Consider the following 43,615-nt stretch of genomic DNA (forward strand, 5'->3'; position numbering starts at 1 on the left):
GAGCATTGGAACCACCTGATCCCATCCCGAACTCAGCAGTGAAACGATGCATCGCCGATGGTAGTGTGGGGTTTCCCCATGTGAGAGTAGGTCATCGTCAAGATTAAATTCCGAAACCCCTATCTGCGCATGCAGGTAGGGGTTTTGTTTTTGTCCGCAGGAAAATCCGACCCCCAGGGTTTCTATGCAACGGCTCGGTGCATGGCTATCATGCGGGCCTCATTGTGAGGCGAGACTTGCATGCTGACGTTGTTAGAGCTTCTTAAAGATGGTCGGTTTCATTCCGGCCAGGCCCTGGGCATTGCCTTGGGTATCAGTCGTAGCGCGGTATGGAAGCAGCTTCAGCATTTGGAGGCTGAACTTGGCTTGTCCATTCACAAAGTGCGCGGGCGCGGGTATCAGCTGGCTGCACCCTTGACGCTGCTTGATCCTCTCGGCATCAGAGAGCAGGCCCCTACCTGTGACTGGCCCGTTCTGGTCTTCGACTCAATCGACTCCACCAACGCCGAAGCCTTGCGCGCCATAGAGCGCGGTCAGGCTGCGCCATTCCTGGTGCTTGCCGAGCGGCAGACTGCCGGGCGAGGGCGGCGCGGGCGAAAATGGGCCAGCCCTTTTGCGGAAAACATCTATTACAGCCTGGTGTTACGTATTGAGGGTGGAATGCGGCAGCTGGAGGGCTTGAGCCTGGTCGTCGGGCTTGCGGTAATGCAGGCCTTGCGAGAGCTCGGTATTTCGACAGCAGGGCTGAAGTGGCCCAATGATGTTCTGGTAGGGCAAAAAAAAATCGCAGGGATATTGCTCGAGTTGGTGGGGGATCCTGCTGATGTGTGTCACGTGGTCTTGGGTGTCGGGATTAATGTGAACATGCAGATGACCGATGAGGTTGATCAGCAGTGGACGTCCATGCGGCTTGAGTCGGGCAAGGTATTTGATCGCAATCAGCTCGTTGCGGCCTTGGGGGAGAGGCTTCAGGCCTATTTGAGTCGTCATCAGGTCGGCGGATTTTCAGCTATCCAGGCGGAGTGGGAGCAAAATCATCTGTGGCAGGGGCGCGCTGTGTCGCTGATTGCTGGCGTTAATCAAATAGATGGCGAAGTGCTGGGTATTGATAGCCAGGGTGCCTTGCGCTTGAAGGTGGATGGTGTGGAAAAAGTCTTTAGTGGCGGTGAGCTCAGTCTGAGGTTGCGTGATGATTCTTGAGCTCGACTGTGGAAACAGTTTCATCAAGTGGCGGGTGCTCGAAGCGGATGTGCGCCGGGTGGTGGGTGAAGGCGTCGTTGATTCGGACCTCGCTTTGCTGGAGAGCTTGAAGGCGCTCCAGGGGCTCGCTCTCAAGTTTTGCCGGTTGGTCAGTGTCAGGACCCCTGAAGAAACCCATGCGTTGATTGCTCTGCTGACGCAAGCTTTCGGTGTGTCGGTGGTCTGTGCGGCACCGGCTCGCGAAATGTCCGGTGTTCGTAACGGGTATGAGGAATTCGAGCGGCTGGGGCTCGATCGTTGGCTGGCGATGCTCGGCGGGTTTCACCTGGCGTCGGGTGCCTGCCTGGTGCTCGATTTCGGTACCGCGGTCACTGCCGACTTCATTGCCAGCGACGGGGAGCATCTCGGTGGATTCATCTGCCCGGGAATGCCGCTGATGCGCAATCAGCTGCGGACCCATACGCGTAGAATCCGTTATGGGGATCTCGCCGCTGAGCGCGCCCTGGAAAGCCTCGTGCCGGGTCGCACCACCGTCGAGGCGGTGGAGCGAGGATGCTCGCTGATGCTCAGGGGCTTTGTCCTGACCCAGCTGGAGATGGCGCGCAGCTACTGGGGGGATGATTTTGCTGTGTTCCTCACTGGGGGGGATGCAGACCTGGTTTCCGGGATCGTGCCTGAGGCCAGGGTGGTTCCAGACCTGGTGTTCGTAGGCTTGGCTATGGCATGTCCCTTGTCCTGAGGTTTTTATGCGTTGGTTGTTCCTGTTGCTGCTCGTTCTCAATGTGTTTTATTACATCTGGCATCAACAAGAGGCGCCTCTGCGTGCGAAAGATGTAACGCCGTTGAGCTTGTATCGAGGTTCGCAGCAGGATATCCGCCTGTTGAGTGAGGCGACTGACACGGCGCGAGATAAAGAAAAATCGCCCCGGGCGGATGATGGTTGCCTTTATCTGGGCGGTTTTGCGCGTCAGGAAGCCGCTCAGGCGGTCGAGCGGCGATTGAGTGGCATGGAAATCAAATTCCAGTCATTGCCGAAGGATTACGCCGAATCTGCTGGTTACTGGGTGCGTGTGGCGCCCGAAAGCCGGGGTTGGCTGGATGATTCGCAGCTGAAAAACCTTTCCAGAGAATTCAATGAGTTAAAACATAAAATAATGCCCTGCGAGGGGGTTGCACCTGCTCAATAGTTTGCATAGAATGGCGCCCGCTCCACAGTGAAGACCTTTAGCGGTTAACGGTGTGAAGCGAGGTCAACGCAGCTAACCTCAGGTTTTTAATGAGAAAATGCTTGACAGAAGGCCGGCGTAGTATAGAATGCCGGCTCGCTTAGGAGGGGTTCCCGAGCGGCCAAAGGGATCAGACTGTAAATCTGACGTCTACGACTTCGAAGGTTCGAATCCTTCCCCCTCCACCATTTTTAGCGAGAGCTGCAAGCCTCGCGGGTATAGTTTAGTGGTAGAACCTCAGCCTTCCAAGCTGATGATGCGGGTTCGATTCCCGCTACCCGCTCCAAGTTTGCAGGTTTTGCAAAGTGTTACGCTCTTGTAGCTCAGTTGGTAGAGCACACCCTTGGTAAGGGTGAGGTCAGCGGTTCAAATCCGCTCAAGAGCTCCATATAACAAGGCAGATATGAAAATATCTGCCTTTGTTTTAATGGCCTGGTTGTGTTTCGTTGTGCTTGAGGGTGATTTGAGCCCCGGTGCTGGTGGAGTGCAAAGGTCATTGAGTAAATTGTTGTAAAGTCTTTTTCGGGCCGGCATAATGGTCGGCCTGATTTTGTTTTAGGTCAGTAGCTCAATTGGCAGAGCGACGGTCTCCAAAACCGTAGGTTGGGGGTTCGATTCCCTCCTGACCTGCCAGATTCACCTGGTGTGTCTGGCTTTCTTTTCACAGGATCTTCATAGATGACTCCTAAAGCTGAAGCTCAAGGCTCTCGCTTCGATCTGCTCAAGTGGCTTGCAGTAGCTGCTTTGGTGGTTGTTGGCGTTGTTGGCAATCAGTATTACTCTGCTTCGCCGATCCTGTACCGTGTGCTTGCTTTGCTTGTCATTGCTGCTGTAGCTGCCTTTGTAGGCCTGCAGACAGCCAAGGGCAAGTCTTTCTTTGTACTGGTAAAGGAAGCTCGCACCGAGATTCGTAAAGTCGTATGGCCAACTCGCCAAGAAACCACACAGACCACGTTGATTGTCGTGGCTGTTGTCCTGGTTATGGCGTTGCTGTTGTGGGGGCTTGATTCCCTGCTCGGCTGGCTTGTTTCCTTGATTGTCGGCTAAGGGTGTCCCGTGGCTAAGCGTTGGTACGTTGTGCATGCTTACTCCGGTTACGAGAAGCATGTCATGCGCTCGTTGGTAGAGCGCGTAAAGCTGGCTGGCATGGAAGATGGCTTCGGCGAAATTCTGGTTCCCACTGAAGAAGTGGTTGAAATGCGTAATGGCCAGAAACGCAAAAGCGAGCGCAAATTCTTCCCAGGTTACGTGCTGGTCCAGATGGACATGAACGAGGGTACTTGGCACTTGGTCAAGGATACGCCTCGGGTGATGGGTTTCATCGGCGGTACTGCTGATAAGCCTGCGCCAATCACAGATAAAGAGGCAGAAGCGATTCTGCGTCGTGTTGCTGATGGTAGCGACAAGCCGAAGCCGAAGACGTTGTTCGAGCCGGGTGAGTCGGTGCGTGTCAACGACGGACCGTTTGCCGATTTTACCGGCACGGTTGAAGAAGTTAACTACGAAAAGAGCCGGATCCAAGTGGCAGTGCTTATTTTCGGACGCTCTACTCCGGTAGAGCTGGAATTCAGCCAGGTCGAAAAGGTCTAGCTGAGCAAGCATCCCAACCCCGCAGCCTCAGGCTGTGGGGTTTTGTCGTCACTGGGATAAACGCGCAAGTAACCGGGGAGCCTTTCGAGGCGTTTGAACCCGTAATTGGAGTGCCTCATGGCCAAGAAGATTACCGCTTACATCAAGCTGCAAGTGAAGGCCGCTCAGGCTAACCCAAGCCCACCTGTTGGTCCTGCTCTGGGTCAGCACGGCGTGAACATCATGGAATTCTGCAAGGCTTTCAACGCCCGTACTCAGGGTATTGAGCCAGGCCTGCCGACTCCAGTGATCATCACTGTCTACAGCGACCGTAGCTTCACGTTCGAAACCAAATCCACCCCTGCTTCGGTTCTGCTGAAGAAGGCGGCTGGTCTGACTAGCGGTTCCGCTCGTCCGAACACCGTTAAGGTTGGCACCGTGACCCGTGCTCAGCTGGAAGAAATCGCGAAAACCAAAAACGCGGATCTGACTGCAGCTGATATGGATGCAGCCGTGCGTACTATCGCCGGTTCTGCTCGTAGCATGGGCCTTAACGTGGAGGGTGTGTAATGGCTAAGCTGACCAAGCGTCAAAAGGCTATCGCCGGCAAAATCGAAGCAGGCAAGTCCTACAACTTTGTAGACGCTGCCGCCCTGCTGGCTGAGCTGTCGACTGTCAAGTTCAGCGAGTCGTTCGACGTTGCTGTAAACCTGGGTGTTGACCCGCGTAAATCCGACCAGGTCGTTCGTAGCGCTACTGTGCTGCCACACGGCACTGGCAAGACCGTTCGCGTTGCCGTGTTCACCCAGGGTCCAGCTGCCGAGGCCGCTCTGGCTGCCGGCGCTGACCGTGTAGGCATGGACGACCTGGCTGCCGAAATGAAAGGCGGCGACCTGAACTATGACGTAGTGATCGCATCCCCGGATGCCATGCGCGTTGTAGGCCAGTTGGGTCAAATCCTCGGTCCACGCGGCCTGATGCCTAACCCTAAAGTCGGCACCGTAACCCCAGACGTAGCTACCGCGGTTAAAAACGCCAAGGCTGGTCAGGTTCGTTATCGCACCGACAAAAACGGCATCATCCACACCTCCGTTGGCAAAGTCGGCTTCGATGCCGTCAAGCTGAAGGAAAACGTTGAAGCCCTGATCGCTGATCTGAAGCGTATCAAGCCGGCTTCCTCGAAAGGTATTTACGTCAAGCGCGTTACCCTGAGCACCACCATGGGTCCAGGCCTGGTCATCGACCAAGGCTCGCTCGACGCGTAAGACACAGATTGGCGCAAGCGATTGCGCCAATTGAAAGATTGGGGTCCCTGCCTGGCGGGGGCTATCCAAGACCGTAGGCGACGCAAGTCTTAAACCTCAAGCCTACGCAGATGGTGCTCCCGGTTCCTTACCGAATCAGACACCAAAACGACATCCGGCTTCGGTTGGATGAAACGGTAACAAGCAGGAGTTTTTCCCGTGGCAATTAAACTTGAAGACAAGAAGGCCATCGTCGCTGAAGTCAACAAGGCTGCCCAAGTTGCTCTGTCCGCTGTCGTGGCTGATGCCCGTGGCGTAACAGTAGGCGCTATGACCGGACTCCGTAAAGAGGCTCGTGAAGCTGGCGTTTACGTACGTGTTGTACGTAACACCCTGCTCAAGCGCGCCGTTGCTGGCACTCAATATGACGTGCTCAACGACGTGTTCACCGGCCCGACCTTGATTGCATTCTCCAAAGATCATCCGGGCGCTGCTGCCCGTATTTTCAAAGAGTTCGCAAAAGGTCAGGACAAGTTCGAGATCAAGGCAGCTGCGTTCGAGGGCAAGTTCCTCGCAGCTAACCAGATCGACGTACTGGCAAGCCTGCCGACCCGTGACGAAGCAATTTCTCAGCTGATGAGCGTGATTCAAGGCGCAACCAGCAAATTGGCTCGTACTCTGGCGGCTCTTCGCGACCAGAAAGAGGCCGTTGCAGCCTAAGGCTGAGCGACTCCTTTCAGCGTTTTTTGTTTATTTCGATGGCCGCGTAGGCTGTCACCCCAATACAGGAATTTATAGTCATGTCTCTGACTAACGACCAAATCATCGAAGCAATCGGCGAAAAATCCGTTCTGGAAATCGTTGAGCTGATCAAGGCCATGGAAGAGAAGTTCGGCGTTTCCGCTGCCGCTGCTTCCGCCGGTCCAGCCGCTGTTGCTGCCGTTGTTGAAGAACAAACTGAATTCAACGTCATGCTGCTGGAAGCTGGCGAGAAGAAAGTTAACGTGATCAAGGCTGTACGTGAGCTGACCGGTCTGGGCCTGAAAGAAGCCAAGGCAGTAGTTGACGGCGCTCCTGGCATGGTTCTGGAAGCTGTTTCGAAAGACGCAGCTGACAAAGCCAAAGCCACTCTGGAAGAAGCAGGCGCTAAAGTCGAGCTGAAGTAAGCATCGACTTTGCGTCTCCAGCCCGAGCGTTAAGCGAAAGGCTGATGGCTGGTGGCTCTTGCCACCGGCCTTTTTCCGTTATTGGCAGCCGACTGGGTCGGGGCTGATAACGAGCTGTAACCACCCGATGCGGTGGCGCAAACCATGGGGTTTGCACGATTTTCTGGCTGCTCCCGTCGGGAGGGGCCAAACAAGCAGGTGACCAAGCTGGGGAACGCTGATGGCTTACTCATATACTGAGAAAAAACGTATCCGCAAGGACTTTAGCAAGTTGCCGGACGTCATGGATGTGCCGTATCTTCTGGCAATCCAGCTGGATTCGTATCGTGAATTCTTGCAGGCGGGAGCGACCAAAGATAAGTTCCGCGACGTGGGCCTGCATGCGGCCTTCAAATCCGTTTTCCCGATCATCAGCTACTCCGGCAATGCTGCGCTGGAGTACGTCGGTTATCGCCTGGGCGAACCGGCATTTGATGTCAAAGAATGCGTATTGCGCGGTGTAACTTACGCCGTACCTTTGCGGGTAAAAGTGCGCCTGATCATTTTCGACAAAGAATCGTCGAACAAAGCGATCAAGGACATCAAAGAGCAAGAAGTCTACATGGGTGAAATCCCCCTGATGACCGAGAACGGTACCTTCGTAATCAACGGTACCGAGCGAGTAATCGTTTCCCAGCTGCACCGTTCTCCAGGCGTGTTCTTCGACCACGACCGTGGCAAGACGCACAGCTCCGGCAAACTGCTGTACTCGGCGCGCATCATTCCTTACCGCGGCTCGTGGCTGGACTTCGAGTTCGACCCGAAAGACTGCGTATTCGTGCGTATCGACCGTCGTCGCAAGCTGCCTGCATCGGTACTGCTGCGAGCGCTCGGCTATACCACTGAAGAAGTGCTCGACGCGTTCTACACCACCAACGTCTTCCACGTGCAGGGTGAAAACCTCAGCCTGGAACTGGTGCCTCAGCGCCTGCGTGGTGAAATTGCCGTCCTGGATATCCTGGATGACAAAGGCAAGGTTATTGTCGAGCAGGGTCGTCGTATCACCGCTCGCCACATCAACCAGCTGGAAAAAGCCGGGATCAAAGAGCTGCAAGTGCCTCTGGACTACGTCCTGGGTCGCACTACCGCCAAGGTCATCGTGCATCCGGCAACCGGCGAAATCCTGGCAGAGTGCAACACCGAGCTGAACACCGAAATCCTGGCTAAAATCGCCAAGTCTCAGATTGTTCGCATCGAAACTCTGTACACCAACGATATCGACTGCGGTCCGTTCGTCTCCGACACGCTGAAGATCGACTCCACCAGCAACCAATTGGAAGCGCTGGTCGAGATCTATCGCATGATGCGTCCAGGCGAGCCGCCAACCAAGGACGCTGCCGAGACCCTGTTCAACAACCTGTTCTTCAGCCCTGAGCGCTATGACCTGTCTGCGGTCGGCCGGATGAAGTTCAACCGTCGTATCGGTCGTACCGAGATCGAAGGTTCGGGCGTGTTGTGCAAGGAAGACATCGTCGCGGTACTGAAGACTCTGGTCGACATCCGTAACGGTAAAGGCATCGTCGATGACATCGACCACCTGGGTAACCGTCGTGTTCGCTGCGTAGGCGAAATGGCTGAGAACCAGTTCCGCGTTGGCCTGGTACGTGTTGAGCGTGCGGTCAAAGAGCGTCTGTCGATGGCTGAAAGCGAAGGCCTGATGCCGCAAGACCTGATCAACGCCAAGCCAGTGGCTGCGGCGGTGAAAGAGTTCTTCGGTTCCAGCCAGCTGTCCCAGTTCATGGACCAGAACAACCCGCTGTCCGAGATCACCCACAAGCGTCGTGTGTCTGCACTCGGCCCTGGCGGTTTGACTCGCGAGCGTGCTGGCTTTGAAGTGCGTGACGTTCACCCGACGCACTACGGTCGTGTTTGCCCGATCGAAACGCCGGAAGGTCCGAACATCGGTCTGATCAACTCCCTGGCTGCCTATGCGCGCACCAACCAGTACGGCTTCCTAGAGAGCCCGTATCGTGTGGTGAAAGACGCTCTGGTCACCGACGAGATCGTGTTCCTGTCCGCCATCGAAGAAGCTGATCACGTGATCGCTCAGGCTTCGGCCACGATGAACGACAAGAAAGTCCTGATCGACGAGCTGGTAGCTGTTCGTCACTTGAACGAATTCACCGTCAAGGCGCCGGAAGACGTCACCTTGATGGACGTATCGCCGAAACAGGTAGTTTCGGTTGCGGCGTCGCTGATCCCGTTCCTCGAGCACGACGACGCCAACCGTGCGTTGATGGGTTCGAACATGCAGCGTCAAGCTGTACCCACCCTGCGCGCTGACAAGCCGCTGGTCGGTACCGGCATGGAGCGTAACGTAGCCCGTGACTCCGGCGTTTGCGTCGTGGCTCGTCGTGGCGGCGTGATCGATTCCGTCGACGCCAGCCGTATCGTGGTGCGTGTTGCCGATGACGAAGTTGAAACCGGTGAAGCCGGTGTCGACATCTACAACCTGACCAAGTACACCCGCTCCAACCAGAACACCTGCATCAACCAGCGTCCGCTGGTGCGTAAAGGTGATCGGGTTCAGCGCAGCGACATCATGGCCGACGGCCCGTCCACCGACATGGGTGAACTGGCGCTGGGTCAGAACATGCGCATCGCGTTCATGGCATGGAACGGCTTCAACTTCGAAGACTCCATCTGCCTGTCCGAGCGTGTGGTTCAGGAAGACCGCTTCACCACGATCCACATTCAGGAACTGACCTGTGTGGCACGTGACACCAAGCTTGGGCCAGAGGAAATCACTGCAGACATCCCGAACGTGGGTGAAGCTGCACTGAACAAGCTGGACGAAGCCGGTATCGTTTACGTAGGTGCTGAAGTAGGCGCAGGCGACATCCTGGTCGGCAAGGTCACTCCGAAAGGCGAGACCCAGCTGACTCCGGAAGAAAAGCTGCTGCGTGCCATCTTCGGTGAAAAAGCCAGCGACGTTAAAGACACCTCCCTGCGCGTGCCTACCGGCACCAAGGGCACCGTCATCGACGTACAGGTCTTCACCCGCGACGGCGTCGAGCGTGATGCTCGTGCACTGTCGATCGAGAAGACTCAACTCGACGAGATCCGCAAGGACCTGAACGAAGAGTTCCGTATCGTTGAAGGCGCCACTTTCGAACGTCTGCGTTCCGCACTGGTCGGCCATAAAGCCGAAGGCGGCGCCGGTCTGAAGAAAGGTCAGGACATCACCGACGAAGTGCTCGACGGTCTTGAGCATGGTCAGTGGTTCAAACTGCGCATGGCTGAAGATGCTCTGAACGAGCAGCTCGAGAAGGCTCAGGCCTACATCGTTGATCGCCGCCGTCTGCTGGACGACAAGTTCGAAGACAAGAAGCGCAAACTGCAGCAGGGCGATGACCTGGCTCCAGGCGTGCTGAAAATCGTCAAGGTTTACCTGGCAATCCGTCGCCGCATCCAGCCGGGCGACAAGATGGCCGGTCGTCACGGTAACAAGGGTGTGGTCTCCGTGATCATGCCGGTTGAAGACATGCCGCACGATGCCAATGGCACCCCGGTCGACGTCGTTCTCAACCCATTGGGCGTACCTTCGCGTATGAACGTTGGTCAGATCCTTGAAACCCACCTGGGCCTCGCGGCCAAAGGCCTGGGCGAGAAGATCAACCGCATGATCGAAGAGCAACGTAAAGTTGCCGATCTGCGCAAGTTCCTGCACGAGATCTACAACGAGATCGGCGGTCGCAACGAAGATCTGGACAGCTTCTCCGACCAGGAAATCCTGGATCTGGCGAAGAACCTGCGTGGCGGCGTTCCAATGGCCACTCCAGTGTTCGACGGTGCCAAGGAAAGCGAAATCAAGGCCATGCTGAAACTGGCTGACCTGCCAGAAAGCGGCCAGATGCAGCTGACCGATGGCCGTACCGGCAACAAGTTCGAGCGCCCGGTTACTGTTGGCTACATGTACATGCTGAAGCTGAACCACTTGGTAGACGACAAGATGCACGCTCGTTCTACCGGTTCGTACAGCCTGGTTACCCAGCAGCCGCTGGGTGGTAAGGCGCAGTTCGGTGGTCAGCGTTTCGGGGAGATGGAGGTCTGGGCACTGGAAGCATACGGTGCTGCTTACACTCTGCAAGAAATGCTCACAGTGAAGTCGGACGATGTGAACGGCCGGACCAAGATGTACAAAAACATCGTGGACGGCGATCACCGTATGGAGCCGGGCATGCCCGAGTCCTTCAACGTGTTGATCAAGGAAATTCGTTCCCTCGGCATCGATATCGATCTGGAAACCGAATAACACGTGACGCGAATCGAGAGCGGGGCAGGATTGCTCGCTCTCTGCTCCGCCAGGAGGAAAGGCCTTGAAAGACCTACTGAATTTGCTGAAAAACCAGGGTCAAGTCGAAGAGTTCGACGCCATCCGTATTGGATTGGCATCGCCTGAGATGATCCGTTCGTGGTCGTTCGGTGAAGTTAAAAAGCCGGAAACCATCAACTACCGTACGTTCAAACCTGAACGTGACGGCCTGTTCTGCGCCAAGATCTTTGGCCCGGTAAAGGATTACGAGTGCCTGTGCGGTAAGTACAAGCGCTTGAAGCACCGTGGTGTGATCTGCGAGAAGTGCGGCGTTGAAGTCGCGCTGGCCAAGGTTCGTCGTGAGCGCATGGCGCACATCGAACTGGCTTCGCCAGTTGCCCACATCTGGTTCCTGAAATCGCTGCCGTCGCGTATCGGCTTGCTGATGGACATGACCCTGCGTGATATCGAACGCGTTCTCTACTTCGAGAGCTATGTCGTTATCGATCCAGGCATGACCACCCTTGAAAAAGGTCAGCTGCTCAACGATGAGCAGTACTTCGAAGCGCTGGAAGAGTTCGGCGACGATTTCGATGCCCGCATGGGTGCCGAAGCTGTCCGTGAACTGCTGCACGCTATCGACCTGGAGCACGAGATTGGCCGTCTGCGTGAAGAAATTCCGCAAACCAACTCCGAAACCAAGATCAAGAAGCTGTCCAAGCGTCTGAAGTTGATGGAAGCCTTCCAGGGTTCCGGCAACCTTCCAGAATGGATGGTGCTGACCGTTCTGCCGGTTCTGCCGCCAGATCTGCGTCCACTGGTCCCGCTGGATGGCGGTCGCTTCGCGACTTCCGACCTCAACGATCTGTATCGTCGAGTGATCAACCGTAACAACCGCTTGAAGCGCCTGCTGGATCTGTCCGCTCCGGACATCATCGTGCGCAACGAAAAGCGTATGTTGCAGGAAGCCGTCGACGCACTGCTCGACAACGGTCGTCGTGGCCGCGCTATCACCGGTTCGAACAAGCGTCCTCTGAAATCCCTGGCTGACATGATCAAGGGTAAGCAGGGTCGTTTCCGTCAGAACTTGCTCGGTAAGCGTGTTGACTACTCCGGTCGTTCGGTAATTACCGTAGGTCCGACCCTGCGTCTGCACCAGTGCGGTCTGCCGAAGAAGATGGCACTCGAGCTGTTCAAGCCATTCATTTTCGGCAAGCTGGAAATGCGTGGCCTCGCGACCACCATCAAAGCGGCCAAGAAAATGGTCGAGCGCGAACTGCCAGAGGTTTGGGACGTTCTCGCTGAAGTGATCCGTGAACACCCGGTTCTCCTCAACCGTGCACCGACCCTTCACCGTCTGGGTATCCAGGCGTTTGAACCGGTTCTGATCGAAGGTAAGGCTATCCAGCTGCACCCTCTGGTCTGCGCCGCGTACAACGCCGACTTCGACGGCGACCAAATGGCCGTGCACGTACCGCTGACGCTGGAAGCCCAGCTCGAAGCGCGTGCGTTGATGATGTCGACCAACAACATTCTGTCGCCAGCCAACGGTGAGCCAATCATCGTTCCGTCGCAGGACGTTGTATTGGGTCTGTACTACATGACGCGTGAAGCGATCAACGCCAAGGGCGAAGGTCGTGTGTTCGCGGATCTGCAGGAAGTTGACCGTGTGTTCCGTGCCGGCGAAGCCGCACTGCACGCCAAGGTCAAAGTGCGGATCAACGAAACCGTCAACGATCGTGATGGCGGCAGCGTCAAGAACACCCGTATCGTCGACACCACTGTCGGCCGTGCGCTGTTGTTCCAGGTTGTTCCACCTGGTCTGTCGTACGACGTCGTCAACCAGCCGATGAAGAAAAAGGCGATCTCCAAGCTGATCAACCAATGCTACCGCGTGGTTGGTTTGAAAGAGACCGTGATCTTCGCTGACCAGTTGATGTACACCGGTTTTGCCTATTCGACCATTTCCGGCGTTTCCATCGGTGTTAACGACTTCGTTATCCCGGATGAAAAAGCCCGCATCATCGGTGCTGCCACCGACGAAGTGAAAGAGATCGAAAGTCAGTACGCCTCCGGCCTGGTAACCCAGGGCGAGAAGTACAACAAAGTGATCGACCTTTGGTCCAAGGCGAACGACGAAGTGTCCAAGGCGATGATGGCCAACCTCTCGAAAGAGAAAGTCATCGACCGTCATGGCGTCGAAGTCGAACAGGAATCCTTCAACTCGATGTACATGATGGCCGACTCGGGCGCACGGGGTTCTGCTGCGCAGATCCGTCAGCTCGCCGGTATGCGTGGCCTGATGGCCAAGCCGGACGGTTCCATCATCGAAACGCCGATTACTGCGAACTTCCGTGAAGGTTTGAGCGTACTTCAGTACTTCATCTCCACTCACGGTGCTCGTAAAGGTTTGGCGGATACCGCGTTGAAAACGGCGAACTCCGGTTACCTGACTCGTCGTCTGGTAGACGTGGCGCAGGATCTGGTGGTGACCGAGATCGATTGCGGCACCGAACATGGCCTGGTAATGACTCCGCACATTGAAGGCGGTGACGTTGTCGAGCCGTTGGGTGAGCGCGTATTGGGTCGTGTCATTGCCCGTGACGTATTCAAGCCGGGCACCGAGGAAGTTATCGTTCCTGGTGGCACTCTGGTAGACGAGAAGTGGGTCGAGTTCATCGAGCTGAACAGCATCGACGAAGTGATCGTGCGTTCGCCGATCAGCTGCGAAACCCGCTTCGGCATTTGCGCCAAGTGCTACGGTCGTGACTTGGCTCGTGGTCACCAGGTGAACATCGGTGAAGCGGTCGGCGTTATCGCTGCCCAGTCCATCGGTGAGCCGGGTACCCAGCTGACCATGCGTACGTTCCACATCGGTGGTGCGGCAAGCCGGACCTCCGCGGCCGACAGCGTTCAGGTGAAGAATGGCGGTACCGTCCGTCTGCATAACCTGAAGCACGTTGAGCGGGTGGATGGTTGCCTGGTAGCCGTGTCCCGTTCCGGTGAGCTGGCCATCGCAGATGACTTCGGTCGTGAGCGCGAGCGTTACAAGCTGCCGTACGGTGCTGTGATTTCGGTTAAAGAAGGTGACAAGGTCGACGCTGGCGCAATCGTGGCCAAGTGGGATCCGCACACTCACCCGATCGTTACCGAAATGAAAGGTACCGTGACCTACGTGGGCATGGAAGAAGGCATCACGATCAAGCGTCAGACTGACGAATTGACCGGTATGACCAACATTGAAGTACTCGACGCCAAAGACCGTCCAGCTGCCGGTAAAGATATCCGTCCTGCTGTGAAGATGGTCGATGACAACGGCAAGGATCTGTTGCTGCCAGGCACTGACGTTATCGCTCAGTACTTCCTGCCAGCCAACGCCCTGGTCGGTGTAGCGGACGGTGCGAAGATCGCGATCGGTGATGTTATCGCTCGTATCCCGCAAGAAACTTCGAAAACTCGCGACATCACCGGTGGTCTGCCGCGTGTTGCCGACTTGTTCGAAGCCCGTCGTCCGAAAGAAGCGTCGATTCTGGCTGAAGTCAGCGGCACCATCGCGTTCGGTAAAGAGACCAAAGGCAAGCGCCGTCTGGTCATTACCCCGAACGACGGTAGCGATCCGTACGAAGAGCTGATTCCGAAGTGGCGTCACCTGAACGTCTTCGAAGGCGAACAGGTAAACCGCGGCGAAGTTATCTCCGACGGCCCGAGCGATCCACACGACATCCTGCGTCTGCTGGGTGTAAGTGCGCTGGCCAAGTACATCGTGAACGAGATCCAGGACGTTTACCGTCTGCAAGGCGTGAAGATCAACGACAAGCACATCGAGACCATCCTGCGTCAGATGTTGCGTAAAGTTGAAATCGCTGAATCCGGCGATTCCAGTTTCATCAAGGGCGACCAGATGGAATTGACTCACGTTCTGGTAGAGAACGAGCGTCTGGCTGGCGACGAGAAATTCGTCTCCAAGTTCACTCGCGTGTTGCTGGGTATCACCAAGGCGTCGTTGTCCACCGAATCGTTCATCTCGGCGGCTTCCTTCCAGGAAACCACCCGCGTACTGACCGAAGCGGCGGTAACCGGCAAGCGCGATTACCTGCGCGGCCTGAAAGAAAACGTGGTCGTGGGTCGTCTGATCCCGGCCGGTACCGGTCTGGCTTACCACAGCGAGCGCAAGCGCCGCCGTGATGCTGACAAACCGTTGCGCGTAAGCGCCAGTGAAGTGGAAGCTGCACTGACCGAAGCGCTGAACTCGAGCGGTAACTGAGTTCTGCGATAAATGAGCATGGGCCCTGGCCGTTCCGTTCGTCGAATCGAGACAAATTGTCGAGGTTGGATGAGCGGGGAGGTCGGGGCCTTGCCTTGACTGGGGGCAAGATCCTCTTTAGACTCTTGTACCCCTAAATTTGGCGGGAATTCGTTCCTGCCATTTTGCTTTTCTTGCAAGACAATAGCGTCGCAAGACAACAGTGGAGCTAGTAGATGGCAACTATCAACCAGCTGGTACGTCAGCCGCGTAAGCGTATCGTCGAGAAATCCGACGTGCCTGCGCTGCAGAACTGCCCGCAACGTCGTGGCGTATGCACCCGTGTGTATACCACCACGCCGAAAAAACCTAACTCGGCACTGCGTAAAGTATGCCGTGTGCGTCTGACCAACGGTTTCGAGGTTTCCTCGTACATCGGCGGTGAAGGCCACAACCTGCAAGAGCACAGCGTGGTACTGATCCGCGGCGGTCGTGTAAAAGACTTGCCAGGTGTTCGTTACCACACCGTACGCGGTTCTTTGGATACTTCCGGCGTTAAAGGTCGTAACCAGGGTCGTTCGAAGTACGGTACCAAGAAGCCTAAGTAGTAGCGGCTTTTTGTAAAACTGATTTTCCATTTTTCTGAGTCGATAAGAGTAAGGTCGGAGGCGTCCCGAAAGGGCACCGATTCCGAGCGAACCTGAAGACCGTTTGAGGGCTTATCCATGCCAAGAAGACGCGTAGCAGCCAAGCGCGAAGTGCTTGACGATCCAAAATACGGCAGCCAGATCCTGGCCAAGTTCATGAACCACGTGATGGAAAGCGGCAAGAAAGCCGTTGCCGAGCGTATCGTTTATGGCGCGCTGGAAAAGGTTAAAGAACGCAAGAACAGCGACCCCCTGGAAATCTTCGAGAAAGCTCTCGACGCCATCGCTCCGCTGGTCGAAGTGAAGTCGCGCCGTGTAGGCGGTGCTACTTACCAGGTTCCGGTTGAAGTTCGTCCGTCCCGTCGTAACGCCCTGGCAATGCGCTGGTTGGTAGACTTCGCCCGTAAGCGCGGCGAGAAGTCTATGGCTCTGCGTTTGGCTGGCGAACTGTTGGACGCTGCCGAAGGTAAAGGTGCTGCAGTTAAGAAGCGTGAAGACGTGCACCGTATGGCTGAAGCCAACAAGGCTTTCTCGCACTACCGCTTCTAATTTTAGCGTCACTAATTTTGCGAGGGCTTTATGGCTCGTACAACACCGATTAACCGCTACCGTAACATTGGTATCGTTGCTCACGTGGATGCTGGTAAAACCACCACCACCGAGCGCGTCCTTTTTTACACTGGCAAAAGTCACAAAATGGGCGAGGTGCATGACGGCGCCGCGACCACAGACTGGATGGTGCAGGAGCAGGAGCGTGGTATTACCATTACTTCTGCTGCCATTACCGCCTTCTGGCAGGGTTCCGAGAAGCAGCACAAGGACCAATACCGCTTCAACGTCATCGACACCCCGGGCCACGTTGACTTCACTATTGAAGTTGAACGTTCCCTGCGTGTTCTCGACGGCGCGGTCGTTGTGTTCTGCGGCACCTCGGGTGTTGAGCCTCAGTCGGAAACCGTATGGCGTCAAGCCAACAAGTACGGCGTTCCACGTCTTGTTTACGTAAACAAGATGGACCGTGCTGGTGCCAACTTCCTGCGCGTGATCGGTCAGATCAAGCAGCGTCTGGGTCACACCCCGGTGCCAATCCAGTTGGCAATCGGTTCCGAAGACAACTTCCAGGGTCAGATCGATCTGCTGTCCATGGAAGCTGTGTACTGGAACGACGCTGACAAAGGCATGACTCCACGTCGCGAGCCTATCCCTGCTGAGCTGCAGGAACTGGCTGACGAGTGGCGCGGCAACATGGTTGAGGCTGCGGCCGAAGCCAGCGAAGAGCTGATGAACAAGTACCTCGAAGGTGAAGAACTCACCAACGTGGAAATCAAGGCCGCTCTGCGTCAGCGTACTATCGCTGGTGAGATCGTCCTGGCTGTTTGCGGTTCTTCCTTCAAGAACAAGGGTGTTCCCCTGGTTCTCGATGCCGTGATCGACTACTTGCCTGCTCCTACCGACATTCCTGCCATCAAGGGTACTGACCCGGATGACGAGACCAAGGAAATGGAGCGTCACGCAGACGACAGCGAGCCGTTCTCGGCGCTGGCGTTCAAGATCGCTACCGACCCATTCGTGGGTACCTTGACCTTCGTCCGCGTTTACTCGGGCGTGTTGGCCTCCGGCGACGGCGTGATCAACTCGGTTAAAGGCAAGAAAGAGCGCGTGGGTCGTATGGTGCAAATGCACGCAAACGCCCGTGAAGAAATCAAGGAAGTACGCGCTGGCGACATCGCGGCCTTGATCGGCATGAAGGACGTCACCACCGGTGAGACTTTGTGCAACGCTGACAAGCCAATCATCCTGGTTCGCATGGACTTCCCGGAGCCGGTTATTTCGGTTGCCGTAGAGCCTAAGACCAAGGACGACCAGGAAAAAATGGGTATCGCTCTGGGCAAGCTTGCTCAGGAAGATCCATCTTTCCGCGTCAAAACCGACGAAGAGACTGGTCAAACGATCATCTCCGGCATGGGCGAGTTGCACCTGGACATCCTGGTTGACCGGATGCGCCGTGAGTTCAACGTCGAAGCCAACATCGGTAAGCCTCAAGTTTCGTACCGTGAGCGCATCACGAAGAATTGCGAAATTGAAGGCAAGTTCGTTCGCCAGTCCGGCGGTCGTGGCCAGTTCGGTCACTGCTGGATCCGCTTTGCTCCTGCTGACGAAGGTCAGGAAGGTCTGCAATTCGTGAACGAAGTAGTGGGTGGTGTGGTTCCTAAGGAATACATCCCGGCTATCCAGAAGGGTATCGAAGAGCAGATGAAGAACGGCGTTGTCGCCGGCTATCCGCTGATCGGCCTGAAGGCTACCGTGTTCGATGGTTCCTACCACGACGTCGACTCCAACGAGATGGCGTTCAAGGTGGCTGCTTCCATGGCAACCAAGCAGCTGGCCCAGAAGGGCGGTGGTGAGTTGCTTGAGCCGATCATGGCGGTAGAGGTTGTTACACCTGAAGACTATATGGGTGACGTGATGGGCGACCTTAACCGTCGTCGCGGCATGATCCTGGGTATGGAAGACACGGTCTCCGGCAAAGTAATTCGTGCCGAAGTTCCGTTGGGTGAGATGTTCGGTTATGCGACCGACGTCCGTTCCATGTCCCAAGGTCGCGCAAGCTACTCTATGGAATTCAAAAAATACAATACAGCTCCGTCGCACATCGTCGAAACTGTTACCAAAAAACAAGGCTGATTCAGCCCCCTTTAGGCTAGGAGTTAATTGTCGTGGCTAAAGAAAAATTTGACCGTACCCTCCCGCACGTCAACGTTGGCACCATCGGTCACGTCGACCACGGTAAAACCACGCTGACCGCTGCCCTGACTCGCGTCTGCTCCGAAGTTTTCGGTTCGGCCGTTGTTGCTTTCGACAAGATCGACAGCGCTCCGGAAGAAAAGGCTCGTGGTATCACCATCAACACCGCGCACGTTGAATACAACTCGCTGATCCGTCACTACGCTCACGTTGACTGCCCAGGTCACGCTGACTATGTGAAGAACATGATCACCGGTGCTGCTCAGATGGACGGCGCTATCCTGGTTTGCTCGGCCGCTGATGGTCCGATGCCACAAACCCGTGAGCACATCCTGCTGTCCCGTCAGGTTGGCGTTCCGTACATCGTTGTCTTCCTGAACAAGGCTGACATGGTTGACGACGCTGAGCTGCTGGAGCTGGTTGAGATGGAAGTGCGCGATCTGCTGAGCACTTACGACTTCCCGGGTGACGACACTCCGATCATCATCGGTTCGGCTCTGATGGCTCTGAACGGCCAAGACGACAACGAAATGGGCACCACTGCCGTTCGTAAACTGGTTGAGACTCTGGACAGCTACATTCCAGATCCAGTCCGTGTTATCGACAAGCCGTTCCTGATGCCAATCGAAGACGTATTCTCGATCTCCGGTCGCGGTACTGTTGTAACTGGCCGTATCGAGCGCGGTATCGTCAAGGTTCAGGATCCACTGGAAATCGTTGGTCTGCGTGACACTACCGTCACCACCTGCACCGGTGTTGAAATGTTCCGTAAGCTGCTCGACGAAGGTCGTGCTGGCGAGAACTGCGGCGTTCTGCTGCGTGGTACCAAGCGTGACGACGTTGAGCGTGGCCAGGTTCTGGTCAAGCCAGGTTCGGTCAAGCCGCACACCAAGTTCGAAGCTGAAGTCTACGTACTGAGCAAAGAAGAAGGCGGTCGTCACACTCCGTTCTTCAAAGGCTACCGTCCACAGTTCTACTTCCGTACTACTGACGTGACTGGTAACTGCGAACTGCCGGAAGGCGTTGAAATGGTAATGCCAGGCGACAACATCAAAATGGTTGTCACCCTGATCAAGACCATCGCAATGGAAGACGGTCTGCGTTTCGCTATCCGTGAAGGCGGTCGTACCGTCGGCGCTGGCGTCGTAGCCAAAATCATCGAGTAAGCTCTTTTTTGAGTAAGCTTCGATGAGTTGAAAAAGCCCTCCGCTCAGCGGGGGGCTTTTTTATTGGGTTGACACCCATATGGGGCGTCTATAGAATTGCGCCTCCTTTTAACGGGCGTATTGCGCTCGGTGGGAATAGCAGCCGGAGTCTGAAATCCAATGCAAAATCAGCAAATCCGTATCAGGTTGAAGGCTTTTGACCATCGCCTGATCGACCAATCCACCCAGGAAATCGTGGAAACCGCGAAACGTACTGGTGCTCAAGTGCGTGGTCCAATTCCACTGCCTACCCGTAAAGAGCGGTTCACCGTTCTGGTCTCCCCGCACGTCAACAAAGACGCGCGTGACCAGTACGAGATCCGTACTCATAAGCGCGTTCTGGACATTGTCCAGCCAACGGATAAAACCGTTGATGCACTTATGAAGCTTGATCTTGCGGCCGGTGTGGAAGTGCAGATCAGCCTCGGCTAAGACTCGGTCTTAGTCGTGTAACGCTCTGAAATGGGCGGCCATAGCGGGTGAAAGCCCCGTACACTCATGAGGTTTACAACATGACTATTGGTGTAGTCGGTCGTAAATGCGGTATGACCCGTATTTTCACCGAAGAAGGTGTCTCCATTCCGGTCACGGTCATTGAGATCGAGCCGAATCGCGTCACCCAGTTCAAAACTGAAGAGACCGATGGCTATCGTGCAGTGCAAGTCACTGTAGGCGAGCGTCGTGCTTCGCGTGTTACAGCTGCTCAGGCTGGCCACTTCGCTAAAGCGAACGTTGCCGCTGGTCGTACCGTAATGGAATTCCGTCTTGAAGAAGGCGAGTACCAGGCCGGCGATCTGATCAACGCTGAAATCTTCGCCGCTGGTCAACTGGTTGATGTAACCGGTCAGTCCAAGGGTAAAGGCTTCCAGGGTACGATCAAGCGTTGGAATTTCCGCGGGCAAGATAATACCCACGGTAACTCCGTGTCCCACCGCGTTCCAGGCTCTATCGGCCAGTGCCAGACTCCTGGTCGTGTATTCAAGGGCAAAAAAATGTCCGGTCATATGGGCGCTGAGCGCGTGACCGTGCAGTCCCTCGAAGTAGTGCGCGTGGACGCTGAACGCAATCTGTTGTTGGTCAAGGGCGCTGTTCCTGGCGCTACTGGCGGCAACTTGGTTGTACGTCCAGCAGCCAAGGCTCGCGGTTAAGGGGAAGCTGACATGCAATTAAATGTAAATGACGCTCAAGCGATCGAAGTTTCCGAACTGACATTTGGCGGCGAATTCAACGAGACGCTGGTTCACCAGGCAGTCGTGGCCTACATGGCCGGCGGCCGTCAGGGTAGCAAGCAGCAAAAGACCCGTTCCGACGTTCGTGGTGGCGGTAAGCGCCCATGGCGTCAGAAAGGTACTGGCCGTGCTCGTGCCGGTACTATCCGTAGCCCAATCTGGCGCGGCGGCGGTACCACTTTCGCAGCTCGTCCTCAGGATCACTCCCAGAAGCTGAACAAGAAGATGTATCGCGCAGCAATGCGTTCCATCCTTGCTGAGCTGGTGCGTACTGATCGTCTGGTCGTGGTTCAGGATTTCGCCGTTGAAACGCCGAAAACCAAAGACCTGCTGGGCAAGCTGAACAACATGAGCCTGACCGACGTTCTGATCGTGTCGGACGCTGTTGATCAGAACCTGTACCTGGCTGCTCGCAACCTGCCGCACGTAGATGTACGTGATGTGCAAGGTTCCGATCCAGTTAGTCTGATCGCATACGACAAGGTGTTGATCACCGTGTCGGCCGTGAAGAAATTCGAGGAGCTGCTGGGATGAACCAGGAACGCGTATTTAAAGTTCTGCTTGGCCCGCACGTTTCCGAGAAGGCTACGGTTCTGGCAGACAAGAAAGGCCAGTTCGTTTTCAAGGTTGCAACTGACGCAACCAAGCTGGAAATCAAGAAGGCCGTCGAAAGCCTGTTCAGCGTGAAAGTAGAGCGTGTTACTACCCTGAATGTTCTGGGTAAGAGCAAGCGCACTGCTCGCGGTCTGGGCAAGCGTAATGACTGGAAGAAGGCAGTTATCTCCCTTCAGCCAGGCCAAGATCTCGATTTCAGCAGCAGTGCTGAGTAAGGAAGGGGTGCATCATGGCAATCGTTAAATGCAAACCGACTTCCCCTGGCCGCCGTTTTGTGGTCAAGGTGGTCAACCAGGAGCTGCATAAAGGCGCTCCTCACGCACCGCTGCTCGAGAAGAAATCGAAGACTGGTGGTCGTAACAACAATGGTCGCATTACCACTCGTCACATCGGTGGTGGCCATAAGCAGCATTATCGTCTGGTCGATTTCCGTCGCAACGACAAAGATGGCATCTCTGCCACTGTCGAGCGTATCGAATACGATCCAAACCGTACTGCTCACATCGCTCTGCTGCTGTACGCAGATGGCGAGCGTCGCTACATCATCGCCCCTAAAGGCGTGAGTGCTGGTGACCAGCTGATCGCAGGTGCCCTGGCACCGATCAAGCCGGGCAACGCTCTGCAACTGCGTAACATTCCAGTTGGTAGCACCGTACACGGCATCGAATTGAAGCCAGGTAAAGGCGCACAGATCGCTCGTTCCGCTGGTGCTTCGGCTCAGCTGATCGCTCGTGAAGGTGTCTACGTGACCCTGCGTCTGCGTTCTGGTGAGATGCGTAAAGTGCTGGCTGAATGCCGCGCGACCCTGGGTGAAGTCTCGAACTCCGAGCACAGCCTGCGTTCGCTGGGTAAAGCTGGTGCCAAACGCTGGCGTGGCGTTCGCCCAACCGTTCGTGGTGTTGCCATGAACCCGGTTGACCACCCACATGGTGGTGGTGAAGGTCGTACCTCTGGTGGTCGTCATCCGGTATCGCCATGGGGCTTCCCGACTAAGGGCGCGAAGACTCGTGGTAATAAGCGTACCGACAAAATGATCGTCCGTCGTCGCAAGTAAATAGAGGGATACGACAGTGCCACGTTCTCTGAAAAAAGGTCCTTTTATCGATCTTCACCTACTGAAGAAGATCGAAGTGGCGGCGGAAAAGAACGATCGCAAACCAGTGAAAACCTGGTCGCGCCGTTCGATGATCCTGCCACAAATGGTCGGTTTGACCATCGCAGTACACAACGGTCGTCAACACGTCCCAGTTCTCGTGAACGAAGACATGGTCGGCCACAAACTGGGCGAGTTTGCCGGTACCCGCACTTATCGTGGGCACGTGGCAGACAAGAAAGCCAAGCGTTAAGGGGTTAGGAAATGGAAGTAGCCGCTAAGTTGTCGGGCGCTCGAATCTCCGCCCAGAAAGCCCGCTTGGTCGCCGACCAGATCCGCGGGAAGAAGGTGGGCGAAGCGCTCAACCTGTTGGCTTTCAGCAGTAAGAAAGCCGCCGAGATCATGAAGAAAGTGCTGGAGTCGGCCGTAGCCAACGCCGAGCATAACGAAGGCGCAGACGTTGATGACCTTAAAGTCAGCACCGTTTTCGTCAACGAAGGGCGTTCGCTGAAGCGCATCATGCCACGTGCCAAAGGCCGTGCTGATCGCATCGTCAAGCGGTCTTGCCATATCACTGTCAAGGTTGCTGACAAGTAACGGAGTCGAAGAGATGGGTCAGAAAGTACATCCCATTGGCATTCGCCTGGGAATCGTCAAGGAGCACACCTCCGTCTGGTACGCAGACGGTCGGACTTATGCGGACTATTTGTTCGCTGATCTGAAGGTGCGTGAGTATCTCCAAGACAAACTAAAAAGCGCGTCCGTAAGCCGTATCGATATCCATCGTCCGGCTCAAACTGCACGTATCACCATCCACACCGCTCGTCCAGGTATCGTTATCGGGAAGAAAGGTGAAGATGTTGAGAAACTGCGTCAGGACCTGACCAAACAAATGGGTGTGCCTGTGCACATCAATATCGAAGAAATCCGCAAGCCGGAACTCGACGGTATGTTGGTTGCGCAGAGCGTAGCTCAGCAGCTGGAGCGTCGCGTAATGTTCCGTCGCGCTATGAAGCGCGCCGTACAGAACGCCATGCGCATTGGTGCCAAAGGCATCAAAATCCAAGTGAGCGGTCGTCTCGGCGGTGCTGAAATCGCACGTACTGAATGGTATCGCGAAGGTCGTGTGCCACTGCACACCCTGCGTGCCGACATCGACTATGCCAACTACGAAGCTCACACCACCTACGGTGTGATCGGTGTAAAGGTTTGGATCTTCAAGGGCGAAGTAATTGGTGGTCGCCAAGAAGAACTGAAACCACAAGCACCAGCGCCTCGTAAAAAAGCTGCTAAGTAAGGGGTACGCCAAATGTTGCAACCAAAGCGTACGAAGTTCCGCAAGCAAATGACTGGTCACAACCGTGGCCTGGCATTGCGCGGTAGCAAAGTCAGCTTCGGCGAGTATGCGCTGAAGTCTGTAGCTCGTGGTCGTCTCACCGCTCGTCAGATCGAGTCAGCGCGTCGTGCACTGACCCGTCACGTTAAACGTGGCGGCAAGATCTGGATCCGTGTATTCCCGGACAAGCCTATTTCCAAAAAGCCCCTCGAAGTTCGGATGGGTAAAGGTAAGGGTAGTGTCGAGTACTGGGTTGCCCAGATTCAGCCAGGCAAGGTCCTGTATGAAATCGAGGGTGTTTCTGAAGAGCTGGCGCGTGAGGCTTTTGCCCTGGCTGCTGCAAAGCTGCCGCTCGCCACCGCTTTTGTTAAACGGACGGTGATGTGATGAAAGCGAATGAACTTCGTGAAAAAGACGCGCCGCAGCTTAACGAGCAACTGCTCGGCCTGCTGCGCGACCAGTTCAATCTGCGCATGCAGAAAGCAACTGGCCAGTTGGGGCAGTCTCACCTGCTCCGGCAAGTTAAGCGTGACATCGCTCGCGTGAAGACTGTGCTCAAACAGCAGGCAGGTAAGTAATCATGGCTGAAGCCGAAAAAACCGTCCGTACGCTGACTGGCCGTGTTGTCAGCGACAAAATGGACAAGACCATCACCGTTCTGATCGAGCGTCGCGTAAAGCACCCGATCTACGGTAAATACGTTAAGCGTTCGACTAAGCTGCACGCGCACGACGAAACCAATCAGTGCCACATCGGCGACAAAGTCACTATTCGTGAAACTCGTCCTTTGGCCAAGACCAAGTCTTGGGCGCTGGTTGATGTTCTCGAACGCGCTGTGGAAGTCTAAGGACTAGGGGTCGGAGAAATTATATGATTCAGACTCAATCCATGCTCGATGTGGCCGATAACAGCGGCGCACGCCGCGTTATGTGCATCAAGGTGCTGGGTGGCTCCCATCGTCGTTACGCTGGTATCGGTGACATCATCAAAGTTACCGTGAAGGAAGCAATTCCTCGCGGTAAAGTGAAAAAAGGCCAAGTGATGACTGCTGTTGTAGTCCGCACTCGTCACGGCGTACGTCGTGCTGATGGCTCCATTATCCGCTTTGATGGCAACGCTGCTGTTCTTCTGAACAACAAGCAAGAGCCGATCGGCACCCGTATCTTTGGGCCAGTGACCCGTGAACTTCGTACTGAGAAGTTCATGAAGATCGTCTCGCTCGCCCCAGAAGTGCTGTAAGGAGATCCGACATGCAAAAGATTCGTCGTGACGACGAGATCATCGTGATCGCCGGCAAAGACAAAGGTAAGCGCGGTAAGGTGCTTAAGGTTCTCGCTAACAACCGTCTGGTTATTGGCGGTCTGAACCTGGTCAAGCGTCATACCAAGCCTAACCCGATGTCGGGCGTGCAAGGCGGTATCGTCGAAAAAGAAGCTCCACTGGACGCTTCTAACGTCGCCATTTTCAACGGCGAAACCAACAAGGCTGACCGCGTTGGTTTCAAAGTAGAAGACGGCAAGAAAATTCGTGTCTTCAAGTCGACCCAAAAAGCGGTTGATGCTTGAACACTGCTAGGTAGATAAGACCATGGCACGACTAAAAGAGATTTACTGGAAGGAAATCGCACCGAAACTTAAGGAAGAACTTAAGCTTTCGAACGTGATGGAAGTTCCACGCGTTACAAAAATCACCCTGAACATGGGTCTGGGCGAAGCGGTCGGTGACAAAAAAGTCATCGAGCACGCTGTTGCCGACCTGGAAAAGATCACCGGTCAGAAAGTCGTTGTGACTTACGCTCGGAAATCCATCGCTGGCTTTAAAGTCCGTGAAGGTTGGCCGATCGGCGTCAAAGTGACCCTGCGCCGTGAGCGTATGTACGAATTCCTGGATCGTCTGCTGTCGATCTCCCTGCCTCGGGTTCGCGACTTCCGCGGCCTGAATGCCAAGTCCTTCGATGGTCGTGGTAACTACAGCATGGGCGTTAAAGAGCAGATCATCTTCCCGGAAATCGACTACGACAAGATCGATGCTCTCCGCGGTCTGGACATTACCCTGACCACCACTGCCAAGAACGATGATGAAGGTCGCGCCCTGTTGCGTGCTTTCAAATTCCCGTTCCGCAACTGATTGGAGTAGGAAAATGGCCAAGATGAGCATGAAAAACCGCGAGCTGAAGCGTCAGCTCACGGTTGCCAAGTACGCCAAAAAGCGTGCAGCACTGAAAGCTATCATCGTTGATCTGAACGCAAGTCCAGAAGCACGTTGGGAAGCTACAGTCGCTCTGCAGAAGCAGCCACGTGACGCAAGCGCTTCGCGCATGCGTAACCGCTGCCGCCTGACCGGTCGTCCACACGGCGTTTACCGCAAGTTCGGCCTTGGCCGTAACAAACTGCGTGAAGCTGCAATGCGTGGTGACGTACCTGGTCTGGTTAAAGCCAGCTGGTAAGCACTGTCAAAGTCTCGGTGTCCAGGATCGCAAGATCCTGACCACCGGTGACCTTGAACTTGAATCAAGCCCCTTTTGGGGCTTGATTCATTTGTGGGGTGTGTCTAGAATACCCGGCTCGCCTGAGCCCGTGCTTTTTTCGTGCGGAGTTTCTCGGCGAAGGTAGTAGCCGCAAGGCTTATTTTTTTGTATTAGGAGCGTCTAGCCCATGAGTATGCAGGACCCGTTAGCGGACATGCTAACTCGAATCCGTAATGCCCAGATGGCTGAAAAGTCCGTCGTAAGCATGCCTTCTTCCACGTTGAAGGTGGCTGTAGCTAAAGTCCTGAAGGACGAAGGCTACATCGCGGGTTATCAGATCAGCAGCGAAATCAAACCACTGCTGTCTATCGAGCTGAAATATTTCGAAGGCCGTCCGGTCATCGAAGAAGTGAAGCGCGTTAGCCGTCCAGGCCTGCGTCAGTACAAGTCCGTCGATGATCTGCCGAAAGTTCGTGGCGGTCTCGGTGTGTCTATCGTCTCCACCAACAAAGGTGTGATGACGGATCGTGCTGCGCGCGCTGCCGGTGTCGGCGGCGAAGTTCTTTGCACTGTGTTCTAAGGGGGGATAAGCATGTCACGCGTCGCTAAGAACCCCGTTAAGCTGCCAGCCGGTGTCGAAGTCAAATTCGCAGGCCAACAGCTTTCGGTGAAGGGTGCCAAGGGCACTCTCGAACTGAACATCCATTCGTCCGTTGAGATTGTTGAAGAAGCCGGTGAGCTGCGTTTTGCTGCTCGCAATGGCGATCAACAGACTCGCGCAATGGCTGGTACCACTCGTGCGTTGGTAAACAACATGGTCCAAGGCGTAAGCCAAGGCTTCGAGCGCAAGCTCCAGCTGGTCGGTGTTGGTTACAAAGCGCAAGCAAAAGGCACAGTGCTGAACCTGGCTCTTGGCTTCTCGCACCCAGTGGATTATGAACTGCCGGAAGGCATCACCGCTGAGACTCCTAGCCAGACCGATATCCTGATCAAGGGCATCGATAAGCAGCTGGTAGGTCAAGTGGCCGCCGAGATCCGCGACTTCCGTCCACCAGAGCCGTACAAAGGCAAAGGTGTGCGCTACGCGGACGAAGTCGTCCGTCGTAAAGAAGCCAAGAAGAAGTAGGGCATAGCAAATGACCGACAAAAAAGTTACTCGACTGCGTCGCGCTCGCAAAGCACGCCTGAAAATGCACGAACTCGAAGTCGTGCGTCTCTGCGTGTTCCGCTCGTCGCAGCACATCTACGCCCAGGTCATTTCGGCCGACGGCAACAAAGTCCTGGCAAGTGCCTCGACTTTGGATAAAGAACTGCGTGATGGCGCCACTGGCAACATCGACGCGGCCACTAAGGTTGGCCAGCTGGTCGCTACGCGTGCAAAAGCCGCTGGCGTCTCGCAGGTGGCTTTCGACCGCTCTGGCTTCAAGTACCACGGCCGCGTCAAGGCGCTGGCTGATGCTGCTCGTGAAGCTGGGCTGGAGTTCTAAGTTATGTCAAATAACGACCAAAAGCGCGACGAAGGCTACATCGAGAAGCTGGTTCAAGTTAACCGCGTAGCCAAAACCGTTAAAGGCGGCCGTATCTTCACTTTCACCGCGTTGACCGTGGTAGGTGATGGTAAAGGGCGTGTTGGCTTCGGCCGTGGCAAGTCACGTGAAGTGCCTGCTGCGATCCAGAAGGCAATGGAAGCTGCTCGCCGCAACATGATCCAAGTTGATCTGAACGGCACCACGCTGCAGTACGCAATGAAGTCCGGTCACGGCGCTTCGAAGGTGTACATGCAGCCTGCTTCTGAAGGTACCGGTATCATCGCTGGCGGCGCTATGCGTGCTGTCCTCGAGGTTGCTGGCGTTCAGAACGTTCTCGCCAAGTGCTACGGTTCGACTAACCCGGTAAACGTGGTTCACGCCACTTTCAAAGGTTTGAAGGCCATGCAGTCTCCTGAATCCATTGCCGCCAAGCGTGGCAAAAGCGTCAAGGAGATCTTCTGATCATGGCTACCGTTAAAGTTACGCTGATCAAAAGCATGACCGGCCGCATCCCTAACCACAAGCTGTGCGTTAAGGGTCTGGGTCTGCGTCGCATCGGTCACACTGTAGAAGTACTTGATACTCCCGAGAATCGCGGGATGATCAACAAGGCTTACTACATGCTGCGTGTCGAGGGTTAATCGATGAAACTCAATGATCTGAGTCCAGCGCCGGGTTCCCGTCGCGAAAAGCATCGTCCGGGCCGTGGTATCGGTAGTGGTTTGGGCAAGACCGGTGGCCGTGGCCACAAAGGTCAGTCCTCCCGCTCCGGTGGCACCATTGCTCCAGGCTTTGAAGGCGGTCAACAGCCGCTGCATCGTCGCCTGCCGAAGTTCGGTTTCGTTTCCCTGAAAGCCATGGACCGCGCAGAAGTGCGTCTGTCCGAGCTGGCTAAAGTGGAAGGCGACATCGTCACCGTGCAGTCCCTGAAAGATGCCAACGTGATCAACGTCAACGTACAGCGTGTGAAAATCATGCTGTCCGGTGAAGTGACTCGCGCTGTCACTATCGGCAAGGGAATCGGCGCCACCAAAGGTGCGCGTGCGGCTATCGAAGCAGCTGGCGGCAAGTTCGAGGAATAAATGGCTAAGCAAGGTGCTCTCTCTGCGCTCGGCAAAGGCGGTATGTCTGAACTCTGGGCTCGTCTGCGTTTTCTGTTCCTGGCGATTATCGTCTACCGAATAGGCGCACACATCCCGGTTCCAGGTATCAACCCGGACCGACTCGCGGACCTGTTTCGACAGAATGAGGGGACCATTCTTAGCTTGTTCAACATGTTTTCCGGCGGCGCGCTGGAACGGATGAGCATCTTTGCACTGGGGATCATGCCGTACATTTCGGCATCGATCATCATGCAGCTGATGTCCGCCGTCAGTCCGCAACTGGAGCAGTTGAAGAAGGAAGGTGAAGCTGGGCGTCGCAAGATCGCCCAGTACACCCGCTACGGCACTGTCGTCCTCGCTCTTGTTCAGGCCATTGGCATGTCCATCGGTCTGGCGGGGCAGGGCGTATCGTTCACTGGTGACTTTGGCTTCCATTTCGTCGCGGTATCCACGTTTGTGGCTGGTGCGATGTTCATGATGTGGCTGGGTGAGCAGATTACTGAGCGTGGTGTTGGCAACGGTATCTCGATGTTGATTTTCGCAGGTATCGTCGCCGGTCTTCCGAGAGCGATCGGGCAGTCTTTCGAGTCTGCGCGTCAGGGTGATATCAACATTTTCGCCCTGGTTGCCATCGGTTTGCTGGCAGTAGCGATTATCGGTTTCGTGGTGTTCATTGAGCGTGGTCAGCGTCGTATTGCTGTTCACTACGCCAAGCGCCAGCAGGGCCGCAAGGTCTTCGCTGCGCAGACCAGCCACTTGCCGCTGAAGGTGAACATGGCCGGTGTCATTCCGGCCATTTTCGCGAGCAGCATCTTGCTGTTCCCGGCTTCGTTGGGTACCTGGTTCGGCCAGTCCGAAGGTTTGGGCTGGTTGCAGGACATCTCGCAGTCGATCGCTCCTGGTCAGCCGTTGAATATTCTGCTGTTTAGTGCAGGGATTATTTTCTTCTGCTTCTTCTATACGGCGTTGATGTTCAATCCGAAAGACGTAGCGGAAAACCTGAAGAAGTCCGGTGCCTTTATTCCGGGTATCCGTCCAGGCGAGCAGTCGGCGCGCTACATTGATGGCGTTCTGACCCGTTTGACCCTGTTCGGTGCTCTATATATGACGGCCGTGTGCCTGTTGCCCCAGTTCCTGGTGGTTGCAGCAAACGTTCCGTTCTACCTTGGCGGGACCTCGTTGCTGATCGTCGTCGTGGTTGTGATGGACTTCATGTCCCAAGTACAATCGCACCTCGTTTCGCACCAGTACGAATCCCTGATGAAGAAAGCCAACCTGAAGGGTTACGGCAGCGGCATGCTGCGCTGACCCATAAGGTTCGAGGAGTTGGTGATGAAAGTTCGTGCATCGGTGAAAAAGCTGTGCCGTAACTGCAAGATTATTCGCCGCGAAGGTGTTGTTCGAGTAATTTGCAGCGCGGAACCGCGTCACAAACAGCGCCAAGGCTGAGTGTGATCCGCTTGAAGCCCGGCAGCTAGTGCGCTGCCGGGTTGATTATTTGTTATTACAGCGATATTATCTCGCGCCCTATTTCTTGGCTTCCGGGGCGTAGGTAGCTGTCAATTGGAGTCCCACTGAATGGCCCGTATTGCAGGCGTTAACATTCCAGATAACAAGCACACTGTTATCTCGCTGACCTACATCTATGGTGTTGGTCGCACAACTGCACAGAAAATTTGTGCAGTGACTGGGGTAAACCCAGCCGCAAAGATCAAGGATCTGAGCGACGAGCAGATTGAACAGCTGCGTGGCGAAGTGGCGAAGTTCACCACTGAAGGTGACCTGCGTCGCGAAATCAACATGAAAATCAAGCGTTTGATGGACCTCGGTTGCTATCGCGGTCTGCGTCATCGTCGTGGTCTTCCAGTACGCGGTCAGCGTACCAAGACTAACGCGCGTACCCGTAAAGGTCCGCGTAAGCCGATCCGCAAGTAATCGCCCCAGCGAATCGACAGGAAAATTATCATGGCAAAACCTGCTGCTCGTCCTCGTAAAAAAGTTAAAAAGACAGTGGTTGATGGCATCGCCCACATCCATGCTTCTTTTAACAACACAATCGTGACCATCACCGACCGTCAAGGTAACGCGCTTTCTTGGGCTACCTCCGGTGGTTCGGGTTTCCGCGGTTCCCGCAAGTCCACCCCGTTTGCTGCTCAAGTAGCTGCTGAACGTGCTGGTCAAGCTGCGCTGGAATACGGCCTGAAAAACCTCGACGTTAACGTCAAAGGTCCAGGTCCAGGTCGTGAGTCTGCTGTCCGTGCTTTGAACGGCTGTGGCTATAAGATCGCCAGCATCACCGACGTGACGCCAATCCCGCACAACGGGTGCCGTCCGCCGAAGAAGCGCCGCGTGTAATCCAGGAGATTGTAAAGAATGGCTCGTTACATTGGTCCAAAATGCAAACTCGCTCGTCGCGAAGGCACCGATCTCTTCCTGAAGAGCGGCGTGCGCGCGATCGAATCGAAGTGCAACATTGAAGCAGCACCTGGTATCCACGGCCAACGCCGCGGTCGCCAGTCCGATTACGGCACCCAACTGCGTGAAAAGCAGAAGGTCCGTCGTATCTACGGCGTTCTCGAGCGTCAGTTCAGCGGCTACTACAAAGAAGCTGCTGGCAAGAAAGGTGCAACCGGCGAAAACCTGTTGCAACTGCTCGAATGCCGTCTGGACAACGTTGTATACCGTATGGGTTTTGGCTCTACTCGTGCCGAATCCCGTCAGCTGGTATCGCACAAATCCGTCAGCGTTAACGGTCAGACCGTAAACGTGCCGTCGTACCAGGTTCGTGCTGGTGACGTGGTCGCGATTCGCGAGAAAGCAAAGAACCAACTTCGCATTGTCCAAGCTCTCGATCTGTGTGCCCAACGTGGCCGCGTAGAATGGGTAGAAGTAGACACTGAGAAGAAGTCGGGCGTTTTCAAGAACGTTCCAGCTCGCAGTGATCTGTCCGCCGACATCAACGAAAGCCTGATTGTCGAGCTCTACTCCAAGTAAGGGCTAGAAAATAGGTGCATCCATGCAGATTTCGGTAAATGAGTTCCTGACACCCCGCCATATTGATGTGCAGGTTGTCAGTCCAACCCGCGCCAAAATCACTCTCGAGCCTCTCGAGCGTGGTTTTGGCCACACCCTGGGCAACGCGCTGCGCCGCATCCTGTTGTCCTCAATGCCCGGCTGTGCAGTAGTCGAGGCCGAGATTGACGGTGTGCTCCACGAGTACAGCGCCATCGAAGGTGTACAGGAAGACGTAATTGAAATCCTGTTGAACCTTAAAGGTCTGGCTATCAAGCTGCACGGCCGTGACGAAGTTACGCTGACCTTGTCGAAGAAGGGTTCGGGGGTGGTTACCGCTGCCGATATTCAGCTGGATCATGATGTCGAGATCGTTAACCCCGATCACGTAATCGCTAACCTGGCGTCTAACGGCGCCTTGAACATGAAGCTCACCGTAGCTCGTGGTCGTGGTTATGAACCGGCAGACTCGCGTCAGAGCGATGAAGACGAAAGCCGCAGCATCGGTCGCTTGCAGCTTGACTCTTCGTTCAGCCCGGTTCGCCGTATCGCATACGTGGTGGAAAACGCCCGTGTCGAGCAGCGTACTAACCTGGACAAGCTGGTTATTGATCTGGAAACCAACGGTACCCTGGATCCTGAAGAGGCTATCCGTCGTGCTGCAACCATCCTGCAACAGCAGTTGGCTGCGTTCGTCGACCTCAAAGGTGACAGTGAGCCAGTGGTTGTCGAGCAGGAAGACGAGATCGATCCGATCCTGCTTCGCCCGGTTGACGATCTGGAACTGACTGTACGTTCGGCTAACTGCCTTAAGGCGGAAAACATCTACTACATCGGTGACCTGATTCAGCGTACCGAAGTAGAGCTGTTGAAGACTCCGAACCTGGGCAAGAAATCCTTGACTGAAATCAAGGACGTTCTGGCCTCCCGCGGTCTGTCCCTCGGCATGCGCCTCGACAACTGGCCGCCTGCAAGTCTTAAGAAGGACGACAAGGCGACTGCCTGATCGTCGTAATCACCGAACGTTGTGTTTGGTAAGGAATGAACCATGCGTCATCGTAAAAGTGGTCGTCACCTGAGCCGCACCAGCTCGCACCGCAAGGCCATGTTTCAAAACATGGCAGTGTCGCTGTTCGAGCACGAGCTGATCAAAACTACACTGCCGAAAGCTAAAGAACTGCGTCGCGTTGCTGAGCCGCTGATCACTTTGGCCAAGACAGACAGCCTGGCTAACCGCCGTCTGGCTTTCGACCGTACTCGTTCGAAAGCTATCGTTGGTAAGCTCTTCAACGACCTGGGCAAGCGTTACGCTACCCGTGAGGGTGGCTACCTGCGCATCCTCAAGTGCGGCTTCCGCACTGGCGACAACGCGCCTATGGCGTACGTCGAGTTGGTTGATCGTCCTGCCGGTGGTGAAGCTGTATCCGCTGAGTAAGACGTCAGTCTGAAACGAAAAACCGGGCCTTGCGCCCGGTTTTTTGTGCGCGCTCGAAAAGGATTTGCGTCGTTCCCTGTCATTCTCTGAATTAGTTTTTTCTATCGATTCCTGCAAATCAATGAATTTGATGGCGTCATGCTCATGGTCAATACTCCGAGTCAGCCGATTAGCCGGCAGTTCAAGACTGACAAAGGATGAGATCGCATGAGCCAAAGTAAAACGCTTACCACCGCCAGTGGCGCTCCTGTCGCCGATAACCAGAATTCCCGTTCCGCCGGCCCACGTGGCCCATTGCTGCTCGACGACTTCCACCTGATCGAGAAGCTTGCCCACTTCAACCGTGAAAACATCCCTGAACGTCGTGTACACGCCAAAGGCTCGGGTGCTTACGGTACGTTCACCGTGACGCGTGACATCACCGGGTACAGCAGCGCCAAGCTGTTCGAGTCCGTCGGCAAGCAAACCCCAACCTTCCTGCGGTTTTCCACCGTCGGCGGTGAGCGCGGTTCAGCCGACACCGAGCGCGATCCACGGGGATTCGCCCTGAAGTTCTATACCGAGGAAGGTAACTGGGACATTGTCGGCAACAACACGCCTGTATTTTTCATCCGTGACCCACTCAAATTCCCGGACTTTATCCACACCCAAAAGCGCCTGCCGCAAAGCAACCTGAAAAGTGCGCAGATGATGTGGGACTTCTGGTCGCACTCGCCTGAGGCGCTGCACCAGGTGACTATTTTGTTCTCGGACCGCGGCATTCCTGACGGCTATCGTCACATGCACGGCTTTGGTAGCCACACCTATAGCCTGATCAACGCCAATGGCGAGCGTCACTGGGTGAAATGGCACTACAAGACCAAGCAAGGGATCAAGAACCTGGCGCCGACAGATGCGGCACGCCTGGCCGGTACCGATCCGGATTACGCGCAACGTGATTTGTTCGAGGCGATCGAGCGCGGTGATTTCCCGAAATGGCGTGTGTGTATTCAGATCATGACCGAGGCTCAGGCCGCGGCGCACTACGAAAACCCTTTCGACGTGACCAAGACTTGGTCGCAGAAAGAATTCCCGCTGATCGAAGTGGGCGAGCTGGAACTCAACCGCAATCCGCTGAACTACTTCGCTGAAGTGGAGCAGGCTGCGTTCGGTCCGAGCAACATGGTGCCCGGCGTCGGGCTGTCGCCAGACCGCATGCTGCAAGGTCGGGTGTTCGCTTACGCGGATGCTCACCGCTACCGTATCGGCACCAATCACCAGCAACTGCCGGTGAACGCGCCTCGCAGTCCGGTGAACAGCTATCAGCGCGATGGGTCGATGGCGTTAGGCACCAATGGCGGTGCGGCACCTAACTATGAGCCAAACAGCTACGTCGAGTCGCCGAAGCAAGCGCCTCGTTATGCCGAGCCCGCTCTGGCCCTGAGCGGTGCCGCGGATCGCTACGATCACCGCGAAGACACCGACTACTACAGCCACGCCGGTGCGCTGTTCCGTCTGATGAGCGCTGAGCAGAAAACCCTGCTGGTCAACAACATTGCCGGTGCAATGGCAGGTGTTTCCGGTGATGTGACTGACCGTCAATTGCAGCATTTTTTCCGGGCTGATCCGGCGTACGGAGAAGCAATCGCAAAGGCGTTGGGCGTACAGCTTAACGAAGTCTAAACGAGAAGCAGAACCGCCCTCATTTGGGCGGTTTTTGCGTTATTTAAACCAGTTTTCTCAGAATATCTTCGCTTTTATCGCGCAAACGAAGTGACCAATCAGCTTCATTGGTTCAAACTACAGACTTTCAAGCAGGGAGATGTAGGGCGATGCAAGGCCACCCAGACGTAATCGATTACCTCAACACGTTGCTGACCGGCGAGCTGGCGGCGCGTGATCAATATTTCATCCATTCGCGGATGTACGAGGACTGGGGTTTCACCGAGCTCTACGAACGTATCAACCACGAGATGGAAGAAGAAGCGGGGCACGCTGATGCCCTGATGCGCCGGATCCTGATGCTCGAAGGTACGCCGCGCATGCGCCCGGATGACCTGGATGTCGGCACCACCGTGCCCGACATGCTCGCTGCCGACCTGCGCCTGGAATACAAAGTGCGCGCGGCACTCTGCAAGGGCATTGAGCTCTGCGAGCTGCACAAGGACTACGTCAGCCGCGAGATGCTGCGGATTCAGCTCAATGACACCGAAGAAGATCACACCTACTGGCTTGAGAAGCAGTTGGGTCTGATCAAGTTGATCGGGCTGGAGAATTACCTGCAATCGCAGTTTTGATGCTGCTGAACTGTAGGTGCCCGGCTTGCCGGCGAAGTCGTCCATGAGACCGCTATCGCCAGCAAGCTTGGCTCCTACAGGTTCATTACAAAAAAGCCCCTGTCACTGTTGAAGTGACAGGGGCTTTTTCATGGGCCTGATTCAGGCCCTGTCGCGCTCCAGCAACGGCTTGAGATAGAAGCCGGTATGCGATTGCTTCATCTCCGACACTTCTTCCGGCGTGCCGACCGCAATGATCTGCCCGCCCTTGGACCCGCCTTCCGGCCCCAGGTCCACCAACCAGTCGGCCGTTTTGATCACGTCGAGGTTGTGCTCGATGACCACCACGGTATTACCGTGATCGCGCAGACGATGCAGGACGTCGAGCAGTTGCTGGATATCCGCGAAGTGCAGGCCAGTGGTCGGCTCATCGAGGATGTACAAGGTCTTGCCGGTATCGCGCTTGGACAGTTCGCGGGACAGTTTCACCCGCTGGGCTTCACCACCCGACAGCGTGGTCGCCGATTGCCCCAGCTTGATGTACGACAGGCCCACATCCATCAGCGTCTGCAGCTTGCGCGCCAGGGCAGGTACCGCATCGAAGAACACTCGAGCCTCCTCGATCGTCATTTCGAGAGTTTCGTGGATGCTCTTGCCCTTGTACTTGATCTCCAGCGTCTCGCGGTTGTAGCGCTTGCTTTTGCAGACGTCGCACGGGACATAGATGTCCGGCAGGAAGTGCATCTCTACCTTGATCAGGCCATCGCCCTGACAGGCCTCACAGCGACCGCCCTTCACGTTGAAGGAGAAACGCCCTGGACCATAACCCCGCGAGCGCGATTCCGGCACGCCGGCGAACAGTTCGCGAATCGGCGTGAACAGCCCGGTATAGGTCGCCGGGTTGGAGCGCGGCGTACGGCCGATCGGGCTCTGGTCGATGTCGACCACCTTGTCCAGATGCTCGAGGCCCTTGATGCTGTCGTGGGCGGCAGCCTCCAGGGTCGTGGCACCGTTGAGTGCCGTGGCACTCAACGGAAACAGCGTGTTGTTGATCAGCGTCGACTTGCCCGAACCGGAGACGCCGGTCACGCAGGTGAGCAGGCCGATCGGGATGTCCAGGTCGACATCGCGCAAGTTATTGCCGCGCGCGCCCTTGAGCGACAGCGACAATTTTTTGTTACGCGGTGTGCGTTTGGCTGGAACGGCGATCTTTACCCGTCCCGACAAATACTTGCCCGTCAGCGAGTCAGGGTGAGCCATGACCTCGGCCGGCGTGCCTTCGGCGACGATATGCCCACCATGGACGCCAGCGCCCGGGCCAATGTCGACCACGTAATCGGCCAGGCGAATCGCATCTTCGTCGTGCTCGACCACAATCACCGTATTGCCGATATCCCGAAGGTGCTTGAGCGTACCGAGCAACCGGTCATTGTCCCGCTGGTGCAGACCAATCGACGGTTCATCGAGGATGTACAGAACCCCTACCAGGCCGGCACCAATCTGGCTGGCCAGACGAATCCGCTGGGCCTCACCGCCAGACAGCGTATCCGCACTGCGATCCAGCGACAGATAATCAAGACCAACGTTGACCAGGAACTGCAGGCGCTCGCGGATTTCCTTGAGAATCTTGTCGGCAATCTCACCACGGCGACCGGTCAGTTTCAGCACGCCAAAATATTCGCAAGCATCGCCAATCGGCAGATTGGTCACCGCCGGCAGCGTTTTCTCGCCGACCCAAACGTGCCGGGCTTCGCGACGCAGACGGGTACCACGGCAATCCGGGCAAGGCTGGGTGCTGAGGAACTTGGCCAGTTCCTCACGGACCGAAGCCGACTCGGTTTCGCGGTAGCGACGCTCCAGGTTCGGCACGATGCCTTCGAACGGGTGTGAGCGTTTGACGATATCGCCACGGTCGTTCAGGTACTTGAAATCGACGTTCTGTGAGCCGCTGCCATGCAGGATGAATTTCTGCTGATCGGCCGGCAGTTCATTGAACGGAACTTCCAGGCTGAACTTGTAGTGCGAGGCCAGCGACCCGAGCATCTGGAAGTAATAGACGTTGCGCCTGTCCCAGCCGCGAATGGCACCTTCGGCCAGGGTCAGTTCGCCATTGACCAATCGCTTGATGTCAAAGAATTGCTTCACGCCCAGGCCGTCGCACGTCGGGCAAGCACCGGCCGGGTTGTTGAAGGAGAACAGCTTGGGTTCCAGCTCGCTGATGGCGTGACCGCAGATCGGGCAGGCGAAGCGCGCGGAGAAGATGATCTCTTCACCCGGCTCGTCGTCCATCGGTGCAACCAGAGCGATGCCGTCCGCCAGCTTCAGCGCGGTCTCGAACGACTCGGCCAGGCGCTGTTGCAGATCGGCACGCACTTTGAAGCGGTCGACCACCACATCGATCGAGTGCTTCTTCTGTTTATCCAGCTTCGGCAACTCGTCCAGCTCGCACAGCCTGCCGTTGACACGGGCCCGGACAAAACCCTGGGCTCGCAGTTCCTCGAAGACCGACAGGTGCTCGCCTTTACGCTCGCGGATCACCGGGGCCAGCAGCATCAGCTTGCTGCCCTCCGGTTGCGCGAGGACCAGGTCGACCATCTGGCTGACAGTTTGCGCTTCCAGCGCAATGTCGTGATCCGGGCAGCGCGGAATGCCCACGCGAGCGTAAAGCAGGCGCAGGTAGTCGTAGATTTCAGTGATGGTGCCGACCGTCGAGCGCGGGTTGTGCGAGGTTGATTTCTGTTCGATGGAAATGGCGGGCGACAAACCTTCGATGGTGTCGACGTCTGGCTTTTCCATCATCGACAGGAACTGCCGGGCGTAGGCCGATAGCGATTCGACGTAGCGGCGCTGGCCTTCGGCGTACAGCGTGTCGAATGCCAAGGACGATTTGCCGGATCCGGACAGGCCGGTGATAACGATCAGTTTGTCCCGTGGCAGGGTCAGGTCGATGTTCTTCAGGTTGTGGGTTCGGGCCCCACGAATCAGGATCTTGTCCAAAGTGGCCTCGCTTGGCGGGCGTCGAAAACGTAGGAGTATACGGCCATATACTGGATGGATGCACACTGTCAAACGAGCGGATTGTTGCCTTACATGAAGAGTCTGTCAGCGGAGCGCGGCAAAGCGTCGCGATATACCCCGTCAATCGATGGGACTGGTAGAATCGCCGCCGGTTCACATGAGGTTTTTCCATGCACGATCCCCACAGCGAACGCATGAGTGGCAGCGAGACCCGCGCAGCAAGCGGTCTGGCCCTGGTGTTCGCGTTCCGTATGCTTGGCATGTTCATGGTGTTGCCGGTATTGGCGACCTATGGGATGGATCTGGCAGGAGCGACCCCGGCCCTCATCGGGCTGGCGATTGGCGCTTACGGCCTGACCCAGGCGATTTTTCAAATTCCTTTCGGTTTCATTTCCGACCGCATCGGCCGCCGTCCGGTGATTTACCTGGGGCTGATTGTCTTCGCCCTCGGCAGCGTGCTGGCGGCCAATGCCGATTCGATCTGGGGCGTGATCGCCGGACGCATCCTGCAAGGCGCCGGGGCGATTTCTGCGGCGGTGATGGCGCTGTTGTCGGACCTGACCCGCGAACAGCATCGGACCAAGGCCATGGCCATGATCGGCATGACCATTGGTCTGTCGTTCGCTGTCGCCATGGTGGTGGGGCCGTTACTGACGCGCGCCTTCGGTCTGTCCGGGCTGTTCCTGGCCACGGGCGGCATGGCGCTGTTCGGCATCCTGATCGTGATGTTCATGGTACCGCGCTCCACCGGGCCGTTGCAGCATCGCGAGTCCGGCGTCGCGCGCCAGGCGCTGTTGCCGACGCTCAAGCACCCGGACTTGCTGCGCCTGGACCTGGGCATTTTTGTGTTGCACGCGATGTTGATGTCGAGCTTCGTCGCATTGCCACTGGCCCTGGTCGAAAAAGCCGGGCTGCCAAAGGAGCAGCACTGGTGGGTGTACCTGACCGCGCTGCTGATTTCCTTCTTCGCCATGATCCCGTTCATTATCTACGGCGAGAAGAAACGCAAAATGAAACGAGTTTTACTGGGCGCAGTGCTGACGCTGATGCTCACTGAGCTATTCTTCTGGCAGTTCGGCGATAGCTTGCGGGCTCTGGTGATCGGGACAGTGGTGTTCTTCACCGCGTTCAACTTGCTGGAAGCTTCATTGCCATCGCTGATCAGCAAGGTTTCACCCGCGGGCGGCAAGGGCACGGCGATGGGGGTTTATTCCACCAGCCAGTTCCTCGGTTCGGCCTTGGGCGGGATCCTCGGCGGCTGGATGTTCCAGCATGGCGGTTTGTCGGTTGTCTTCCTCGGATGCGCCGGGCTGGCTGCCCTCTGGTTGGCCTTTGCTGTTACCATGCGAGAACCTCCCTACGTCACGAGCCTGCGCTTGCCGCTGTCGCCCGAGGCAATCCGCGAAGCGGGTCTGGTCGAGCGCCTGATGGCCGTCGTAGGGGTAACAGATGCAGTGATAGTCGCGGATGAAGCGGCCATTTACATCAAATTGGACACAGAACTATTGGATCGCACCACCCTCGAGCGTCTGGTGAACAACCCGGCCGCGACAGCGTGCGAAGCCTAGGAGAACGTTATGGCCCGTGGGGTTAACAAAGTCATATTGGTCGGCACTTGCGGCCAGGATCCCGAAGTTCGCTACCTGCCGAACGGTAACGCCGTGACCAACCTGAGTCTGGCGACCAGCGAACAGTGGACCGACAAGCAAACCGGTCAGAAGGTCGAGAAAACCGAATGGCACCGTGTGTCGATGTTCGGCAAGGTTGCGGAAATTGCCGGCGAATACCTGCGTAAAGGTTCGCAGGTCTACATCGAAGGCAAACTGCAGACCCGCGAGTGGGAAAAAGACGGTATCAAGCGTTACACCACTGAAATCGTGGTCGACATGCAAGGCACCATGCAACTGCTGGGCGGCCGTCCACAGCAGGGCGACCAACAAGGCGGGGGCAATAACTACCAGCAGTCCGCTCCAGCCCCACGCCAACAGGCTCCGCGTCCGCAGCAGTCGGCACCGCAACAGTCGCGCCCGGCTCCACAGCAGCAGGCTGCTCCTCAGCCGGCTCCGGATTTCGACAGTTTTGATGACGATATCCCGTTCTGACGAACACCTGAGATTGCAATGTAAAGTTTCAGCTGGAAAGCCCCTGTTTAGGGGCTTTTTTTTTATGATTTCTAGCAACCCCTCTGGGTATTTGAAACTATCCGGGTAGAGCACTTCGCCCTTCAGCGTTAGCCCTTAGCGATCCGCGAGAATGCTTACTCTGGCATTGTCCAGGATTGCAACTTGTAGCCCTCCTGGCTCAGCTCGGCGCGCGCCTCTTCCAGCAGGCTTTCCAGCTGCGCCGGGTCGGAATAGGTACTCCTTGGAATCTGTTTGCGGCCAATACGAGTGTTGCTCCGGTCGATGACGGTCAGACTCAGTTCGCCATTACCGTCTTGTGGAGTCCAGACGACGCATTGAAAAGGTTCGAATGCGTCGCCAACAATCAAAAGGGCTTCGTTGATGCGGAGTGGGGTGCTCATGGGTCTTCTTTCCTTGTACCCAAACAAATGATGTGCCGTCGATTGGGCCGTCTGCCCACTGCTCAGCCCCATAACTGCGTCATACGCGGGGGGAGAACTCAACATATTGCTGTCAGCCAGAACATTGGAATTCGACATGAATTAAATCTTTTTTTGTTTTTTTAGTGGTTTTTATACAGACGACAAACCCCGGATTTCTCCGGGTTTGTCTGCGGGATTGCGTCATGCACTTTATGTGCTTGCAACCCCGTACTGTAGGAGCGAGCGGTGCGGTGATCCGACTTGCCCGCGAATGGGACGCCGCGGTGTATCAGGTACACCGCGTTATCGTTCTTCGCGGGCAAGCCACGCTCCTACAGGAGCAGATTGATCAGTTGTTGGAAATCTCGCCAGCCGGCAGCTTTTCCTTGCTGCGCCAGTGCGGCAGGGAGTTCCAGTAGCGCTGGCCCTTGGCGTCGTCGTACATGCCTTCCCAACGGGAGATGACCAATACGGCCAACGCGTTGCCGATCACGTTCAGTGCGGTGCGGGCCATGTCCATGATGCGGTCGACACCGGCGATGAAGGCCAGGCCTTCCAATGGAATGCCGACGCTACCCAGAGTGGCCAGCAGTACCACGAAGGACACACCCGGCACACCGGCGATGCCTTTGGAGGTCACCATCAACGTCAGCACCAGCAGCAATTGCTGGCTGATCGACAGGTCGATGCCGTATAGCTGGGCGATGAAGATCGCCGCGATGCTCTGATACAGGGTCGAACCATCGAGGTTGAACGAATAGCCGGTCGGTACCACGAAGCTGCAAATGGCTTTTGGCGCACCATAGGCTTCCATCTTCTCGATCACCCGCGGCAGCACGGTTTCCGAACTGGCGGTGGAGTAGGCCAGTACCAGCTCATCCTTGAAGATGCGCATCAGCTTGATCACCGAGAAGCCGAACAGGCGAGCGATCAGGCCCAGTACCACGAAGGCGAAGAAGGCGATGGCGAAGTAAACCAGGATCACCAGCTTGGCCAGCGGCAGCAGGGAGGCGAAACCGAAGTTGGCCACGGTCACCGCGATCAGGGCGAACACGCCGATCGGGGCATAGTTCATGATCATGTGCGTGACTTTGAACATGCTTTCCGAGACGCCCTGGAACATCTTCACCAGCGGCTCGCGCAAGTCGGCCTGCAGGCTCGACAAGCCGAGACCGAACAGCACCGAGAAGAAGATGATCGGCAGCATCTCGCCGCGCGCCATGGCGGCAAAGATGTTCGACGGGATCAGGTTGAGGATGGTTTGGACGAACGCGTGTTCATGCTGCACCTCGGCCGCCGTGGCCTGGTACTTGGAAATATCGACGGTACCCAGCGTGCTCATGTCGATGCCGGTACCCGGATGCAGCACATTGGCCAGGACCAGACCGACCAGGATCGCAATGGTGGTGACGATTTCGAAATAAACGATGGTTTTGAAACCGATGCGCCCGAGTTTCTTCGCATCACCGACGCCGGCAATACCGACGACCAGCGAAGAAACCACGATCGGGATCACAATCATCTTGATCAGACGGATAAATATATCGCCCGCTGGTTGCAGGACGTTGCTGATCCACCAGGCTTTTTCGGCACTGAAATGGTTGAGCAGTGCACCGATTGCAATCCCCAGTACCAGGCCGATCAGGATCTGCCAGGCGAGGCTAAGCTTTGCCTTCTTCATATTATTTTTTTTATCCTTACTTTCAGTTTGACTAAGGCAGGTGCGCGAACTGGAACGCTCATTGGCGCAAAAGTCTGTGCATCTGCCCCCAGATAAGGTCGCTCAGAGATCGTGTTTATGGCTCTCTGGCAGGCGCCGAAGAAGGCGCGACTATTCCGATGTAACGGAGCGGCGTCTAATGCTGTAAACGCCTACCCCATGCCGAATCAGCATGGTATTTCTCAAACAAAACCATAGTCCCACACTGTTCGAATACGCCATTTCGGCAGGCATAAGTGCCGTGGCCGGCCATTACGGGGGATCACCAAGCGTTTTTCGATCAGCGAAACGAAGGGCTAAAACGTAGGAAAATTCGCACAAGAAATAGCGTAATTTAATCCAGCCTTTCTCGATAACCGGAGCACTGCCGAAATGGCGTGTTCGAACGGCGTGGGACTATGGTTTTGTTTGAGAAACCCCATGCTGATTCAGCATAGGGTAGGCGTTTACAGCATTAGACGCCGCACCCTTACATCGCAATAGTCACGCCAAATTCGCCGCCTGCCAGAGAGCCATATATTGGCCCGAAGTCGTAGGGCAGGGCGCTTGACAGGGTGACTGCTCAGTCTTGTGGGGGAACTTTGCAACACAAGTATCCTCGGCGATCCGTCTGTCCAACCGTAAAAGCGGAATGCCCCTATGTCAGATTTGAAAACTGCCGCTCTCGAATATCACGCCCATCCTCGTCCAGGGAAGCTGAGTGTCGAGCTCACCAAGGC

General features: G+C 56.0%; 51 protein-coding genes, 4 tRNA genes and 1 rRNA gene. 53 read left to right on the plus strand and 3 right to left on the minus strand.

Features of this window, described 5'->3' with window-relative positions:
* From rrf to bfr, 50 genes are all read left to right on the plus strand, one after another.
* Nucleotides 1–103, plus strand: a 5S ribosomal RNA gene (gene rrf, locus F8N80_RS29125); the annotation flags it as partial.
* Between the two features lie 137 nt (nt 104–240).
* Nucleotides 241–1,200: a bifunctional biotin--[acetyl-CoA-carboxylase] ligase/biotin operon repressor BirA gene (gene birA / locus F8N80_RS29130; RefSeq protein WP_150785249.1), complete on the plus strand. Its 960-nt coding sequence runs from the start codon at nt 241–243 to the stop codon at nt 1,198–1,200.
* Nucleotides 1,190–1,939, plus strand: a complete 750-nt coding sequence (locus tag F8N80_RS29135; protein ID WP_150748026.1) for a pantothenate kinase — start codon at nt 1,190–1,192, stop codon at nt 1,937–1,939. Before birA ends, F8N80_RS29135 begins: the two co-directional genes overlap by 11 nt.
* A 7-nt stretch (nt 1,940–1,946) precedes the next feature.
* Nucleotides 1,947–2,387, plus strand: coding sequence for a hypothetical protein (locus tag F8N80_RS29140; protein WP_150785250.1), 441 nt, complete (start codon nt 1,947–1,949; stop codon nt 2,385–2,387).
* 142 nt (nt 2,388–2,529) lie between these two features.
* Nucleotides 2,530–2,614: transfer RNA gene (locus tag F8N80_RS29145), tRNA-Tyr, on the plus strand.
* A gap of 24 nt (nt 2,615–2,638) precedes the next feature.
* Nucleotides 2,639–2,712 (plus strand) — tRNA-Gly (locus F8N80_RS29150).
* A 26-nt stretch (nt 2,713–2,738) separates the two neighbouring features.
* Nucleotides 2,739–2,814, plus strand: a tRNA-Thr gene (locus F8N80_RS29155).
* 169 nt (nt 2,815–2,983) lie between these two features.
* Nucleotides 2,984–3,059, plus strand: a tRNA-Trp gene (locus tag F8N80_RS29160).
* Between the two features lie 45 nt (nt 3,060–3,104).
* Nucleotides 3,105–3,473, plus strand: a complete 369-nt coding sequence (gene secE / locus F8N80_RS29165; protein WP_064680062.1) for a preprotein translocase subunit SecE — start codon at nt 3,105–3,107, stop codon at nt 3,471–3,473.
* Nucleotides 3,474–3,482: 9 nt separating this feature from the next.
* Nucleotides 3,483–4,016, plus strand: a complete 534-nt coding sequence (nusG, locus tag F8N80_RS29170; RefSeq protein ID WP_007896622.1) for a transcription termination/antitermination protein NusG — start codon at nt 3,483–3,485, stop codon at nt 4,014–4,016.
* A 117-nt stretch (nt 4,017–4,133) separates the two neighbouring features.
* Nucleotides 4,134–4,565 carry a 50S ribosomal protein L11 gene (gene rplK, locus F8N80_RS29175; RefSeq protein WP_003210097.1) on the plus strand — a complete coding sequence of 144 codons (432 nt, stop codon included), beginning with the start codon at nt 4,134–4,136 and terminating at the stop codon, nt 4,563–4,565.
* Nucleotides 4,565–5,260 (plus strand): 50S ribosomal protein L1, encoded by a 696-nt coding sequence (gene rplA, locus F8N80_RS29180; protein ID WP_007896626.1) that lies wholly within the window; start codon nt 4,565–4,567, stop codon nt 5,258–5,260. The genes rplK and rplA overlap by 1 nt, the downstream gene beginning before the upstream one ends.
* Before the next feature lie 198 nt (nt 5,261–5,458).
* Nucleotides 5,459–5,959, plus strand: coding sequence for a 50S ribosomal protein L10 (gene rplJ, locus F8N80_RS29185; protein ID WP_150748023.1), 501 nt, complete (start codon nt 5,459–5,461; stop codon nt 5,957–5,959).
* 80 nt (nt 5,960–6,039) lie between these two features.
* Entirely contained in the window at nt 6,040–6,405 is a 366-nt protein-coding gene (gene rplL, locus F8N80_RS29190) for a 50S ribosomal protein L7/L12 (protein WP_010467258.1), read from the plus strand.
* A 220-nt stretch (nt 6,406–6,625) separates the two neighbouring features.
* Complete coding sequence (rpoB, locus tag F8N80_RS29195; RefSeq protein ID WP_150748022.1) at nt 6,626–10,699, plus strand: DNA-directed RNA polymerase subunit beta; 4,074 nt, start codon at nt 6,626–6,628, stop codon at nt 10,697–10,699.
* 64 nt (nt 10,700–10,763) lie between these two features.
* Complete coding sequence (gene rpoC / locus F8N80_RS29200; protein WP_150748021.1) at nt 10,764–14,963, plus strand: DNA-directed RNA polymerase subunit beta'; 4,200 nt, start codon at nt 10,764–10,766, stop codon at nt 14,961–14,963.
* Nucleotides 14,964–15,178: 215 nt separating this feature from the next.
* A complete protein-coding gene (gene rpsL, locus F8N80_RS29205; protein ID WP_002555494.1) occupies nt 15,179–15,550 on the plus strand; it encodes a 30S ribosomal protein S12 in 372 nt (123 codons plus the stop codon).
* Between the two features lie 117 nt (nt 15,551–15,667).
* Nucleotides 15,668–16,138: a 30S ribosomal protein S7 gene (rpsG, locus tag F8N80_RS29210; protein WP_002555493.1), complete on the plus strand. Its 471-nt coding sequence runs from the start codon at nt 15,668–15,670 to the stop codon at nt 16,136–16,138.
* A gap of 30 nt (nt 16,139–16,168) precedes the next feature.
* Nucleotides 16,169–18,274 carry an elongation factor G gene (gene fusA / locus F8N80_RS29215; RefSeq protein WP_150748020.1) on the plus strand — a complete coding sequence of 702 codons (2,106 nt, stop codon included), beginning with the start codon at nt 16,169–16,171 and terminating at the stop codon, nt 18,272–18,274.
* A gap of 32 nt (nt 18,275–18,306) precedes the next feature.
* The gene (gene tuf / locus F8N80_RS29220) at nt 18,307–19,500 is read left to right on the plus strand and encodes an elongation factor Tu (protein WP_007896660.1); all 1,194 of its coding nucleotides are present in this window, start codon (nt 18,307–18,309) and stop codon (nt 19,498–19,500) included.
* Nucleotides 19,501–19,659: 159 nt separating this feature from the next.
* Nucleotides 19,660–19,971 carry a 30S ribosomal protein S10 gene (gene rpsJ, locus F8N80_RS29225; protein ID WP_003186070.1) on the plus strand — a complete coding sequence of 104 codons (312 nt, stop codon included), beginning with the start codon at nt 19,660–19,662 and terminating at the stop codon, nt 19,969–19,971.
* 80 nt (nt 19,972–20,051) lie between these two features.
* Entirely contained in the window at nt 20,052–20,687 is a 636-nt protein-coding gene (gene rplC, locus F8N80_RS29230) for a 50S ribosomal protein L3 (protein WP_003186059.1), read from the plus strand.
* 12 nt (nt 20,688–20,699) lie between these two features.
* Nucleotides 20,700–21,302 (plus strand): 50S ribosomal protein L4, encoded by a 603-nt coding sequence (rplD, locus tag F8N80_RS29235; protein WP_003228735.1) that lies wholly within the window; start codon nt 20,700–20,702, stop codon nt 21,300–21,302.
* Nucleotides 21,299–21,598, plus strand: a complete 300-nt coding sequence (gene rplW / locus F8N80_RS29240) for a 50S ribosomal protein L23 (protein WP_002555488.1) — start codon at nt 21,299–21,301, stop codon at nt 21,596–21,598. Before rplD ends, rplW begins: the two co-directional genes overlap by 4 nt.
* A gap of 14 nt (nt 21,599–21,612) precedes the next feature.
* A complete protein-coding gene (rplB, locus tag F8N80_RS29245; protein ID WP_003176423.1) occupies nt 21,613–22,437 on the plus strand; it encodes a 50S ribosomal protein L2 in 825 nt (274 codons plus the stop codon).
* A 16-nt stretch (nt 22,438–22,453) separates the two neighbouring features.
* Nucleotides 22,454–22,729, plus strand: a complete 276-nt coding sequence (gene rpsS, locus F8N80_RS29250; protein WP_002555486.1) for a 30S ribosomal protein S19 — start codon at nt 22,454–22,456, stop codon at nt 22,727–22,729.
* Nucleotides 22,730–22,740: 11 nt separating this feature from the next.
* Complete coding sequence (rplV, locus tag F8N80_RS29255) at nt 22,741–23,073, plus strand: 50S ribosomal protein L22 (RefSeq protein WP_003103908.1); 333 nt, start codon at nt 22,741–22,743, stop codon at nt 23,071–23,073.
* Between the two features lie 13 nt (nt 23,074–23,086).
* Complete coding sequence (rpsC, locus tag F8N80_RS29260) at nt 23,087–23,773, plus strand: 30S ribosomal protein S3 (RefSeq protein WP_003176422.1); 687 nt, start codon at nt 23,087–23,089, stop codon at nt 23,771–23,773.
* Nucleotides 23,774–23,785: 12 nt separating this feature from the next.
* Nucleotides 23,786–24,199: a 50S ribosomal protein L16 gene (rplP, locus tag F8N80_RS29265; RefSeq protein WP_122838845.1), complete on the plus strand. Its 414-nt coding sequence runs from the start codon at nt 23,786–23,788 to the stop codon at nt 24,197–24,199.
* Nucleotides 24,199–24,390: a 50S ribosomal protein L29 gene (gene rpmC / locus F8N80_RS29270; protein ID WP_008030901.1), complete on the plus strand. Its 192-nt coding sequence runs from the start codon at nt 24,199–24,201 to the stop codon at nt 24,388–24,390. The genes rplP and rpmC overlap by 1 nt, the downstream gene beginning before the upstream one ends.
* Nucleotides 24,391–24,392: 2 nt before the next feature.
* On the plus strand, nt 24,393–24,659 hold the full coding sequence (rpsQ, locus tag F8N80_RS29275; protein ID WP_003176419.1) for a 30S ribosomal protein S17: 267 nt from the start codon (nt 24,393–24,395) through the stop codon (nt 24,657–24,659).
* 23 nt (nt 24,660–24,682) lie between these two features.
* Nucleotides 24,683–25,051 (plus strand): 50S ribosomal protein L14, encoded by a 369-nt coding sequence (rplN, locus tag F8N80_RS29280; RefSeq protein WP_002555479.1) that lies wholly within the window; start codon nt 24,683–24,685, stop codon nt 25,049–25,051.
* Between the two features lie 11 nt (nt 25,052–25,062).
* The gene (gene rplX, locus F8N80_RS29285) at nt 25,063–25,377 is read left to right on the plus strand and encodes a 50S ribosomal protein L24 (RefSeq protein WP_003176416.1); all 315 of its coding nucleotides are present in this window, start codon (nt 25,063–25,065) and stop codon (nt 25,375–25,377) included.
* A 22-nt stretch (nt 25,378–25,399) separates the two neighbouring features.
* The gene (gene rplE, locus F8N80_RS29290) at nt 25,400–25,939 is read left to right on the plus strand and encodes a 50S ribosomal protein L5 (RefSeq protein WP_003176415.1); all 540 of its coding nucleotides are present in this window, start codon (nt 25,400–25,402) and stop codon (nt 25,937–25,939) included.
* Between the two features lie 13 nt (nt 25,940–25,952).
* Nucleotides 25,953–26,258 (plus strand): 30S ribosomal protein S14, encoded by a 306-nt coding sequence (rpsN, locus tag F8N80_RS29295; RefSeq protein ID WP_003176414.1) that lies wholly within the window; start codon nt 25,953–25,955, stop codon nt 26,256–26,258.
* A 208-nt stretch (nt 26,259–26,466) separates the two neighbouring features.
* A complete protein-coding gene (gene rpsH, locus F8N80_RS29300) occupies nt 26,467–26,859 on the plus strand; it encodes a 30S ribosomal protein S8 (protein WP_003186040.1) in 393 nt (130 codons plus the stop codon).
* A gap of 12 nt (nt 26,860–26,871) precedes the next feature.
* Nucleotides 26,872–27,405, plus strand: coding sequence for a 50S ribosomal protein L6 (gene rplF / locus F8N80_RS29305; RefSeq protein WP_003176412.1), 534 nt, complete (start codon nt 26,872–26,874; stop codon nt 27,403–27,405).
* 10 nt (nt 27,406–27,415) lie between these two features.
* A complete protein-coding gene (gene rplR, locus F8N80_RS29310) occupies nt 27,416–27,766 on the plus strand; it encodes a 50S ribosomal protein L18 (RefSeq protein WP_003186037.1) in 351 nt (116 codons plus the stop codon).
* 3 nt (nt 27,767–27,769) lie between these two features.
* Complete coding sequence (gene rpsE, locus F8N80_RS29315; protein WP_007943782.1) at nt 27,770–28,270, plus strand: 30S ribosomal protein S5; 501 nt, start codon at nt 27,770–27,772, stop codon at nt 28,268–28,270.
* 2 nt (nt 28,271–28,272) lie between these two features.
* On the plus strand, nt 28,273–28,449 hold the full coding sequence (rpmD, locus tag F8N80_RS29320; protein WP_003186033.1) for a 50S ribosomal protein L30: 177 nt from the start codon (nt 28,273–28,275) through the stop codon (nt 28,447–28,449).
* A 3-nt stretch (nt 28,450–28,452) separates the two neighbouring features.
* Entirely contained in the window at nt 28,453–28,890 is a 438-nt protein-coding gene (gene rplO / locus F8N80_RS29325) for a 50S ribosomal protein L15 (RefSeq protein WP_007896782.1), read from the plus strand.
* On the plus strand, nt 28,891–30,219 hold the full coding sequence (gene secY, locus F8N80_RS29330) for a preprotein translocase subunit SecY (RefSeq protein WP_064680055.1): 1,329 nt from the start codon (nt 28,891–28,893) through the stop codon (nt 30,217–30,219).
* Between the two features lie 24 nt (nt 30,220–30,243).
* Nucleotides 30,244–30,360, plus strand: a complete 117-nt coding sequence (gene rpmJ / locus F8N80_RS29335) for a 50S ribosomal protein L36 (RefSeq protein WP_002555468.1) — start codon at nt 30,244–30,246, stop codon at nt 30,358–30,360.
* A 129-nt stretch (nt 30,361–30,489) separates the two neighbouring features.
* Nucleotides 30,490–30,846, plus strand: a complete 357-nt coding sequence (gene rpsM / locus F8N80_RS29340) for a 30S ribosomal protein S13 (protein ID WP_003186020.1) — start codon at nt 30,490–30,492, stop codon at nt 30,844–30,846.
* A 30-nt stretch (nt 30,847–30,876) separates the two neighbouring features.
* A complete protein-coding gene (rpsK, locus tag F8N80_RS29345) occupies nt 30,877–31,266 on the plus strand; it encodes a 30S ribosomal protein S11 (protein WP_002555466.1) in 390 nt (129 codons plus the stop codon).
* An 18-nt stretch (nt 31,267–31,284) separates the two neighbouring features.
* Nucleotides 31,285–31,905 carry a 30S ribosomal protein S4 gene (gene rpsD, locus F8N80_RS29350; RefSeq protein WP_003210056.1) on the plus strand — a complete coding sequence of 207 codons (621 nt, stop codon included), beginning with the start codon at nt 31,285–31,287 and terminating at the stop codon, nt 31,903–31,905.
* 22 nt (nt 31,906–31,927) lie between these two features.
* Nucleotides 31,928–32,929 carry a DNA-directed RNA polymerase subunit alpha gene (locus F8N80_RS29355; protein WP_003186012.1) on the plus strand — a complete coding sequence of 334 codons (1,002 nt, stop codon included), beginning with the start codon at nt 31,928–31,930 and terminating at the stop codon, nt 32,927–32,929.
* Nucleotides 32,930–32,971: 42 nt separating this feature from the next.
* Nucleotides 32,972–33,358, plus strand: coding sequence for a 50S ribosomal protein L17 (gene rplQ / locus F8N80_RS29360; protein ID WP_008145500.1), 387 nt, complete (start codon nt 32,972–32,974; stop codon nt 33,356–33,358).
* Nucleotides 33,359–33,565: 207 nt separating this feature from the next.
* Entirely contained in the window at nt 33,566–35,020 is a 1,455-nt protein-coding gene (locus F8N80_RS29365) for a catalase (protein ID WP_150785251.1), read from the plus strand.
* A 149-nt stretch (nt 35,021–35,169) separates the two neighbouring features.
* Complete coding sequence (gene bfr, locus F8N80_RS29370; RefSeq protein WP_084319637.1) at nt 35,170–35,634, plus strand: bacterioferritin; 465 nt, start codon at nt 35,170–35,172, stop codon at nt 35,632–35,634.
* Between the two features lie 141 nt (nt 35,635–35,775).
* Here bfr and uvrA read toward each other — a convergent pair whose 3' ends face one another.
* A complete protein-coding gene (gene uvrA, locus F8N80_RS29375) occupies nt 35,776–38,610 on the minus strand; it encodes an excinuclease ABC subunit UvrA (RefSeq protein ID WP_150748018.1) in 2,835 nt (944 codons plus the stop codon).
* Between the two features lie 191 nt (nt 38,611–38,801).
* On the opposite strand from uvrA, the gene F8N80_RS29380 reads away from it, so the two are divergent.
* Both F8N80_RS29380 and F8N80_RS29385 read left to right on the plus strand, forming a co-directional pair.
* Nucleotides 38,802–40,199 carry an MFS transporter gene (locus F8N80_RS29380; protein ID WP_150748017.1) on the plus strand — a complete coding sequence of 466 codons (1,398 nt, stop codon included), beginning with the start codon at nt 38,802–38,804 and terminating at the stop codon, nt 40,197–40,199.
* A gap of 9 nt (nt 40,200–40,208) precedes the next feature.
* Complete coding sequence (locus F8N80_RS29385) at nt 40,209–40,733, plus strand: single-stranded DNA-binding protein (RefSeq protein ID WP_007896798.1); 525 nt, start codon at nt 40,209–40,211, stop codon at nt 40,731–40,733.
* A 155-nt stretch (nt 40,734–40,888) separates the two neighbouring features.
* Here F8N80_RS29385 and F8N80_RS29390 read toward each other — a convergent pair whose 3' ends face one another.
* Together F8N80_RS29390 and gltP are read right to left on the minus strand one after the other, a co-directional pair.
* Entirely contained in the window at nt 40,889–41,155 is a 267-nt protein-coding gene (locus tag F8N80_RS29390) for a hypothetical protein (RefSeq protein ID WP_150748016.1), read from the minus strand.
* Nucleotides 41,156–41,525: 370 nt separating this feature from the next.
* A complete protein-coding gene (gene gltP / locus F8N80_RS29400) occupies nt 41,526–42,857 on the minus strand; it encodes a glutamate/aspartate:proton symporter GltP (RefSeq protein ID WP_150749191.1) in 1,332 nt (443 codons plus the stop codon).
* 678 nt (nt 42,858–43,535) lie between these two features.
* Between gltP and F8N80_RS31800 the strand changes: the two genes are divergently transcribed.
* A partial coding sequence (locus tag F8N80_RS31800; RefSeq protein ID WP_224790775.1) for a hypothetical protein occupies nt 43,536–43,615 on the plus strand: 80 nt, incomplete at its 3' end.

This window comes from Pseudomonas fluorescens, from assembly GCF_902497995.1.
Lineage (GTDB): Bacteria > Pseudomonadota > Gammaproteobacteria > Pseudomonadales > Pseudomonadaceae > Aquipseudomonas > Aquipseudomonas fluorescens_BK.

Coding starts and splice junctions, on each gene's coding strand:
- birA (WP_150785249.1), top strand. CDS start 241: ATGCTGACGTTGTTAGAGCTTCTTAAAGATGGTCGGTTTCATTCCGGC.
- F8N80_RS29135 (WP_150748026.1), top strand. CDS start 1,190: ATGATTCTTGAGCTCGACTGTGGAAACAGTTTCATCAAGTGGCGGGTG.
- F8N80_RS29140 (WP_150785250.1), top strand. CDS start 1,947: ATGCGTTGGTTGTTCCTGTTGCTGCTCGTTCTCAATGTGTTTTATTAC.
- secE (WP_064680062.1), top strand. CDS start 3,105: ATGACTCCTAAAGCTGAAGCTCAAGGCTCTCGCTTCGATCTGCTCAAG.
- rplK (WP_003210097.1), top strand. CDS start 4,134: ATGGCCAAGAAGATTACCGCTTACATCAAGCTGCAAGTGAAGGCCGCT.
- rplA (WP_007896626.1), top strand. CDS start 4,565: ATGGCTAAGCTGACCAAGCGTCAAAAGGCTATCGCCGGCAAAATCGAA.
- rplL (WP_010467258.1), top strand. CDS start 6,040: ATGTCTCTGACTAACGACCAAATCATCGAAGCAATCGGCGAAAAATCC.
- rpoB (WP_150748022.1), top strand. CDS start 6,626: ATGGCTTACTCATATACTGAGAAAAAACGTATCCGCAAGGACTTTAGC.
- rpsL (WP_002555494.1), top strand. CDS start 15,179: ATGGCAACTATCAACCAGCTGGTACGTCAGCCGCGTAAGCGTATCGTC.
- rpsG (WP_002555493.1), top strand. CDS start 15,668: ATGCCAAGAAGACGCGTAGCAGCCAAGCGCGAAGTGCTTGACGATCCA.
- fusA (WP_150748020.1), top strand. CDS start 16,169: ATGGCTCGTACAACACCGATTAACCGCTACCGTAACATTGGTATCGTT.
- rpsJ (WP_003186070.1), top strand. CDS start 19,660: ATGCAAAATCAGCAAATCCGTATCAGGTTGAAGGCTTTTGACCATCGC.
- rplC (WP_003186059.1), top strand. CDS start 20,052: ATGACTATTGGTGTAGTCGGTCGTAAATGCGGTATGACCCGTATTTTC.
- rplD (WP_003228735.1), top strand. CDS start 20,700: ATGCAATTAAATGTAAATGACGCTCAAGCGATCGAAGTTTCCGAACTG.
- rplW (WP_002555488.1), top strand. CDS start 21,299: ATGAACCAGGAACGCGTATTTAAAGTTCTGCTTGGCCCGCACGTTTCC.
- rplB (WP_003176423.1), top strand. CDS start 21,613: ATGGCAATCGTTAAATGCAAACCGACTTCCCCTGGCCGCCGTTTTGTG.
- rplV (WP_003103908.1), top strand. CDS start 22,741: ATGGAAGTAGCCGCTAAGTTGTCGGGCGCTCGAATCTCCGCCCAGAAA.
- rpsC (WP_003176422.1), top strand. CDS start 23,087: ATGGGTCAGAAAGTACATCCCATTGGCATTCGCCTGGGAATCGTCAAG.
- rplP (WP_122838845.1), top strand. CDS start 23,786: ATGTTGCAACCAAAGCGTACGAAGTTCCGCAAGCAAATGACTGGTCAC.
- rpmC (WP_008030901.1), top strand. CDS start 24,199: ATGAAAGCGAATGAACTTCGTGAAAAAGACGCGCCGCAGCTTAACGAG.
- rpsQ (WP_003176419.1), top strand. CDS start 24,393: ATGGCTGAAGCCGAAAAAACCGTCCGTACGCTGACTGGCCGTGTTGTC.
- rplN (WP_002555479.1), top strand. CDS start 24,683: ATGATTCAGACTCAATCCATGCTCGATGTGGCCGATAACAGCGGCGCA.
- rplX (WP_003176416.1), top strand. CDS start 25,063: ATGCAAAAGATTCGTCGTGACGACGAGATCATCGTGATCGCCGGCAAA.
- rplE (WP_003176415.1), top strand. CDS start 25,400: ATGGCACGACTAAAAGAGATTTACTGGAAGGAAATCGCACCGAAACTT.
- rpsN (WP_003176414.1), top strand. CDS start 25,953: ATGGCCAAGATGAGCATGAAAAACCGCGAGCTGAAGCGTCAGCTCACG.
- rpsH (WP_003186040.1), top strand. CDS start 26,467: ATGAGTATGCAGGACCCGTTAGCGGACATGCTAACTCGAATCCGTAAT.
- rplF (WP_003176412.1), top strand. CDS start 26,872: ATGTCACGCGTCGCTAAGAACCCCGTTAAGCTGCCAGCCGGTGTCGAA.
- rplR (WP_003186037.1), top strand. CDS start 27,416: ATGACCGACAAAAAAGTTACTCGACTGCGTCGCGCTCGCAAAGCACGC.
- rpsE (WP_007943782.1), top strand. CDS start 27,770: ATGTCAAATAACGACCAAAAGCGCGACGAAGGCTACATCGAGAAGCTG.
- rpmD (WP_003186033.1), top strand. CDS start 28,273: ATGGCTACCGTTAAAGTTACGCTGATCAAAAGCATGACCGGCCGCATC.
- rplO (WP_007896782.1), top strand. CDS start 28,453: ATGAAACTCAATGATCTGAGTCCAGCGCCGGGTTCCCGTCGCGAAAAG.
- secY (WP_064680055.1), top strand. CDS start 28,891: ATGGCTAAGCAAGGTGCTCTCTCTGCGCTCGGCAAAGGCGGTATGTCT.
- rpmJ (WP_002555468.1), top strand. CDS start 30,244: ATGAAAGTTCGTGCATCGGTGAAAAAGCTGTGCCGTAACTGCAAGATT.
- rpsM (WP_003186020.1), top strand. CDS start 30,490: ATGGCCCGTATTGCAGGCGTTAACATTCCAGATAACAAGCACACTGTT.
- rpsK (WP_002555466.1), top strand. CDS start 30,877: ATGGCAAAACCTGCTGCTCGTCCTCGTAAAAAAGTTAAAAAGACAGTG.
- rpsD (WP_003210056.1), top strand. CDS start 31,285: ATGGCTCGTTACATTGGTCCAAAATGCAAACTCGCTCGTCGCGAAGGC.
- F8N80_RS29355 (WP_003186012.1), top strand. CDS start 31,928: ATGCAGATTTCGGTAAATGAGTTCCTGACACCCCGCCATATTGATGTG.
- rplQ (WP_008145500.1), top strand. CDS start 32,972: ATGCGTCATCGTAAAAGTGGTCGTCACCTGAGCCGCACCAGCTCGCAC.
- F8N80_RS29365 (WP_150785251.1), top strand. CDS start 33,566: ATGAGCCAAAGTAAAACGCTTACCACCGCCAGTGGCGCTCCTGTCGCC.
- bfr (WP_084319637.1), top strand. CDS start 35,170: ATGCAAGGCCACCCAGACGTAATCGATTACCTCAACACGTTGCTGACC.
- F8N80_RS29380 (WP_150748017.1), top strand. CDS start 38,802: ATGCACGATCCCCACAGCGAACGCATGAGTGGCAGCGAGACCCGCGCA.
- F8N80_RS29385 (WP_007896798.1), top strand. CDS start 40,209: ATGGCCCGTGGGGTTAACAAAGTCATATTGGTCGGCACTTGCGGCCAG.
- F8N80_RS29390 (WP_150748016.1), bottom strand. CDS start 41,155: ATGAGCACCCCACTCCGCATCAACGAAGCCCTTTTGATTGTTGGCGAC.
- gltP (WP_150749191.1), bottom strand. CDS start 42,857: ATGAAGAAGGCAAAGCTTAGCCTCGCCTGGCAGATCCTGATCGGCCTG.